The 57,671-nt window shown below is 46.4% G+C and carries 54 protein-coding genes (1 of these 54 running past the window's edge); 41 read left to right on the forward strand and 13 right to left on the reverse strand.

What is annotated here, in order from left to right:
- Positions 1-512: 512 nt before the first annotated feature.
- The 7 genes from KNP99_RS13605 to dnaA all read right to left on the reverse strand — a co-directional run bounded on the left by KNP99_RS13605 (position 513) and on the right by dnaA (position 10,498).
- Positions 513-1,559: an HD-GYP domain-containing protein gene (locus KNP99_RS13605; protein WP_214846158.1), complete on the reverse strand. Its 1,047-nt coding sequence runs from the start codon at positions 1,557-1,559 to the stop codon at positions 513-515.
- A gap of 102 nt (positions 1,560-1,661) precedes the next feature.
- Positions 1,662-4,310, reverse strand: coding sequence for a DNA gyrase subunit A (gene gyrA / locus KNP99_RS13610; protein WP_214770327.1), 2,649 nt, complete (start codon positions 4,308-4,310; stop codon positions 1,662-1,664).
- Positions 4,311-4,337: 27 nt separating this feature from the next.
- A complete protein-coding gene (gene gyrB / locus KNP99_RS13615) occupies positions 4,338-6,251 on the reverse strand; it encodes a DNA topoisomerase (ATP-hydrolyzing) subunit B (RefSeq protein ID WP_204251446.1) in 1,914 nt (637 codons plus the stop codon).
- Positions 6,252-6,261: 10 nt separating this feature from the next.
- Positions 6,262-7,416, reverse strand: a complete 1,155-nt coding sequence (gene recF, locus KNP99_RS13620) for a DNA replication/repair protein RecF (protein ID WP_029332175.1) — start codon at positions 7,414-7,416, stop codon at positions 6,262-6,264.
- 1 nt (position 7,417) lies between these two features.
- Positions 7,418-7,639, reverse strand: a complete 222-nt coding sequence (gene yaaA, locus KNP99_RS13625; protein ID WP_029332174.1) for a S4 domain-containing protein YaaA — start codon at positions 7,637-7,639, stop codon at positions 7,418-7,420.
- A gap of 141 nt (positions 7,640-7,780) precedes the next feature.
- A complete protein-coding gene (gene dnaN / locus KNP99_RS13630) occupies positions 7,781-8,914 on the reverse strand; it encodes a DNA polymerase III subunit beta (RefSeq protein WP_029332173.1) in 1,134 nt (377 codons plus the stop codon).
- Positions 8,915-9,100: 186 nt separating this feature from the next.
- A complete protein-coding gene (gene dnaA / locus KNP99_RS13635; protein ID WP_029332172.1) occupies positions 9,101-10,498 on the reverse strand; it encodes a chromosomal replication initiator protein DnaA in 1,398 nt (465 codons plus the stop codon).
- Between the two features lie 730 nt (positions 10,499-11,228).
- On the opposite strand from dnaA, the gene rpmH reads away from it, so the two are divergent.
- The 8 genes from rpmH to KNP99_RS13675 all read left to right on the forward strand — a co-directional run bounded on the left by rpmH (position 11,229) and on the right by KNP99_RS13675 (position 18,708).
- On the forward strand, positions 11,229-11,363 hold the full coding sequence (rpmH, locus tag KNP99_RS13640; protein WP_012371910.1) for a 50S ribosomal protein L34: 135 nt from the start codon (positions 11,229-11,231) through the stop codon (positions 11,361-11,363).
- A 168-nt stretch (positions 11,364-11,531) separates the two neighbouring features.
- On the forward strand, positions 11,532-11,882 hold the full coding sequence (gene rnpA, locus KNP99_RS13645) for a ribonuclease P protein component (protein WP_029332171.1): 351 nt from the start codon (positions 11,532-11,534) through the stop codon (positions 11,880-11,882).
- Between the two features lie 97 nt (positions 11,883-11,979).
- Positions 11,980-12,834: a membrane protein insertase YidC gene (gene yidC, locus KNP99_RS13650; protein WP_214766213.1), complete on the forward strand. Its 855-nt coding sequence runs from the start codon at positions 11,980-11,982 to the stop codon at positions 12,832-12,834.
- A 149-nt stretch (positions 12,835-12,983) separates the two neighbouring features.
- Positions 12,984-14,366, forward strand: coding sequence for a tRNA uridine-5-carboxymethylaminomethyl(34) synthesis GTPase MnmE (gene mnmE / locus KNP99_RS13655; protein WP_088838305.1), 1,383 nt, complete (start codon positions 12,984-12,986; stop codon positions 14,364-14,366).
- Positions 14,367-14,410: 44 nt separating this feature from the next.
- Positions 14,411-16,297: a tRNA uridine-5-carboxymethylaminomethyl(34) synthesis enzyme MnmG gene (gene mnmG, locus KNP99_RS13660; RefSeq protein WP_088838304.1), complete on the forward strand. Its 1,887-nt coding sequence runs from the start codon at positions 14,411-14,413 to the stop codon at positions 16,295-16,297.
- 4 nt (positions 16,298-16,301) lie between these two features.
- Positions 16,302-17,018 (forward strand): 16S rRNA (guanine(527)-N(7))-methyltransferase RsmG, encoded by a 717-nt coding sequence (gene rsmG, locus KNP99_RS13665; RefSeq protein ID WP_088838303.1) that lies wholly within the window; start codon positions 16,302-16,304, stop codon positions 17,016-17,018.
- Positions 17,019-17,066: 48 nt separating this feature from the next.
- The gene (gene noc, locus KNP99_RS13670) at positions 17,067-17,903 is read left to right on the forward strand and encodes a nucleoid occlusion protein (protein WP_088838302.1); all 837 of its coding nucleotides are present in this window, start codon (positions 17,067-17,069) and stop codon (positions 17,901-17,903) included.
- Between the two features lie 40 nt (positions 17,904-17,943).
- Positions 17,944-18,708: a ParB/RepB/Spo0J family partition protein gene (locus tag KNP99_RS13675; RefSeq protein ID WP_214808525.1), complete on the forward strand. Its 765-nt coding sequence runs from the start codon at positions 17,944-17,946 to the stop codon at positions 18,706-18,708.
- A gap of 69 nt (positions 18,709-18,777) precedes the next feature.
- On the opposite strand, the gene yyaC is transcribed toward KNP99_RS13675, so the two are convergent.
- The gene (gene yyaC, locus KNP99_RS13680) at positions 18,778-19,395 is read right to left on the reverse strand and encodes a spore protease YyaC (RefSeq protein WP_029332164.1); all 618 of its coding nucleotides are present in this window, start codon (positions 19,393-19,395) and stop codon (positions 18,778-18,780) included.
- A gap of 186 nt (positions 19,396-19,581) precedes the next feature.
- Between yyaC and KNP99_RS13685 the strand changes: the two genes are divergently transcribed.
- The 20 genes from KNP99_RS13685 (at position 19,582) to KNP99_RS13780 (ending at position 39,175) form a co-directional block, all read left to right on the forward strand.
- A complete protein-coding gene (locus tag KNP99_RS13685) occupies positions 19,582-20,514 on the forward strand; it encodes a mechanosensitive ion channel family protein (RefSeq protein WP_088838299.1) in 933 nt (310 codons plus the stop codon).
- Positions 20,486-20,674 carry a DUF951 domain-containing protein gene (locus KNP99_RS13690; RefSeq protein WP_012371900.1) on the forward strand — a complete coding sequence of 63 codons (189 nt, stop codon included), beginning with the start codon at positions 20,486-20,488 and terminating at the stop codon, positions 20,672-20,674. The genes KNP99_RS13685 and KNP99_RS13690 overlap by 29 nt, the downstream gene beginning before the upstream one ends.
- Positions 20,675-20,953: 279 nt before the next feature.
- On the forward strand, positions 20,954-22,054 hold the full coding sequence (ychF, locus tag KNP99_RS13695; protein ID WP_214766217.1) for a redox-regulated ATPase YchF: 1,101 nt from the start codon (positions 20,954-20,956) through the stop codon (positions 22,052-22,054).
- 123 nt (positions 22,055-22,177) lie between these two features.
- Positions 22,178-22,465 (forward strand): 30S ribosomal protein S6, encoded by a 288-nt coding sequence (gene rpsF, locus KNP99_RS13700; protein ID WP_012371898.1) that lies wholly within the window; start codon positions 22,178-22,180, stop codon positions 22,463-22,465.
- Between the two features lie 23 nt (positions 22,466-22,488).
- Positions 22,489-23,016: a single-stranded DNA-binding protein gene (locus KNP99_RS13705; RefSeq protein ID WP_029332161.1), complete on the forward strand. Its 528-nt coding sequence runs from the start codon at positions 22,489-22,491 to the stop codon at positions 23,014-23,016.
- Positions 23,017-23,064: 48 nt separating this feature from the next.
- Positions 23,065-23,295, forward strand: a complete 231-nt coding sequence (rpsR, locus tag KNP99_RS13710) for a 30S ribosomal protein S18 (RefSeq protein ID WP_012371896.1) — start codon at positions 23,065-23,067, stop codon at positions 23,293-23,295.
- 129 nt (positions 23,296-23,424) lie between these two features.
- The gene (locus KNP99_RS13715) at positions 23,425-25,410 is read left to right on the forward strand and encodes a DHH family phosphoesterase (RefSeq protein WP_088838298.1); all 1,986 of its coding nucleotides are present in this window, start codon (positions 23,425-23,427) and stop codon (positions 25,408-25,410) included.
- Positions 25,407-25,850, forward strand: coding sequence for a 50S ribosomal protein L9 (rplI, locus tag KNP99_RS13720; RefSeq protein WP_029332159.1), 444 nt, complete (start codon positions 25,407-25,409; stop codon positions 25,848-25,850). The genes KNP99_RS13715 and rplI overlap by 4 nt, the downstream gene beginning before the upstream one ends.
- Positions 25,851-25,869: 19 nt before the next feature.
- Positions 25,870-27,222: a replicative DNA helicase gene (gene dnaB, locus KNP99_RS13725; protein ID WP_029332158.1), complete on the forward strand. Its 1,353-nt coding sequence runs from the start codon at positions 25,870-25,872 to the stop codon at positions 27,220-27,222.
- Positions 27,223-28,056: 834 nt separating this feature from the next.
- On the forward strand, positions 28,057-29,349 hold the full coding sequence (locus KNP99_RS13730; RefSeq protein ID WP_029332157.1) for an adenylosuccinate synthase: 1,293 nt from the start codon (positions 28,057-28,059) through the stop codon (positions 29,347-29,349).
- Positions 29,350-29,597: 248 nt separating this feature from the next.
- On the forward strand, positions 29,598-30,305 hold the full coding sequence (gene yycF, locus KNP99_RS13735) for a response regulator YycF (RefSeq protein WP_088838297.1): 708 nt from the start codon (positions 29,598-29,600) through the stop codon (positions 30,303-30,305).
- 2 nt (positions 30,306-30,307) lie between these two features.
- Positions 30,308-32,155 carry a cell wall metabolism sensor histidine kinase WalK gene (gene walK / locus KNP99_RS13740; protein ID WP_029332155.1) on the forward strand — a complete coding sequence of 616 codons (1,848 nt, stop codon included), beginning with the start codon at positions 30,308-30,310 and terminating at the stop codon, positions 32,153-32,155.
- Positions 32,152-33,468: a YycH family regulatory protein gene (locus KNP99_RS13745; protein WP_088838296.1), complete on the forward strand. Its 1,317-nt coding sequence runs from the start codon at positions 32,152-32,154 to the stop codon at positions 33,466-33,468. The genes walK and KNP99_RS13745 overlap by 4 nt, the downstream gene beginning before the upstream one ends.
- Before the next feature lie 6 nt (positions 33,469-33,474).
- The gene (locus KNP99_RS13750; protein WP_088838295.1) at positions 33,475-34,311 is read left to right on the forward strand and encodes a two-component system regulatory protein YycI; all 837 of its coding nucleotides are present in this window, start codon (positions 33,475-33,477) and stop codon (positions 34,309-34,311) included.
- A gap of 10 nt (positions 34,312-34,321) precedes the next feature.
- A complete protein-coding gene (locus KNP99_RS13755) occupies positions 34,322-35,113 on the forward strand; it encodes an MBL fold metallo-hydrolase (RefSeq protein WP_029332152.1) in 792 nt (263 codons plus the stop codon).
- Positions 35,114-35,220: 107 nt separating this feature from the next.
- Positions 35,221-36,516, forward strand: coding sequence for a S1C family serine protease (locus KNP99_RS13760; RefSeq protein WP_088838294.1), 1,296 nt, complete (start codon positions 35,221-35,223; stop codon positions 36,514-36,516).
- 369 nt (positions 36,517-36,885) lie between these two features.
- On the forward strand, positions 36,886-37,047 hold the full coding sequence (locus KNP99_RS13765; RefSeq protein ID WP_084157652.1) for a CxxH/CxxC protein: 162 nt from the start codon (positions 36,886-36,888) through the stop codon (positions 37,045-37,047).
- Positions 37,048-37,119: 72 nt separating this feature from the next.
- Positions 37,120-37,599 (forward strand): 23S rRNA (pseudouridine(1915)-N(3))-methyltransferase RlmH, encoded by a 480-nt coding sequence (rlmH, locus tag KNP99_RS13770; protein WP_012371884.1) that lies wholly within the window; start codon positions 37,120-37,122, stop codon positions 37,597-37,599.
- 442 nt (positions 37,600-38,041) lie between these two features.
- Positions 38,042-38,470 carry a hypothetical protein gene (locus KNP99_RS13775; RefSeq protein ID WP_251133108.1) on the forward strand — a complete coding sequence of 143 codons (429 nt, stop codon included), beginning with the start codon at positions 38,042-38,044 and terminating at the stop codon, positions 38,468-38,470.
- Between the two features lie 111 nt (positions 38,471-38,581).
- A complete protein-coding gene (locus KNP99_RS13780; RefSeq protein WP_214770317.1) occupies positions 38,582-39,175 on the forward strand; it encodes a DUF4230 domain-containing protein in 594 nt (197 codons plus the stop codon).
- A 116-nt stretch (positions 39,176-39,291) separates the two neighbouring features.
- Here KNP99_RS13780 and KNP99_RS13785 read toward each other — a convergent pair whose 3' ends face one another.
- Positions 39,292-40,305 (reverse strand): serine hydrolase domain-containing protein, encoded by a 1,014-nt coding sequence (locus KNP99_RS13785; protein ID WP_251133109.1) that lies wholly within the window; start codon positions 40,303-40,305, stop codon positions 39,292-39,294.
- Between the two features lie 303 nt (positions 40,306-40,608).
- Between KNP99_RS13785 and KNP99_RS13790 the strand changes: the two genes are divergently transcribed.
- The 5 genes from KNP99_RS13790 to KNP99_RS13810 all read left to right on the forward strand — a co-directional run bounded on the left by KNP99_RS13790 (position 40,609) and on the right by KNP99_RS13810 (position 46,172).
- On the forward strand, positions 40,609-41,292 hold the full coding sequence (locus KNP99_RS13790) for a response regulator transcription factor (protein ID WP_088838293.1): 684 nt from the start codon (positions 40,609-40,611) through the stop codon (positions 41,290-41,292).
- Positions 41,289-42,587, forward strand: coding sequence for a sensor histidine kinase (locus KNP99_RS13795; protein ID WP_214846166.1), 1,299 nt, complete (start codon positions 41,289-41,291; stop codon positions 42,585-42,587). The genes KNP99_RS13790 and KNP99_RS13795 overlap by 4 nt, the downstream gene beginning before the upstream one ends.
- A 101-nt stretch (positions 42,588-42,688) precedes the next feature.
- Positions 42,689-43,387, forward strand: coding sequence for a polyphosphate polymerase domain-containing protein (locus tag KNP99_RS13800; protein WP_088838291.1), 699 nt, complete (start codon positions 42,689-42,691; stop codon positions 43,385-43,387).
- A gap of 46 nt (positions 43,388-43,433) precedes the next feature.
- Positions 43,434-44,117 carry a DUF4956 domain-containing protein gene (locus KNP99_RS13805; protein ID WP_214770308.1) on the forward strand — a complete coding sequence of 228 codons (684 nt, stop codon included), beginning with the start codon at positions 43,434-43,436 and terminating at the stop codon, positions 44,115-44,117.
- 99 nt (positions 44,118-44,216) lie between these two features.
- Positions 44,217-46,172, forward strand: a complete 1,956-nt coding sequence (locus tag KNP99_RS13810) for a CotH kinase family protein (protein ID WP_214846168.1) — start codon at positions 44,217-44,219, stop codon at positions 46,170-46,172.
- Positions 46,173-46,226: 54 nt separating this feature from the next.
- Here KNP99_RS13810 and KNP99_RS13815 read toward each other — a convergent pair whose 3' ends face one another.
- Both KNP99_RS13815 and KNP99_RS13820 read right to left on the reverse strand, forming a co-directional pair.
- Complete coding sequence (locus tag KNP99_RS13815) at positions 46,227-46,469, reverse strand: hypothetical protein (RefSeq protein WP_088838288.1); 243 nt, start codon at positions 46,467-46,469, stop codon at positions 46,227-46,229.
- A gap of 49 nt (positions 46,470-46,518) precedes the next feature.
- Positions 46,519-47,151 carry an HNH endonuclease family protein gene (locus tag KNP99_RS13820; protein ID WP_214846170.1) on the reverse strand — a complete coding sequence of 211 codons (633 nt, stop codon included), beginning with the start codon at positions 47,149-47,151 and terminating at the stop codon, positions 46,519-46,521.
- 247 nt (positions 47,152-47,398) lie between these two features.
- Here KNP99_RS13820 and KNP99_RS13825 point away from each other — a divergent pair, with 247 nt between their 5' ends.
- The 6 genes from KNP99_RS13825 (at position 47,399) to KNP99_RS13850 (ending at position 53,868) form a co-directional block, all read left to right on the forward strand.
- Complete coding sequence (locus KNP99_RS13825) at positions 47,399-47,617, forward strand: hypothetical protein (protein ID WP_088838286.1); 219 nt, start codon at positions 47,399-47,401, stop codon at positions 47,615-47,617.
- Positions 47,618-47,645: 28 nt separating this feature from the next.
- Positions 47,646-47,825, forward strand: coding sequence for a hypothetical protein (locus tag KNP99_RS13830; RefSeq protein ID WP_012371875.1), 180 nt, complete (start codon positions 47,646-47,648; stop codon positions 47,823-47,825).
- Between the two features lie 125 nt (positions 47,826-47,950).
- Positions 47,951-49,147, forward strand: coding sequence for a DUF4317 domain-containing protein (locus KNP99_RS13835; RefSeq protein ID WP_214846171.1), 1,197 nt, complete (start codon positions 47,951-47,953; stop codon positions 49,145-49,147).
- Between the two features lie 257 nt (positions 49,148-49,404).
- Positions 49,405-50,505, forward strand: a complete 1,101-nt coding sequence (locus KNP99_RS13840; protein ID WP_214846172.1) for an alpha/beta hydrolase — start codon at positions 49,405-49,407, stop codon at positions 50,503-50,505.
- Between the two features lie 4 nt (positions 50,506-50,509).
- Entirely contained in the window at positions 50,510-53,284 is a 2,775-nt protein-coding gene (locus KNP99_RS13845) for a glycoside hydrolase family 3 protein (RefSeq protein WP_214846173.1), read from the forward strand.
- 59 nt (positions 53,285-53,343) lie between these two features.
- A complete protein-coding gene (locus KNP99_RS13850) occupies positions 53,344-53,868 on the forward strand; it encodes an SF0329 family protein (RefSeq protein ID WP_214846174.1) in 525 nt (174 codons plus the stop codon).
- 47 nt (positions 53,869-53,915) lie between these two features.
- Here the strand turns inward: KNP99_RS13850 and KNP99_RS13855 are convergent, their stop codons facing one another.
- Together KNP99_RS13855 and KNP99_RS13860 are read right to left on the reverse strand one after the other, a co-directional pair.
- Positions 53,916-54,911 carry a tRNA dihydrouridine synthase gene (locus KNP99_RS13855; RefSeq protein WP_214846175.1) on the reverse strand — a complete coding sequence of 332 codons (996 nt, stop codon included), beginning with the start codon at positions 54,909-54,911 and terminating at the stop codon, positions 53,916-53,918.
- 139 nt (positions 54,912-55,050) lie between these two features.
- Positions 55,051-56,637 (reverse strand): FMN-binding glutamate synthase family protein, encoded by a 1,587-nt coding sequence (locus KNP99_RS13860; RefSeq protein ID WP_214846176.1) that lies wholly within the window; start codon positions 56,635-56,637, stop codon positions 55,051-55,053.
- A 160-nt stretch (positions 56,638-56,797) separates the two neighbouring features.
- On the opposite strand from KNP99_RS13860, the gene KNP99_RS13865 reads away from it, so the two are divergent.
- Both KNP99_RS13865 and KNP99_RS13870 read left to right on the forward strand, forming a co-directional pair.
- Positions 56,798-57,277: an LURP-one-related/scramblase family protein gene (locus KNP99_RS13865; RefSeq protein WP_214770286.1), complete on the forward strand. Its 480-nt coding sequence runs from the start codon at positions 56,798-56,800 to the stop codon at positions 57,275-57,277.
- Between the two features lie 21 nt (positions 57,278-57,298).
- Positions 57,299-57,671 carry the 5' portion of an LURP-one-related/scramblase family protein gene (locus KNP99_RS13870; RefSeq protein WP_214846177.1) on the forward strand. It continues 137 nt past the right edge of the window, so 373 of the gene's 510 nt are visible here — the first part of the coding sequence; its start codon is at positions 57,299-57,301; its stop codon lies off the right edge, out of view.

Below are 57,671 nucleotides of genomic sequence, written 5' to 3' on the forward strand. Positions count from 1 at the left end.
AAAGTCACGTTGACGAAGCTTGCGCTTCATTCATTGTTTGTATCCGAAGATACGTTTTTTGCCTCATCGTTCAGTTTTCAAAGTTCGTCCGCGCCTGTTTTGGCGACTCAATTAGAATACCAAGTCTGGAACGATAAGTCAACAACTTTTTAAAAGAAGTTTTTTCGTTCGTTTCAAGCGTGCGTCCTCTTTAGGACATGAAATAATATACCATGCGATTTATTATTGTGCAAGCATTTTTGATAATTAATTTTAATTTCATAAAAAATTGTTTTATAACTTTTGACTAGACTTTCATTTTTTGTTGGTATAAGTGGCTTTTGCCACGTCTTCCTGTTTTTGAGCCGTACCTTTCGACTTTTAGCATTCACCTTTTTCAGGACACCTGTCACATACGGCTCAAACAGAGAACTAACCTATTCCTAGCAGATCCACCTAAATGTTTCCCTCTTCATAAAAGTTGATCTACAGAATGATTAAACTACGCGTTTCTTCTATATAGTAAGTCTGCTTTAATCCATCAGCTGCATAATGTTCAACTGCCGGTCTTCCATTAAGTCTTTCACGACTTGCTGGTTCTGCTCATCATAGACGATGACAGGACGATCAAAGATGACATTCTTCCGCACGACAGTTGCAATTTTTCCGTTACTCATCAAAACACGATCTCCGATTCCAATCGGCAATAGAAGTTGTCCGAGTAATGTAACGTACTTCGAATCGTACTGCATCGGCCGCGCTTTTAGGTGAACGTATGCATCGTATGCCGTATAAGCCTCCCGGTATGGACGCCAGCTTGTCATTGCCGCAAAAACATCTGCTACGATGAAAAGACGTGTATGATCCATGATTTTATCACCCGTGGCTTTTAATGGGTAACCGGATCCGTCTAGACGTTCATGGTGTTGGACGATTAAACGTTTGACCGTATCTGAAATGACCGTATCGTTTTGTAAGGCTTGATAAGCCATCGCCGGATGTCGATGGAAAATCTCTTGTTGCATCGCTTCATATCGTTTTGTATGTCGCCACTCCATGATGCGTGCGAGTCCATAGTCTGCAAAGTAAGAGGCTGTCCATAAGTCTTGAATCATCTTTCGTTCTTTTCTGACTGCTTCCGCTAACAACTGAGCGAGTGCCCCTCGATAAATCGCATGGCGAACTGTGTATGCTTCCGTTCCCCGTTCAAGGAAGAACGGTAAAATATCTTCCCGACGAACTGTATCGGGCATCGAGTTTTTAACCCATTTCAAAGCTTCATATGTATTCGGGGTGAAACCTTGTTCCCATGAGGTGAAGACTTGATTATAGGAACCAACAAGTTCTTCGAATGGATTTTCGCTCACTTCTTGAAGACGAACCATCTCTTGTTGACTTTCTTCGACTAGACCTTCTGGTCGTTCCTCAATATCGATTTCCTTAATCAAAAACCGTTTCAGGCGTCTTAGTTCGTCTGTCCCTAGTTTTTTTCCAGCTTCGACAATCGGTATATCGGTATGTAAAAAGACTGACTCCTTTACCCGATCGCCGATGATGAGTCGCTCGCTTGCGATACGCATCTTACCTCGTCCCTTTCTCTCATCAGTTTTATTTGTAGAAAAACAGCAGAGTAGGGACATCTACCGTCCGACTCTGCTGTACCTCTTTATTCCATACTGATGTTATTCTTCTGTTTCTTCGATTACTGTTTCTGCTTCAACAACCGGAGAAATGTTTTCTTCATCCACGACAGTCGACAGCTCATCAACGATCGTTTCTTCGTTTTCTTCTTTTTTCAGTTTCGCGACGGTAGCGACACGGTCACCTTCTTCAATCCGGATGACTTTGACACCTTGTGTGTTACGTCCGACACGTGAAATATTTTGTGAATCGGTCCGGATGACGATTCCGCCTTCTGTCATGATCATGATGTCATCATCGACGTCAACGATTCGCAGGGCAGCAATTTGACCAATCCGGTCGTTCACTTTACTTGCAATCAATCCTTTACCACCACGCGTCTGGCTTCGGAACTCAGTCATTGGTGTCCGCTTCCCGAATCCTTTTTCCGTAATGACGAGGACATCTTGTTCTTCACGCGCAAGCTCCATGCCGATGACGATATCTTCTTCTGCTAGTTTCATCGCTTTGACACCACGCGCACCACGTCCCATTGAACGAACGTTTGTGATCGGGAAACGAATCGCCTTACCACGGTTTGAAACGGTAAAGACTTCATCGTCTGTCGATGCGAGACGGACAGATGTCAATTCGTCGTCTTCGAACAGACGAATCGCAATCAGACCGTTTTTATTAATCCGGGCATAAGCAGAGAGTGGCGAACGTTTAACGCGTCCTTTACGTGTCATGAAGATTAATGATTTTTGCTCATCCTGCATGACTTCTTCTGCATCAAGTACCTCTTCCGCTTCTTCTTCCGGTGTTACGTCGTCATCCGATTCGATTGTCGCTTCGATGATGGATTCTTCGACGACATTTTGCTCTTCCAGGTATCGTTTAAAGTTAACTGGAATCATCGTCTCGACCTTTTCACCGCGTTCAATCTGAATCAGGTTGATGATCGGCACACCTTTTGAAGTCCGGCTCATCTCAGGTACTTCATACCCACGGATGCGGTAGACTTTCCCGCGGTTTGTAAAGAACAGGATCGTATCATGCGTCGAACACGATAAGAGACGTGTTACATAATCCGCATCATTCGTACCGATTCCTTGGACACCACGACCACCACGACGTTGTGCACGATACGAATCCGTCGTGAGACGTTTAATGTATCCACTGCTCGTCAATGTGATGATGATATCTTTTTCAGGAATCAAATCTTCATCTTCGAATTCGATGTGGTCCATCCGAATTTCAGTCCGGCGTTTGTCGTTGAAGCGTTCTTTCACTTCTTCGAGTTCCGTCCGAATCAATTCAAGCAATTCTTCATCGCTTTCGAGAATTTTTTTGAGTTCCGTGATCAGCTGCATGATTTCATCATATTCAGCATCGATTTTCTCACGTTCGAGTCCTGTTAGACGTTGAAGACGCATATCAAGAATCGCTTGCGATTGTTTCTCAGACAAAGCAAACCGATCCATCAACTGTTCGCGTGCCGCATCAGCCGTTCGGTTCGCTCGGATGATTTTGATGACTTCATCCAAGTGATCGAGTGCGATGCGAAGACCCGCAAGAAGATGTTCCCGTGCTTCCGCCTTCTCAAGGTCGAACTGTGTCCGGCGACGGACGATTTCTTTTTGGTGCTCGAGGTAATGATAGAGCATCTCTTTGAGTGTCAGCGTTTTCGGACGACCACCCACGATCGCAAGCATGTTGACACCAAACGTCGTTTGCATCGATGTCTGTTTATATAAGTTATTTAAGATGACACTTGCGTTCGCGTCACGACGAATTTCCATGACGATCCGCATACCACGACGATCGGATTCGTCACGTAAGTCCGTAATGCCTTCAATTTTCTTCTCACGGACGAGATCGGCGATTTTTTCTACGAGACGCGCCTTGTTGACTTGATATGGCAGTTCCGTCACGATGATCCGCTCGCGGTCTTTTTTAGCTTGTTCGATTTCTGCTTTCGCACGAACGATGATTGACCCACGTCCCGTTTCATAGGCACGGCGAATCCCGCTTCGACCTAAGATTTCACCGGCTGTCGGGAAATCAGGACCTGGAATGTGTTGCATCAACTCGGAAATCGTAATCTCCGGGTTATGCGTTAGCGCAAGTACGCCATCGATGACTTCACCTAATTGGTGCGGCGGAATGTTTGTTGCCATCCCGACTGCGATCCCGCTTGATCCATTGACGAGCAAGTTTGGAAAACGCGACGGTAAGACTTCTGGTTCGCGCTCTGATCCATCATAGTTATCTTTGAAATCAACGGTATTTTTATTGATATCGCGAACGATTTCCATCGCGATTTTTGACATACGGGCTTCCGTATATCGCATCGCAGCGGCAGAGTCGCCGTCGACAGAACCGAAGTTTCCGTGTCCATCCACGAGCTCATACCGGTAGCTGAAGTCCTGTGCCATCCGAACCATCGTGTCGTAAACAGCAGAATCACCGTGTGGGTGGTACTTACCGATAACTTCACCGACGATACGGGCAGATTTTTTATGTGGCTTATCTGCGCGGATACCGAGATCGTTCATCGCATAAAGAATACGACGATGTCCTGGCTTCAGACCGTCACGTACGTCAGGAAGTGCACGTGCGACGATGACGCTCATCGCGTAATCCATGAAGGATGTACGCATTTCTTGACTAATATTTATATCTTTAATGATTCCTTGTTGATCGGACATTCGTCTGGCCACCCTCTCTATTCAACGTTAAATATCCAAGTTCTTCACGTAATGCGCGTGCGACTGGATAAAGTCACGACGTGGTTCTACCTGATCTCCCATCAAGATATCGAATACTTCATCCGCTTCGATGGCATCTTGAAGTTCAACCCGAAGCATTTGACGACCACTCGGATCCATCGTCGTTTCCCAAAGTTGCTCTGGATCCATCTCACCGAGACCTTTGTAACGCTGAATGTCGTAACGCGCGTTTTCTGGAAGTGCGGCTAAGGCCTCGTTCAGCTCACGTTCGTTATGCACATACGTGATGTTTTTCCCTTGCTTGATTCCGTATAGCGGCGGTTGTGCGATATAGACATAACCATGCTCGACGAGCGGACGCATATACCGGTAGAAGAACGTCAACAGGAGTGTCCGGATGTGGGCACCATCGACGTCGGCATCGGTCATGATGATGACTTTATGATACCGTGCTTTTTCGATGTTGAATTCTGAACCGATACTCGTTCCGAGTGCGGTAATGATCGTCCGGATCTCGTTACTGCCGAGAATTTTATCGAGACGGGCTTTTTCAACGTTCAAAATTTTACCACGGATCGGTAAAATCGCTTGGAAGTGACGGTCACGACCTGATTTCGCAGAACCACCCGCTGAGTCACCCTCAACGATATAAATTTCTGAAATCGTTGCATCCCGCGATGAACAGTCGGCCAATTTACCAGGAAGTGAACTTACTTCAAGGACACCTTTACGACGTGTCAATTCACGCGCGCGTTTCGCTGCCATCCGGGCACGCGAGGCCATCATTCCTTTTTCGACGATTGCACGAGCATTCGACGGGTTTTCCATCATGAACTGTTCAAAGATGGAAGAGAATAACGTATCGGTCGCTGTTCGAGCATCCGAGTTACCGAGCTTCGTTTTCGTTTGTCCTTCGAATTGGGGGTTCGGGTGTTTGATCGAGACGATTGCCGTCATTCCTTCACGGACGTCTTCCCCAGACAACGTACCGTCTGCTTCTTTCATCAAACCGAACTTCTTCGCATAGTCATTGATGACACGCGTCAACGCCGTCTTAAAGCCCGTTTCATGCGTACCACCTTCATGCGTCGGAATGTTGTTCGTAAACGAATAGATGTTGGCTGCAAAGCCATCGTTGTATTGAAGCGCAACTTCGACTTCGATGCCATCCTTCGTTCCGTGGACGTAGACCGGTTCCGGGTGAACAACTTCTTTCGAGCGGTTCAAGTGTTCAACGTACGACTTGATTCCACCTTCGTAATGGAAGTGCCGCGTAATCGGTTCTTCTGCACGATCGTCCGTAATGACGATGTTCAGACCTTTATTCAAGAAAGCGAGTTCACGTAAACGTGTCGCAAGTAAATCGTAATCGTATTCGAGTGTTTCCTGGAAGATTTCACTGTCCGGGAAGAAACGAATCATTGTCCCTGTCTCTTCTGAAGTCCCGATGATTTCGAGATCTTGTGTTGGAACACCACGATGATACGATTGATAATAGAGCTTCTCGTTCCGCTTAACGAATACTTCAAGCTTCGTCGACAACGCATTGACGACCGAAGCCCCGACACCGTGAAGACCACCTGATACTTTGTAGCCTCCGCCACCAAACTTACCGCCGGCATGGAGGACCGTTAAAATGACTTCGACTGCAGGACGTCCCATTTTTTCTTGAATATCAATCGGAATCCCCCGACCGTTATCCTCAACTAGAATCGAGTTCCCTGGTTCAATCGTGACTTTAATCGTGTCACAGTATCCAGCCAGTGCTTCATCAATCGAGTTATCGACGATTTCCCAAACTAAATGGTGGAGCCCTTTCGACGCGGTTGATCCAATATACATACCTGGACGTTTTCGAACGGCTTCAAGACCTTCAAGTACCTGAATCTGATCGGCACCGTACCCTTGTTCCAATTCCATATCTTCATGATTACTCATCGGTTTTCTCACCTACTGTTTCTTTATAGGATGTCTCTTCCAAAATAACTGCTCCTTGTTTCACGTGGAACAACTTCGCTTGTCTAATCGTTTCATGTGCGATTCCCTCGACACTCGTCGTCGTCAGGATCGTCTGAACCTTTTGTTGCATCGTATCGAGTAAATGGGTTTGACGATGATCATCGAGTTCCGATAACACATCGTCTAGAAGAAGTAGCGGGTATTCCCCAACCTCCTCATGAATCAACTCAATCTCTGCTAGCTTCAACGAGAGCGCAGCCGTCCGTTGCTGTCCTTGTGAACCGTACGTCTGGACATTTCGTCCATTGACCTCCATTTCGAAGTCATCACGGTGTGGACCAAATAACGTCACGCCTCGTCTAATTTCATTTTCTTTTATTTTACCAAACTTCTGCGTATAAGAAGCAGTCATTCCTTCGACATCCAGCGAATCATCACTAAATGTATCGGATCGATAGCGTAGAACGAGTTCTTCCTGTCCACGACTGATTCCATCATGAATCGGTCGCGCCCACTTTTCGAGCTGGGCAATGAAATGATGACGGCGTTGAACGATTTTAACGGCAAGCGTAATCATCTGTTCCGTCAAAATGTCGAGGAACGTCTCGTCCCCCCCTTTAATTGACAACTGCTTCAACAACGCATTTCGTTGTTTCAACACTTTCAGGTATTGACTTAATTCATGCAGGTAGACCGGACTGACTTGACCAATCTCCATATCTAAAAAGCGACGCCGTACTTGTGGACTGCCTTTGACGATGTGCAAATCCTCTGGTGCGAACAACACGATATTGAGCGCCCCGATATAATCACTGAGGCGCCGCTGTTCGAGATGATTGAGCTTCGCCTTCTTCCCACGACTCGAAATCTGGATTTCCTGCGAATGGGGACCCATCCGCTTCATGACACGTCCTTCGACGCGCGCTGCTTCCGCATCCCACTGGATCAGTTCCTTATCGTGTGTCGTCCGGTGCGATTTCGCGAGCGCCAATACGTGGATCGCTTCAAGCAAGTTCGTCTTGCCTTGAGCATTTTCCCCGATTAAGACGTTCGTCTTTTCAGAAAAGAACAATTCCAGCGACTCATAGTTGCGATAATGACTGAGTCGTACCGAATCTAGTCGCACGTTAGTTCGCCTCGTTCTTGATGACGAATTGACCGTAGTCTTCTACGTCAATAACATCTCCATCCCGCAACTTACGACCACGTCGCTGATCGACCTCACCGTTGACGAGAATAGGTACCTCCGCTAGAAATGGTTTTGCTTGTCCTCCGCTCGAGATAATATCAGACAGCTTCAAGAACTGACCTAATGTGACATATTCCGACGTGATTTTGATTTGATTCATGGATTGACTCCTCCTACCTACATATTATAAATGACATACTCTTTATTGTACTAAAAAACTCATGATTTAGCAAAATGAACGAACATATATACGGATTACAAAAAAAACCCAAGAAACCAAGTCGGTTTCTCGGGGAGGGAATCAAGCCGTACGGACAGGTAAAATCAATTGCAAGACGTTATCTTGGTCGACCGGATGGAGAATGAATGGTCGAATCGATCCCGTGAATTGAATTTCAATATCCGTCGCATCAAGTGCTTTTAAGGCATCCATCATGTATTTCGAGTTGAAAGAAATCTTCAGCTCTTCGCCTTCAAGCGACAAGATGCTCACTTGTTCCGAAACTTTCCCAACTTCTGGTGAGTGCGATGAAATTTCGACAGCTGTCGTACCTTCTGCTGCGAACTTGATGACGTTGTTGCGGTCTTCACGTGCAAGAAGTGATGCCCGGTCGATTGCCTGAAGCAATTCCTTTGCATTCATACGGACAGCCGTCCGGTACTCTTCCGGAATTAAACGCGACGTATCCGGATAGTTCCCGTCGAGTAAGCGAGAGAAGAATAGGACATGTTTCATTTTGAAGAGGATTTGCTGGTTCGTGATCGTGACATCGACATGACCATCACCTAACAGTTTCGATAATTCGTTTAAGCTCTTACCCGGCACGATGACATTTTGGAACGAAATCTCGTTCTCTGTCTCAAACTGTGCCCGGCGTAGTGCAAGGCGATGACTATCCGTCGATACGCATGTCAAAATGCCTTTATCTGCTGAGAAGTTAACCCCTGTCAAAACAGGACGTGTTTCTTGAACCGCGACGGCAAAACTCGTCTGACGGATCATTGAACGTAATAGATCTGCGGGTAAACGGAACTGTTGTCCCCCATCGACTTGTGGAAGACGCGGAAACTCGTCTGAATCAAGACCGTTCAGATGAAATTCAGCTGTCCCGGATTGAATCCGTGTCATGAAGTTTGGAGAGACTTCGATGATGACTTCGTCTGTTGGTAACTTTTTAACGATATCACCAAAGAAACGGGCATTGAGGACGACACTACCGGCGCGGTGGACGGTTACATAAGAAGTACCATTCTCTTCCGCATAGATTGTCCGTTCAATTGAAATCTCGGTATCGCTTCCTGTTAACGTCATTCCGTCACCATGCGCTTCAAGTTTGATTCCCGTTAAGATTGGAATCGTCGTTCTTGATGAGACAGCTTTCGCTACGTCCTGGATGGCTTGGATTAAAGTATCGCGTTGAATTGTAATATGCATATTGTCGTTAAGCTCCTCTCAAAATGGGCGTTACATCATCATAACATAATAATATATTTTTTTAATAATAGTATTAGGGGCTGTGGATAGTGTGGATAAGTCGGTGGATAACTTGGTATAGAGCCAAACTGCGTGTGGATAACTTGTGGATAACTAGCCTCTTTTATCCACAGCTTATCCACAGGTTCAGGAATGTTTCAATTCATGCTTAATTTGTTCGATGACTTTTCCTGTTTCTCCATCCGATTTAACGAGCATACTGATTTTCTCATGTGCATGGATGACTGTCGTGTGATCCCGTCCACCAAATTCCTCACCAATCTTCGGTAAAGAGCTTTCCGTCATCTCTCGCGAGAGGTACATCGCAATCTGGCGTGGAAAGGCAATCGATTTTGTTCGTTTTTTAGCCTTTAAGTCGTCAAACGGTAAGTTGAAGTGTTTACTGACGGACTCCTGGATGTCGCGGATCGTGACTTTTCGCGGCTCCGTGACCGGCATGATGTTATGCAACGCTTCTGCTGCAACATTCGGATCAATCGTCCGTCCGACCAGGTTCGCATAAGCGATGACACGCGTCAGTGCCCCTTCGAGCTCGCGGATGTTCGTGTCGATTTGACTCGCGATATAGAGCATGACTTCATTAGAAACATCAAGTTGCTCGGCATTGGCTTTTTTTCGCAAAATCGCAATCCGTGTCTCAAGGTCAGGAGGTGTGATGTCTGTTATCAATCCCCACTCGAACCTAGAGCGAAGCCGATCTTCAAGTGTCGGAATTTCTTTTGGTGGTCGATCACTCGAGATGATGATTTGTTTTTGATCATTGTGCAGGGCATTGAATGTGTGGAAAAACTCCTCTTGCGTCTGCTCTTTTCCTGCGAGAAATTGAATGTCATCTATTAATAGAACATCGATATTCCGGTATTTGTTCCGAAACTCAACGGTTTTATTGTCCCGAATCGAGTTAATGAAGTCATTTGTAAAACGTTCCGAGGAGACATAGGCGATCCGCGTCCCAAGGTTTTGATCTTGGACGTACTGGCCAATCGCGTGCATCAAATGGGTTTTACCAAGTCCGACTCCTCCATAGATGAATAAAGGATTATAGGCTTTCGCAGGTGCTTCTGCTACAGCCAAGGAAGCGGCATGGGCAAAACGGTTACCTGATCCAATGACAAACGTATCGAACGTGTATTTTGTATTCAATTGACCGAGTTCACTCATGACCAGCTCATCGGTCGGTTTTCGTGACGATTGTGCACGATTTGATGTTTTAGACGGTGGTACCGTCTCAGACGCTTCCTCATTTTGACGATCGAGCATCTTCTTTGCTTGGCCTTCCTCGATAAATTGAATATCAAGTCGACTCCCTGTCACTTCTTCAACCGTATCTTCGAGTAACGATAAGTATTGACGTTCCAGCCAAGTAACGGTAAATGCAGCTGGTGCTGAGATGATCAGTGTCGTTCCATTCAGCGTGACGCCTTCAGTGGATTTTAACCACATGTCATAACTTGCCTTAGGTGTCCGTTCTTCTTCCTCGATCACAGACAATACATTATGCCAAAGTTCGGCAGCGTTTTTCATAAATACCCCCCTTTTTCTATCATGATATAAAAAACTATACACAGGTTTATGCACAGGACAAAGTTAATGAAGAAACTCGACTTATCCCCACAACATAAAAACTGTGGATAACGTTATCCACAGGCAAGTAAAACTGTGTATAAAGTTATCCACAGGGTGTGTATAACTTGAAAATTCAATTTGGTTCGTGTCGTTGTTATGCACAATTAGTGTATCAAATGAAATGAGCCCTGGCAATGCCTAGAGTGATTTATCCACAAGTAAATAAAGATATACACAGGTAGTTACCCACAGGCTGTGGATAGTGTGGATAAGGTGTGGATAACGTGTGTATAACTTTTTGAAAGAGGAAGCGTAAAAAAATAGTTATACACAAAATCAAAAATAGTTGGAGAATCGAGTCGAAAATCAAACCTTGACGTTGATTTTAAAAAATACTATTGTAGACAAAGTGAAGAGTTATCCACGGAAAGTGTGGATAGTGTGGATAAGTCTGTGGATAGTTTTAATTTGGGGAATTTCCTATTGTTCATGCAGATCGGATTCCTATCTTGTAATACGAACCCTCATCCAGATTTCTATCGTAACGAATCGTATAGAATCGAACGAGATAATTCTTACGAACTTTCATTGACAAGGTCCCTTTTGATTTATATAATGTACAAGACTGCCTTAAAGTAGAAAACGATGTTTTTTAATAGAGTAATTTTTAAAGGAGGTGCAGACTAAAATGAAACCAACTTTCAACCCAAACAACCGTAAGCGCAAAAAAGTTCACGGATTCCGTGCGCGCATGGCAACGAAGAGTGGCCGCCGGATCTTGGCTGCTCGCCGTCTTAAAGGCCGCAAAGCCTTGACTGTATAATCGAGCGATGATGAGATCACTTCTGGCGATGCCTGAGGTGATCTTTTTTTTGCTTTTTTTTAAGGGTGTTCGTGCTTTTGTCACAACCCCCTCTCGCGAAGCAGGATTATTCTATGATATGATGAAAGACGACGAATTTTCGTGATGTCAGGATGGAGTGTGATCAAGGTGAAGAAGGAATACCGCGTCAAGAAAGACAAGGAGTTCCAAGCGGTGTTTACTCGAGGAGCCTCTGTCGCCAATCGGCAATTTGTCGTATACGCACTAAAAAAAGACCAGCAAGCTCATTTTCGGATTGGTTTATCAGTGAGTAAGAAAATCGGAAATGCTGTCGTACGTAATCAGGTAAAACGGTACCTTCGTGAAGCATTTTTGTTACATGAAGCTTCGATTGCACCAGATTATGATCTTGTAATCATCGCCCGCAATCCAGCTGCGAAGATGACTGCGCAAGAAGTCGCAGATAGTTTGCGGCATGTATTAAAGCGTTCCGGCGTCTGGAAGCGGCAAGTTAAATAAATACGTAATATATTCTGTTTGATTTGTAACGGTCTTTCCTGATTCTATCTATAGAAGGAGTCTGACCGACAAAGGGTAAACATCATTAGGAGGAATTATGAACAAGAGAACTAAGATTTGGTTGACACTTGGACTGATGTCAGTACTCGCGGTTGTTCTATCGGGTTGTACACCTGGAACATACGGAACAGGTGAACCGATTACTGCTGACACAGAAGGTTTCTGGAAACATTATTTTGTTTGGCCGATGGCTTGGTTGATTGGAAAAATTGCAGAATACTTTAACGGGGATTACGGGATTGCAATCGTGATTACGACATTGATTGTTCGTCTCGTCATTTTACCGTTGATGATTAAACAGACGAAGAGTATGGGTGGTATGCAAGTCATCCAGCCAGAAATGATGAAACTGCGTGAGAAATACAGTTCAAAAGATCAGGAAACACAACAGAAATTGCAACAGGAAATGATGAAGCTTTATCAGGAGCATAACGTCAATCCACTTGCAGGTTGTTTACCAATCTTAATTCAAATGCCAATCCTGATTGCCTTCTATAACGCAATCATTTACACGCCGGATATTTTCAAGCATACGTTCCTTTGGTTCGATCTTGGAAAGCCAGATCCATATTTTATCTTACCGATTCTTTCAGCGGTCTTTACGTACCTGCAACAGAAACTCTCGATGGCAGGGCAAGAAGATAATCCGCAGATGAAAATCATGTTGTACGTCTTCCCGGTCATGATCTTCGTCATGGGTGTGACGTTACCCTCTGCCTTGTCACTTTACTGGGTCGTTGGTTATATCTTCTCGATCATCGTGACGATCGTGATCATGAAGCCGATGCGTGAGAAGATCAAATTACAGACTGAAGCAACGATTGCTTCAAAACGTGAAAAAGAAGCGGCCGAAGCAGCTCCTGCTCCGAAAAAGCCGAAAAAGAAACGTTAATCACAAATGAGGGCGATACTCCGTTTTTACAGAGTGTCGCTCTTTTTCTTTGAGTCATTTTCGTGTATAGTTGTCACGTTATACCCATTTATAACTAACTCATCAATTAATCATAGAAACGATAGAAGAAAACGAGGTGTGAATGACGAATGATGGAATTTGATACGATAGCCGCGATTTCGACACCGATGGGCGAAGGGGCGATTGCAATCGTCCGCTTATCAGGTCCGCAAGCAGTAGCAACGGCAAACCGAGTGTACCGAGGTGCGAATCAGTTAACGGAAGTACCAACCCACACGATTCATTACGGGAAATTAGTTGACCACGAGACGGAGCAGGTCGTCGATGAAGTAATGGTCAGTGTCATGCGGGCGCCGAAGACGTTTACGCGCGAAGATGTCGTCGAATTGAATTGCCATGGTGGAGTCGTCGCGGTCAATCGTGTACTCGAACTCATTCTGGCACAACCTGATGTTCGTCTAGCAGAACCAGGTGAATTCACGAAACGCGCCTTTTTGAACGGGCGCATCGACTTATCACAAGCTGAAGCCGTGATGGACTTAATCCGTGCGAAAACGGACCGGGCGATGACGGTTGCAATCGGTCAAATCGAAGGGCGGCTCTCGAAGCTTGTCCAAGAATTGCGCGAACAGCTGTTACAGACGATCGCTTCGATTGAAGTCAACATCGACTACCCGGAATACGATGCGGAAGAAATGACGCAACAAATCGTCCAAAAAGATGCTGGGGAAGTCCGCCGCATCCTGACGGAACTGCTCCGGACGGCGCGCCAAGGAAAAATTCTACGTGAAGGCCTGTCGACAGCAATCATCGGGCGACCGAACGTCGGGAAATCATCTTTGCTCAACACATTGGTGCAAGAAGCAAAAGCAATCGTCACGGATATCGCAGGGACGACCCGTGATACGATTGAGGAATATGTGAATGTCCGCGGTGTACCGCTCAAGTTGATTGATACGGCAGGGATTCGGGAAACGGAAGATATCGTCGAACGAATGGGTGTCGAAAAATCACGCCAGGCACTCAATTCGGCGGATTTGATTTTACTCGTCTTAAACGGGAATGACGAATTGACGCAAGAAGATATTTTGTTGTTTGAAGCGATTCGCGATATGAACGCGATCATCATCGTCAACAAGAGTGACCTTGCGCAACAAATCGACTTAACACGTGTTGAAGAACTGGCTGCAGGACGCCCGGTCGTCACGACATCCTTGCTTGAAGAAGCAGGCGTCAACGACCTCGAAGCAGCAATCGCAGCCCTCTTCTTCGAACAAGGTGTTGAAAGCCAAGACATGACGTACGTCTCGAATGCACGTCATATTCAATTGATTAAACAAGCGAGTCAGATGATTGAAGATGCGCTCGGGGCGGCAGAAGCAGCGATGCCGATCGACATGGTCCAAATCGATTTACGCCGGGCATGGGATACGCTTGGCGAAATCAATGGGGATACGGCGCAAGATAGTCTACTCGATAAACTTTTCTCCCAGTTTTGTTTAGGGAAATAATTGCACTGTCAGGTTGTTGATTCATAAAAGGAGGAACCGAAATTATGGCTTATCAAGCAGGTGAATTCGACGTCATCGTCGTCGGAGCCGGACATGCTGGAATCGAAGCGTCACTCGCATCAGCGCGAATGGGTTCGAAAACGGTGATGTTAACGATGAATCCCGACATGGTCGGATTCATGTACTGTAACCCGTCGATTGGTGGTCCCGCAAAAGGGATTGTCGTCCGGGAAATTGATGCATTAGGTGGCGAGATGGCACGGGCGATCGACGCGACTTATATCCAAATGAAAATGCTCAATACATCAAAAGGTCCGGCCGTCCGTGCACTCCGGGCGCAGGCAGATAAATTTGAGTATCAAAATCGAATGAAAAAAGCCCTTGAGGATGAACCGAACCTCTTGTTACGTCAAGCACTCGTCGAACGTCTATTGATTGAAGATGGACGCTGTGTCGGTGTCGTGACGAATACGGGAGCAGAGTACCGGGCGAATGCTGTCGTCATTACGACAGGAACGTTCATGCGTGGGAAAATCATCATCGGCGAACTCTCATACGAGAGTGGTCCGAACAATCAGATGCCGTCCGTCAACCTATCGAAGCATCTCGAGGAACTCGGGTTCGAGCTCGCGCGCTTCAAAACAGGGACACCACCCCGAATCGATGGAAAAACAATTGATTATTCAAAAACCGAAATCCAACCAGGGGATGCGGTCGCTTTACCGTTCAGCCATGAAACGACTCAGATGATCACGGAGCAGATTCCATGTTGGTTAACGTATACGACAGAGTACACACACCAATTGATTGACGCGAACTTACACCGTTCACCGATGTTCTCAGGCATGATTAAAGGAACAGGCCCACGCTACTGTCCTTCAATCGAGGACAAAGTCGTCCGGTTCAATGATAAACCGCGTCACCAAATCTTCCTCGAGCCGGAAGGTCGCGATACGGAAGAAGTCTATGTCCAAGGGTTATCAACAAGCTTACCGGAAGATGTCCAACATGATATCTTACGTTCGATTCCCGGTCTTGAAAAATCAGAAATGATGCGTCCCGGCTATGCAATCGAATACGATGCGGTCATTCCGACGCAACTGTGGCCGACACTTGAAACGAAACGGGTCGAAGGGTTATTCACAGCAGGACAAATTAACGGTACGAGCGGCTACGAAGAAGCTGCCGGACAAGGCATCATGGCTGGAATCAATGCGTCGCTTAAAGTTCAAGGCAAAGAGCCATTGATTTTGTCGCGTTCGCAAGGGTATATCGGTGTCATGATTGATGATCTCGTCACAAAAGGGACGAACGAACCGTATCGCCTCTTGACGTCACGTGCTGAATACCGTCTCTTACTCCGTCATGACAATGCCGATCTTCGCTTATCTGAAATCGGGCATGAACTCGGTCTGATCAATGACACGCGTCATGCGAAACTCGAACTGAAAAAAGACGAAATCAGTCGCGAAATGAAACGTCTTGAAAAAGTCGTCATCAAAGCGACACCAGACGTCAACGAAAAACTGACAGCAATCGGTGTCTCACCGTTGAAAGAAGCGTTGCACGCAATTACGTTATTGAAACGTCCGGAAATCACGTACGCAATGATTGCAGACATGACAGAGCCACCTGTCGCATTGTCAGCGGAAGCGGCCGAGCAAGTCGAAATCCAAGTCAAGTACGCAGGTTATATCGACAAACAACTCGACCAAGTCGAACGTATGATGCGGATGGAACAAAAACGAATTCCGGATCGACTCGATTACGATGTCATCAATGGTCTCGCGATTGAAGCAAAACAGAAACTAAACCAAGTGCGTCCGCTCTCGATTGGACAAGCATCACGGATTTCTGGGGTTAACCCGTCAGATATCTCGATTTTGCTAATTTATATCGAGCAAGGCCAATACGCATTGACTGCGGAGTGATAACATGAACGAACAGCAATTCGTAACGGCTTTAGCCGAGCAAGGTCTCGACGTCTCAGAACAACAATTACACCAGTTCAAACGCTACTATGAACTGCTCGTCGAATGGAATGAAAAAATGAACCTGACGGCGATCACGGATAAAGAAGATGTTTACTTGAAACACTTTTATGATTCGATCACAGCGGCTTTCTACTTTGATTTCACAGAAGTCGAAACCGTTTGTGATGTCGGAGCCGGAGCCGGTTTCCCGAGCCTCCCGATTAAAATCATGTTCCCGCACTTAAAAGTCACGATCATCGATTCACTGAATAAACGAATCGGCTTCTTGAACATGCTCGCGACAGAACTTGAACTTGAAGGTGTCGCGTTCCATCATGGTCGGGCCGAAGAGTTCGGTAAAAACAAACAGTTCCGGGAACATTTTGATGTCGTGACGGCACGCGCCGTCGCCCGCATGTCAGTCCTTGCAGAATACTGTTTGCCACTCGCGAAAGTCGGCGGACAGTTTGTTGCCTTGAAGGCAGCGAAGTTAGGGCAAGAGTTAGAAGAAGGCGCAACGGCACTCAAAGTACTTGGTGGTAATTTACGGGAAAGTTTCCAGTTCCAATTGCCAGGTGAGGAAAGTGAGCGTAATATCGTTATTGTAGATAAAAAACGATTAACACCCGGGAAATATCCGCGTAAGGCGGGAACACCGGCTAAAGATCCACTGAGTTAAACACCGTTTCACGTGAAACGATGACTGATAAAGGTGAGGTGCGCGAACGTGAAAAATGCAATTGCTAAACTGCTTGGTAAAGGGGGACAGCCTGTCCCGCTTGAGCTTGATCCCCGAGACACGCTTCAGGAGCTAAAGCTGACAGAGCTTGTTGCCAATCAATTCCAACCCCGAACGATTTTTGATGGGGAGCGGATTGAAGAATTGGCGATGACGATTGAAGAACATGGGTTACTACAGCCAATCGTAGTACGAAAACAGGGGCTAGGTTATGAAATCATCGCAGGTGAGCGTCGTTTTCGAGCGGTTCAATCACTTGGGTGGGAAACGATTCCCGCAATTATCAAGGAAATGACCGATGAAACGACAGCTGCACTCGCATTGATTGAGAATCTACAACGGGAAGAACTGACTCCAATCGAAGAAGCAGAAGCATATGAACGATTGCTTGCGATGCAACACATTACGCAAGAAGTCTTAGCACGTAAACTAGGACGCAGTCAGTCGACGATTGCGAACAAGTTACGTCTGTTGCGTTTGCCAGCTGAAATTCGCGAGGCATTGAAGCAACGGACAATCACGGAACGTCACGCGCGCGCCTTGTTGCCTTTAAAGGATGCAGATCTTCAAATCTCAGTCTTAGCGGAAATCATGGAACGCGAATGGAATGTCAAAGAAACGGAACAGCGTGTCGAGCGTCTACTGACACCGAAAAAGCCGAAGAAGCGACATAAAAGTTTTGCACGGGATACACGGATCGCGTTGAATACACTACGTGATTCAGTCGACATGATTGAGCGGACAGGATTGACCGTCGAAAAAGAAGAAGTAGATTGTGAAGAATATGTCGAGGTGCGAATTCGCATCGTGAAGGCACGTCCGTAAACTGCGGTCGTGCCTTCCGCTACGTTTAGGAGAGATTTATGTGAATGAGATACCCCTGCGGGCGATTCGACCGAATCCAGGTCAGCCGCGCAAACAGTTTAATGAAAAAGCATTACAAGAATTAGCACATTCTTTACGGCAGCACGGGATGATTCAACCGATCGTCGTTCGACCACGTGATGGATTTTACGAAATCGTCGCCGGGGAACGCCGGTATCAGGCAGCGAAACAAGTCGGATTCGTTCATGTACCCGTCTTAATCATCGAGGCCAATGATACGCGGATGATGGAGCTTGCCTTGATTGAAAACATTCAGCGCGCTGATTTAAGTGCGATTGAAGAAGCGATGGCGTATGCCGAAATGTTGGAAGAGTTTGAGGTGACGCAAGCAGAACTTGCGAGCCGTGTCGGAAAAAGCCGTTCGCACATCACGAACAGTCTACGCTTGTTGCAGTTACCGCCACTCGTCCAACAAGCAGTCATGGAAGAACGTTTATCGATGGGGCATGCACGTGCCTTGCTCGCTTTAAAAAACCCGCAAAAAATCGAGCGGATGGCGGAACGCGTCATCACGGAGAATTGGAATGTCCGTCGTCTTGAGCAAGAGCTCCGCGAACGTAAGCAAAAGCGGCATGTTTCTGAACAGACGACTGAACTTCATTTTATTGAAGACGCGTTACGGGAGCGGATCGGGGCCAGTGTTCGAATCAAGACGACGAAGCAGGCAGGGAAACTAGAAATCGATTTTATGGACGAAGAGGATTTAAATCGGATACTTGAGATTTTGTTGCCGGAAGAAGAATGACAAAAAAAATAAGGACAAGCGAGTCGTAAGGATTCGCTTGTCCTTATTTTTTTTTGTAGTGTGTGCTGTTTAAATCGAACGGGGCGTAAAGGAAATCGTCGTTCGTTTTGTTTCCGCTGCCAGTTTCGCATCGAGTAAGGCGAAGCTGTCGGCAACAAGTTCAGCTAATTCATAGACGAGATGGAGTCGGGTATTTTGCAAAATCATCATTTCCATGAATCCACTGACGTTGACGACGGCTTTGATGTTGAAGTCGCCAACAGCAGGCAATTCTTTTTGGACACCGGCTCCGGGTGCGAGAGGACCTTCCGAGAAAAAGACATGACCGACGCTCGATAAGCGTCCGAGACAAGCATCGATGGCGATGACGAGTGGTTTGTAATGGGTCGTTTGAATCGAGTGAAGTGTTTCAGCTAAATTTAAGGCATGAACCGGTTTGGCTAATGTGCCATACACATGCATATGAGCGGGACGGGATTTTTCGAGGAATGTACCGACGAGTGGACCGAGGGAATCCCCCGTCGAACGATCGGAACCGATACAAACGAGAACGACAGGACGTGTTTCTTTCGTCGCAGCGACTTGCTCGTGTAATTGTTCAGCTAATCGTTCTTTCGCAAACGGCTCTGTATGCTCTAAAAAGAAAGAATAGGGCTTTGGCTCATGTGAATGAAAGCGGAAGTTCATCTCTAGATCATCCTTTCTTCTCTAGGTGTCTACGTCATGGTGTATTGGCGAGAGTGAAGGTGTTCTGTAATGATTTTCCTTTCCCGGTTTTTCAAGAAAACTAACGTCGAAATCGGTTCTTTAAGTTGAAACTGATTTAAAATCACGTATACTGTCGTAATAGAGAGAAATGAAAGGATGAAGAGAATGGCTACCAATCAAGATGTGAAAGAATCAGTCGCCCAGGTCGATAAGTTGATTGCGCAAGTGACGGACACAGAAATGTGGATTCGGTTTGGACTCAAGGTGACAATTGCGTTAATCATCATTGCCGGATTTTATATCCTGACACGGATCATGACGGGAGCAGTCGCCCGTTTGTTTACGATTCGAAAAATCAACGAGCATGATTATTTAGCGCAACGACAAAACGAGACGTTACTCAAATTGTTACAAAATGCGATTCGCTACGTCCTCGGAATTGTCATGTTACTGACCGTGCTCAGTCAATTCGGAATCAACATCACAGGGCTCGTCGCCAGTGCAGGGATTGCCGGTCTCGCCATTTCGTTTGGTGCGAAAAACCTGGTTCAAGATATCATCACAGGTGCCTTCATCATCTTCGAACGACAGTTCAAAGTCGGTGATTATGTCCGCGTCGGCGTGATTGAAGGGATTGTCATCGAGCTTGGTATTCGGACGACGAAGCTGAAAGGTCTGACGGGCGAGATTCATATCGTTCCGAACGGGCAAATCCTGCAAGTGACGAACTTCTCGGTCGATAACAGTTTTGCCTTAGTCGATGTCCAAGTTCCGTATGAAGAGGATCTCGACCGGGTCGAGACGATTCTGAACGACATCTCGGAAGCGACGACGAAGAAATATGCCGATATGTTCGTTGAACCGATTCAAATACTCGGTGTCCAAATGCTTGATTCTTCTGGCGTTGCGTACCGCATGATGGCAGAAGTACCACCGATGCAACATTTTCAAGCGGGCCGTTTGATGCGTAAAGAATTCAAACAAGGTCTCGAAGCGGAAGGAATCCAGATTCCGTACCCGCATATGGTCATGATGAACACTACAGATCAAGGGAATGGTGAACAAATCAATGATGCCAAAAACGTACAATCTCCATGATTATGTCGAAATGAAGAAACAACATCCATGCGGAACGAACCGGTGGCAAATCATTCGTGTCGGCATGGACATCCGCATCAAATGTCAAGGTTGTGGGGCAAGCATCTTAATGCCACGGCGCGATTTTGATAAGCGGTTAAAAAAAGTCTTACCAGAATGAGTTTTATCAAATACGACCGAAGCGCTTAATAGGTGCTTCGGTCTTTTTTAATTACAAAGCAGAACGCTAATGGGGGAAAAAAGGTTAAGGAGAAGTCTAAGTTTTGATTAAGCGGCTAGGTGAATTAGCAAACTCTTTAAAAAAGAATTCCCATCTCCTTGCTTAAAAAAATTGAACTATCTATAATTGTGAAAGATGTGCTGACGTGGTGTAATCAATCTACCCACTGCGGCCGCTAGCACGGATTTCCTAGGAAATACCGAAAAGGAGGAATTCCAAGTGGGATTAACAGCAGGAATCGTTGGCTTACCAAACGTAGGAAAATCAACACTTTTTAACGCAATTACTCAAGCAGGTGTCGAGGCGGCGAACTATCCGTTCGCAACAATCGATCCGAACGTAGGTGTCGTCGAAGTACCCGATGCACGTCTTCGTAAATTGACAGAACTCGTCAACCCGAAGAAGACCATCCCGACAGCATTCGAATTCACGGATATCGCCGGAATCGTTAAAGGCGCGTCAAAGGGTGAAGGATTAGGAAATAAATTCTTAGCAAACATTCGTGAAGTCGATGCGATTTGTCAGGTCGTCCGTTGCTTCATCGACGAAAACATCACACACGTCTCAGGTAAAGTATCACCGATCGATGATATCGAAACGATCAACCTCGAGTTGATTTTGGCCGATCTCGAATTGGTTGAAAAACGGATCCAACGTGTCCAAAAACAAGTTAAGTCACGTGATAAAAACGCAGCAGGCGAACTCGAAGCACTTGAAATCGTCCTCGCATTGCTCGAAGACGAAAAACCAGCACGTCTTGCAGAATTAAACGAAGATCAAGCGGCAATCGTGAAACACTTCCAATTGTTGACGATGAAACCGATGCTTTATGTCGCAAACGTCGGTGAAGATGAAGTCGCGGATGCAGATAGTAACGAAAACGTTCGTCTCGTCCGTGAGTTTGCAGCAAAAGAAGGGGCGGAAGTCATCATCATCTGTGCCCGGATCGAAGAAGAAATCGCTGAACTCGAACCGGAAGAACGTCAAGAGTTCCTCGTTGACCTCGGAATCGAAGAGTCAGGTCTCGATCAATTGATCCATGCAGCCTATAACACGCTCGGTCTCGCGACATACTTCACAGCGGGCGAAAAAGAAGTTCGTGCCTGGACGTTCAAAAAAGGGATGAAAGCACCACAATGTGCCGGTGTCATCCACTCTGACTTCGAACGTGGATTCATCCGTGCTGAAGTTGTCGCATACGATGACTTAGCAGCAGCTGGAAACATGGCGACAGTCAAAGAACAAGGACGTTACCGTTCTGAAGGTAAAGAATATGTCTTCCAAGATGGCGATGTTGTCACATTCCGCTTCAACGTTTAAGCAGAGCGAACGAATCGTTATTGCATAAACCAAAATACTTTGATAGTATTAACAAATGTGAGTAATGAATTATTGCTCCTTGCTCGATGAATCGAGCCGCCAGTCCAAGAGGAGGTGACAGATATGCGTAAATACGAAGTACTTTACATCATCCGTCCGGAAGTTGATGAGGAAGCACGAAAAGCTCTAGTTGAGCGTTTCAACAAAGTCCTCACTGACAACGGTGGTACAGTTGAAAAAACAACTGAAATGGGTAAACGTCGTTTCGCTTACGAAATCAATGATATGCGTGAAGGATTCTATGTTCTTCTTAACGTGACTGCTGAACCAGCAGCTACTAAAGAACTTGACCGTCTCATGAAGATCAGTGACGATATCGTTCGCTTAATGATCACAAAAGACGAGAAATAAGCTGAAACAGGAGAGTGATTCTGATGATTAACCGCGTCGTTTTAGTCGGTCGGTTAACTCGTGACCCTGAAATGCGTTATACGCAGAGCGGGATTGCGGTAACGCGATTCACACTCGCATGTGACCGTCCATTTACGGGACAAGATGGGAAGCGAGAAGCTGATTTCATCGATTGCGTCGTATGGCGCAAGCAAGCAGAGAACGTTGCTCAGTATTTGAAAAAAGGTAGTCTCGCAGGTGTCGAGGGTCGCCTACAGATTAGCAGTTATGACGATAAAGAGGGTCAACGTCGATATCGTGCTGAAGTCGTCGCGGATAGTGTTCGATTCCTAGAATCACGCAATGCAAGCCGTTCTTCAGATAGTGACAGCTATTCTTCGAATTCAAATACAGGTGGAAACGGGAATGCTGCAGGATGGGGTTCACAGCAACAGCAGAACAACTCTTCCTCGCCAGCACCCGCTTCATCTTCATCGAACTCGGGCTTCGGCGCTGATCCGTTCAGCGGTGGAAGTTCGATCGATCTTTCAGACGACGATCTCCCATTCTAATCGGGAACGTTGGACTGAAAAATTTACTCTAAAAAGGAGGTTAATCACATGGCACGTCGTCCAGGTGGAAAACGTCGTCGTAAAGTATGTTACTTCACGTCGAACCACATCACTCATATCGATTATAAAGACGTAGAACTTCTCAAACGTTTCATTTCGGAACGCGGTAAGATTCTTCCACGTCGTGTGACTGGTACTTCAGCGAAATACCAACGTCCACTTACAATCGCAATCAAACGTTCACGTCAAATGGCTTTAATCCCATACGTAGCTGACTGATTACGGTGAAGCGCTTTTCCTTTTCGAAGGAAGGGCGCTTTTTTTCGCTTCGCTTTCAACCGGTCCTATTTTTCGGTTATAATAAACAAGTTAACGAATTTTTAATTAGAAGTATTTAAGGAGGACGCGATGGAGTCAGGTCAACAAGTATCATCAGAACGGGAACGGCGGGTTGTTCGCTTCGTTCCGTATCTATTAATCGTCGGTCTACTTCTCGTCGTCGCAATTAGTAATCCAATCATCGCAGCAATTGGTGCGTTCGTGACGACTGTTCTTTTTGTCCTTCATCTATTAGAAGAGCAGCGGGCACGAAAGTCCTGGGAAGCATATGTCGAAAGAATATCGATTCAAGTCGAGGATACAGGGCAAGATGCTTTGACGAATATGCCGATTGGAATCTTACTATATGATGAGGAAACGCACGTCACATGGTTCAATGATCCGATGCGTGAAATCTTCGACGACTTGGCAATGGGACATCTGTTACTCGATCTCGATCCCTTGTTCGTTGAAATGATGGCGACGGATGAAGATCAAGCGACACTTGAGATTGGTGAGTCCGTCTATCGTGTCTTCTCGAATCGTGAAAATCGGACGTTCTATCTATTTGATATGACAGAAGAGGCGCAAGTTGAACAACAACTCGTCGACAATCAAACCGTCATTGGCGTCATTTATCTCGATAACTATGATGAGATGACGCAAGGGATTGAAGATCAATTAAGAAGTGAATTAAATAGTCGGGTCACCCAGTTATTGAATCATTGGGCGGCGGATCACGGCACCTATATAAAACGTACCGCCTCAGACCGGTACTTTGTCGTGACGACAGAAGAGAATCTACGGATTCTTGAGCGGACGAAGTTTTCCATCTTAGACATTGTCCGAGACGAGACGAGTCAACGTGGGGTGCAATTAACGCTGTCAATCGGAATTGGCTGTGGCAGTGACGCGATACCTGTTCTCGGTCAGATGGCGCAGTCGAGTCTTGACTTAGCACTCGGACGCGGGGGCGACCAGGTCGTCATCAAACGTGACGGGAAAGTCCGCTTTTATGGTGGGAAAACGAATCCGACAGAAAAACGGACGCGTGTCCGGGCACGGGTCATCGCCAATTCGTTGCGTGACTTGATGCAGGAATCGAGTCGAATCCTCGTCATGGGTCATCGAAATCCTGACATGGATTCACTTGGAGCATCGATTGGTATTCTCAAGCTTGCCGAGATGAACGATAAGGAAGCGCATATCGTATTACCGGATGCAGAAATCGGTCAAGGGATTCGACGGATGATGTCGGAAATCAGTGAAGACGAAAAACTGGAGTCGCGCTTCATCAATTCGTTCCAAGCTGAGCAACTCGTTGACGATCAAGCGTTATTGATTATCGTCGACACGCATAAACCGTCGCTTGTCGTCGTTCCGGCATTACTGGATCAGTTCGAACGAATGGTCGTCATCGATCATCACCGTCGCGGAGAAGATTTCATCGAGGAGCCAGTGCTCGTCTATCTTGAACCATATGCATCTTCGACGTCAGAACTCGTCACAGAGTTGATTGAATACCAACCGACGAACGAAAAGCTGTCAATGCTTGAAGCGACGGCGTTACTTGCAGGAATCATCGTCGACACGAAAGGCTTTACGATCCGGACAGGCTCGCGGACGTTTGATGCGGCCTCCTACTTGCGTTCGCAAGGCGCAGATACGGTCCTCGTCCAAGAGTTCCTTAGTCAAAACCTCGAGACGTATGTCGAACAGTCGCATATTCTCGAGCGGACGGAAATCTATAAGGCCGGTATGGCGATCGCGACAGCGGAGCCGGGAGTCATCCATGATCAAGTCTTGATCGCCCAAACGGCGGATCAACTGTTATCCTTACAAGGAATCCGTGCCGCCTTCGTCATCGCTGAGCTCCAAGATGGCCGGACGGCAATCAGTGCCCGGTCGCTCGGTGAGGTCAATGTCCAGTTAATCATGGAGACGTTAGGTGGCGGTGGTCACTTAACGAATGCGGCGACACAGATGGCGGAATCGATCATCACGGTCGCGGATGAATTAAGACAAGCAATCGATCGTTATCTAGAAGATGAAACAAAAGGAGAGGAAATCGAATGAAAGTTATTTTATTGCAAGACGTTAAAGGACAAGGTAAAGCAGGAGACGTGAAAGAAGTCGCAGATGCATACGCGAACAATGTGTTATTCAAAAAGAAATTAGCGCGTCCCGCGACAACAGGGAACTTAAAACAACATGAAGCACATGAACGTAAAGCAGCAGAGCAAGCGAAACAAGCATTGCTCGACGCGGAAGCGTTAAAAGAGAAGATTGAAAAAGAAACGATTGTCGTTTCGACGAAAGCGGGCGAAGGCGGTCGTGTCTTCGGTTCAGTCACGAGTAAACAAATTGCAGAAGCATTGAAGAGCATGGGTTACAAAATCGACAAACGTAAAATCGAGCTTGAACACCCGATCAAAGCCCTCGGATTCACGAAAGTGCCGTTAAAACTGCACAATGAAGTCACAGCGACGCTAAACGTTCAGGTCAAAGAAGCGTGATTAGAAAAGGGGATCGGTGATGAGTGATGTAATGCAAAATACGCCACCCCAAAGTATCGAGGCGGAACAAGCCGTCCTTGGGGCGATCATGATTGATGCTGATCGATTGATCAGTGCGTCCGAACGATTATTGCCACACGATTTTTATCGGGCGGCACACCAACGGATTTTTGAAGCGATGCTCGTGTTGTCGGACCGTGGCGAAGCAATCGATCTTGTCACAGTCACGGCGGAACTGAGTACGCTCGGTGTCTTAGAAGAAATCGGCGGGCTTGCCTATCTCGGTGAGCTTGCGGAAGGTGTCCCGACAGCAGCGAATATCAATTATTACGTCAATGTCGTCGACCAAAAATCAACGCTCCGCCGTTTAATCCGGACAGCGAATGAAATCGTCACAGACGGGTACGAACGACAAAATGAAGTCGATGTGCTGCTGAATGAGGCAGAACGGAAGATTCTTGAAGTATCGCAAGGCAAGGGGAGCGCAAGCTTTATCCCGATTTCTGACGTCTTGACGAGCGCGTATGCGACGATTGATAAATTGCATAAGCAAAGCGGTGAAACGACCGGGATTCCGACCGGCTTCCGCGACCTCGATCAAGTGACGGCCGGGTTCCAGCGTAACGATTTAATCATCGTCGCCGCCCGTCCGTCTGTCGGGAAGACGGCATTCGCCTTGAACATCTCGCAAAACGTTGCCACCCGTGCCGACGAGAATGTTGCCATCTTTAGTCTTGAGATGGGTGCGGAACAACTCGTCATGCGGATGCTCTGTGCAGAAGGAAACGTCGATGCGCAACGTCTCCGGACGGGGCAACTCGAAGATGAAGATTGGGGTAAACTGTCGCTCGCGATGAGTAGTTTGTCACAAGCAGGGATTTACATCGATGATACGCCAGGGATTCGTGTCAATGATATCCGGGCGAAGTGTCGTCGCTTAAAGCAAGAGCACGGACTCGGCATGATCATGATTGATTACTTGCAGTTGATTCAAGGGAACGGTCGCTCAAGCGACAACCGTCAGCAGGAAGTCTCGGAGATTTCCCGTTCCTTGAAGTCGCTCGCACGTGAACTCGAAGTGCCCGTCATCGCCTTATCGCAGCTCTCGCGTGGTGTGGAGAGTCGTCAGGATAAACGACCGATGATGTCGGATATCCGGGAATCAGGGGCGATTGAGCAAGATGCTGATATCGTCGCCTTCTTATACCGGGACGATTACTACAACAAAGAAACGGAAGATGCGAATACGATCGAGATCATCATCGCGAAACAGCGGAATGGTCCGACCGGTACGGTTAAACTCGCTTTCCGGAAAGAATTTAATAAATTCGTCGATCTTGAGCCGAGTAATTCGTATGCTCCACCGGCGTAACAAGCAACACCTCGATCTAACCAGGTCGGGGTGTTTTTGTTTGTAGAAAATCATGACTGAGGTGTTAGTTTAGTTCACGTGTGGACAAGATAAATTCAATGTTGTGAACGGGGCTTTTTGCTTTCTGCTTTCTGACAACCGTGTCTTTCTTCTCGTGCTTTCCTCGGGCGAGGCGCAAGCCGTTGCCCCTTTGTTCTGACGAACACGGAGCAGGGTCTTGCCTGCCTCTGACAGCACAAGACGTCTTGTGCTTTTTCCCGTAGGAGTCACGAAAAGCGAAGCATGTGGGTAGCGTGTTTTATGAACGAGGTGAGCTGACAACCGTTTCTTTCTTCTCGTGCTTTCCTCGGGCGAGGCGCAAGCCGTTGCTCCTTCGTTCTGACGAACACGGAGCAGGGTCTTGCCTGCCTCTGACAGTGCAAGAAATCTTGCACTTTTTCCCGTAGGAGTCACGAGAAGTAAAACGGTTGTCTTGTGTAGCGGGTCGTATGGATCATTGGGGATCGATTTGTTGATTCGCAGAGGAAAAGCGCGGCAGGCGTATGTAAAAGGTTTCGATATGAACTTGTCTGTAGCCTAGCTCCCCGATTTTGATAAACAAGACGAGAGTAAAGCACATAAAGGAAGCATAACGATTTGGACAAACGAAGTCATCGGGAAGAATCATTATGTTTCGATATCTTGAAAGTAAAGGGAAAAAGGAACCAGAAAGGAGTAATTAAACGAACGAAACAGAAATACATTAATTAATTGTTCGGTATTTGATTGACTTCTGTTTTTTTCCGCGTTACACTTAGTCGTGGTTTTGAATCGTACGTGGAGGTGGATGAGAATATGTCATCAGTAGTAGTAGTCGGAACACAGTGGGGCGACGAAGGGAAAGGTAAAATTACCGATTTCCTTTCGAAAAAAGCCGATGTCGTCGCTCGTTATCAAGGTGGGGACAATGCAGGACATACAATCGTATTCAATAATGAGACGTATAAGTTACACTTGATTCCTTCAGGGATCTTTTACTCAGACAAGAAATGTGTCATCGGAAATGGCCTAGTCGTCAATCCGAAATCGCTCGTCAAGGAATTAAAGTATCTGCACGATCGTGGTGTTTCTACGGATAACTTATTAATTTCAAATCGTGCTCATGTTATCTTGCCATACCATCAATTGCAAGATCAGCTCGAAGAAGAAGCAAAAGGCGACGCGAAAGTCGGAACGACGCTGAAAGGAATCGGACCGTGCTACATGGATAAAGCAGCACGGATCGGGATCCGGATGGCAGACTTACTCGATAAAGAAACGTTCGCTGAAAAACTTCAAATCGTGCTTGAACAGAAGAACCGGATGTTTACGAAAATGTACGACGCAGAGCCGATTGCCTTTGATGATATCTTTGAAGAATACTACGCGTATGGTCAAGAATTCGCGAAGTATGTCTGCGATACATCAGTCGTCGTCAACGATAGCCTCGATAAAGGGGAAAAAGTGTTGTTCGAAGGAGCGCAAGGTGTCTTGCTCGATCTCGACCACGGAACGTATCCGTTCGTCACATCATCAAATGCTTCAGCGGGTGGCGTCGCGTCAGGTGTCGGTGTCGGTCCTGCTCGTATCGACCACGTCGTCGGTGTCTGTAAGGCCTATACGTCACGTGTTGGTGATGGTCCGTTCCCAACGGAATTGTTCGATGAAATCGGTCATCACATCCGTGAAGTCGGTCGCGAATATGGTACGACGACAGGTCGTCCGCGTCGCGTCGGTTGGTTCGACTCGGTTGTCGTTCGTCACTCACGTCGGACGAGTGGTTTGACAGACCTGTCCTTGAACTCGATCGATGTCTTGACCGGGATTGAAACGTTGAAGATTTGTACATCATACGAATTCAACGGAAAACAAATCGATGAGTACCCAGCAAGCTTCCGTGATCTTGAAGCGTGTGTCCCGGTCTACGAAGAGTTACCGGGTTGGAAAGAAGATATTACAGGGATTCGTAAGTTTGAAGACCTTCCAATCAATGCTCAAAACTACGTAAAACGGATCGCAGATTTGACGAACATTTCACTCGTCACGTTCTCGGTCGGACCAGGTCGCGAGCAGACAGTCGTCCTTCGTGATCTTTACGAAGAAGCATAAGTCGAATACAAACAGGCGTGGCATCAATCGGTGCCGCACCTGTTTTTTTATATCTTTTGATAAGCGAAATAATTCACAAACAAAAGGATAAGAGCGTATACTAAAAGTAATGTTTCACGTGGAACGTTCCACATGAAATCGGTTGAATGGTAGGGGTGTGGCGTCGGTAGTTTCCGTCGCCACCTTTCTATATGCCGAAAAAACAGGTAAAATAGATTGAATAGAAATTTTTTAAGGGGGAACACCCATTGACGGAACGTAGAATACTCGTCGTCGACGACGAACAACCGATTGCGGATATATTAAAATTTAAACTTGAAAAAGAAGGTTACAGCGTCGCTGTTGCCAATGATGGCGTTGAAGCACTTGAGAAGGTCGAGGAATTCAAACCAGACTTGATCTTGCTCGACATCATGCTGCCTTTAATGGATGGGATGGAAGTCTGTCGTGAAGTCCGAAAAACACTTGAGACACCAATCATCATGTTGACGGCAAAAGACTCAGAAATCGATAAAGTACTCGGACTGGAACTCGGTGCGGATGATTACGTAACGAAACCGTTTAGTTCACGCGAGCTACTCGCACGTGTCAAAGCGAACATGCGAAAACGAGGACGTGATGAAAAACCAGTCAGTGATGACCCTGATGATATTACGATTGGTGAGTTGACGATTCATTTGAATTCGCATACGGTCACGAAGCGTGAAGAAAAAATCGAACTCACACAACGTGAATTCGAACTGTTGCATTATTTAGCGAAGAACATCGGACAAGTCATGACGCGCGAACATCTTCTTCAGACAGTCTGGGGCTATGATTACTTCGGCGACGTTCGGACGGTCGATGTGACGGTACGCCGTCTACGTGAGAAAGTCGAAGACAACCCGAGTACACCGATCTATATCATGACCCGCCGTGGTGTCGGTTATTATCTCCAAGATGGGGAGAATGAATAACTATGTTAAAAGGAACGAACTTCTTTAAATCCATCCAGTGGAAGCTTGTCGTCATTTACGCGTTACTGATTTTAGTCGCGATGCAAGTCATTGGAGTCTATTTCGTTCGTTCCCTTGAAAAGCAGTACATTACAAACTTCTCAAAATCTGTCGAGGACCGAGCCGGACTTGTAGCTTACAATGTCGGGAAGGAATTTGATAAGGCAGGCGATGATGAAGCCTCTAAACGGCAGTTGTCTGAGTCTCTTGGGCAGCTGCTGTCTGAGTTTAGTAGTGGCTCCACTTCAAGGAACGACATTCTCGAAGTCCAAATCATCGATCAGGATTCTGTCATTCAAGCGACGTCGGATGAGGACAACCAGTCGGCGGTGGGGCAACGGGCGACAAACTCGTTAATCAAAAAAGCACAGGCGACGAGTTCGACCCGAATCGATACCGTCCTTGATCCGAATGAAGATAAAATCCGAATCTTCGCCGTACCTGTCACGTCAGAAGGTGATGGTTCGACGATCGGGATGATTTATGTCCGGGCATCGATGGAGTCGATCTATTCACAGATGCAACAGGTCACCCGCATTCTAGCGACGGGAACAGTGATTGCACTTGTCATCACGTCGATTCTCGGGGTGCTGTTATCTCGAACGATCACGCGACCGATTTCCGACATGCGTCGGCAAGCGATTGAGATGCGCCGGGGGAACTTCTCCCGGAAAGTAAAAGTCTATTCCGATGACGAAATCGGACAGCTGGCCCGGTCGTTCAACGAATTGACCGACGAGTTGCTCGAAGCAAACGCGACGACGGAAGCGGAACGACGGAAGTTGACGAGCGTCCTCGAAAACATGACGGACGGTGTGATCGCAACGGACCGGACGCTCCGTGTCATCTTGATGAACGATCAGGCAAAAGACATCGTCGGCGTCGAAGAGGCAGGCATGGTCGGAACGAATCTGAAGGATTTACTCGCACTCGGGGATGACTTCATGATTCCGGAAGACGGAACAATGCCACCACGCTTGCTTGATTTCAGTAGTGAGGATGAACTGTTCCTCGTCCGGGCGTTCTTCTCGCCCGTCAAGAAACACAGTGGACCGATTACCGGAATGATCATCGTCTTGCATGACGTCACGGAACAAGAGCAAGTCGAACAGGACCGCCGCGAGTTCGTCGCGAACGTCAGTCACGAACTCCGGACTCCATTGACGACGATGCGGAGTTATCTCGAAGCACTCGCAGAAGGGGCCTATCAAGACGAAGAACTTGCACCACGCTTCCTTGAGACGACACAAAATGAGACGGAGCGGATGATTCGTCTCGTCACAGACCTCCTGCAACTGTCGAAAATGGATAGTAAGGAATACAAGATGAATAAAGTGCGCTTCGACTATATCCAGTTCATTAATGAAATTCTCGATCGTCATGACATGACAAAACCGGAGCGGATTCGCTTCCGCCGGAAAATCATGAAACGGAAAGTTTATATTCGTGGGGACCAGGATAAGTTGATTCAAGTTGCCGATAACATTTTGACGAATGCGATCAAGTATTCACCGGAAGGCGGAACGATTACCGTCCGGACGATGTTACGGGCGAAACGGATTGTCATCAGCATCAAGGATGAGGGAGTCGGGATTCCGAAAGCGAACCTGCAAAAAATCTTCGAACGTTTCTATCGTGTCGATAAGGCACGGGCACGGAAGATTGGTGGGACAGGTCTCGGTCTCTCGATCGCGAAAGATGTCGTTTCGGCACATGGCGGCGACATTTGGGCAGAAAGTGAATGGGGACGTGGTACGACGATTTACTTTACCCTTCCTTATGAAGTGATTGAAGAGGTGGATGCCGGATGATGAAGCAACGACTGAAAACGACCCTGCTGATTCTACTTGTATGTGGTTCTATTTTTCAGACGGCAATGCTTTGGACATATCATCCAAGTAGTGAATCGATTGAGCAGGAACAAGTATCGTTTAATGAGATTGATGCTTCAAAGACGGTTGAGAGTAATCAGCTCGTCAATCCCGAACTCGTCGTCTATTCGAATGGTGTGGAAGCCTATCAGACACAAATCATCGGGCGGACGATTTTGAACCGGATTGGTGCTTCGTTTGATATCGGTGTCCTCGTCTTGACGGATAAAGCCTCAAACATCCCGCTCAGCAAACGGAGTGTCGAGATGATTTTCCCGACACCGGTCACGGCAGCGATGCTTGAAGAACTACTCGGTGAAAAAGAGATTGCGATGGCTGAACCGATTAAACGGCTCTATCTGCTCGATTATGACGGACCGATTCTTCGGCTCGAGTCAGCGACTGGTCGCTTTAAAGACTTTCAATTGGTCGGCGACGAGACAGTCTTAAAACGCCTCTTTGCCTACGATAAGAAAAAACCGATGACGAAGGTCGAGCTTAAAGGTGGTGACTACACGTACGTCGCAACAGCGACCCCTCGTCTTGAAGAAGTGTTTGTCTATGACGAAGTCGGACAGGACCCGAAACCACTCGACCGGATCCGCAGTGCGTTCTTCACAGCGAATACGAACGTGCAGCAAATCAAGGGACGAGACGGACTCGACGTGTTGACGGATGGGGTCAGCGTCTCGACGTATGACCGGGATTACAACGCCTATCGTTTCAACACGCTGTCACCGAATACACAAAGTACGGCAGTCGATTACAGTACGCTCGTCAGCTACATCAATATTCATGGGGGCTGGCTCGACCAAGTCACACAACGCAGTGGCTTCCGTTATTACTTCGATCAAATGAGTAGTCAAGAAGAGCAACAAACGGCAATCTTCCGTCTCTATTTGAATCGTTATCCGGTCTTCGGCGAAATTGGCCCGTTGCTCGAACAACCAGAATTTGATTTAGCGACGATCAAGATGACGTTCGAAGAAAATCAAATCCGGTCGATCAGCCGGAGCATGTTACGGGCAGACCGGAAACTTTTGTTAAAGGAAACGACGTTACCGACGATTGAACAGACGGTGAAAGAGCTGGAGCAAGCAGACCTTATGCAGGACATCACCGGAATTCGAGTCGGCTACAGCATGACGTACAAAATCGCGACGAGTCGCTACGCCCTGTTTGAACCGGCATGGTTCGTCAAACGGGACGGAGAATGGAGCACAGTCGATCAAGCAATTGGAAATGAGGGGTAATGTTGAATGGATTGGAGTAAAGCAAAGACGTTGTTGATTCTGACTTTCCTCATCCTGAACGTCTACCTGGTCGTTCAATTGATGGATCGGATGATTGAACCACGGATCGTCGCGACGACGGCGTCCGGAAAGACGATTTTGAAAGATCGGAAGATTGACGAAAAACAACTGCAGACCGCGTCTCGCGACATCGGTTATTTGACGGCAGAAGTCGATTCGAGCTCACTGGCACCAAAAGAGAGCTCACCGATTAAAGATGCGATCACATCAGTCAAAAATCAGGTCGAATGGTCTGTTCGGTTGTCGAAGCCGTCACCGCTCGACGCAAAAGCGATGCGCGACTCGGCGACTTCATTCGTCCAGTCGTCCGTTAATCACGGTTCAGACTACACGTTTTGGAAGTTTGATAATAAACAAAATGAAATGACGTTCGTGCAGACGTATAAAGGACAACCGCTGTATTCGACACCGGAGCAATCACGGGATGATGAGGCGATGATTGGTCCGTCCCTGCTCGTCCTGCAACTGAACGATGACAAGGAAATCGTCAGCTATAAGCAACGTCACTTGAACGAAGTCGTCCGCCAAGCACAGGACGTGACGTTGTTGTCAGCGAGCGAAGCCGTCATCCAATTGTCGGAGCAAGGTCTTTTCCCGGCCTCGAAAAAAATGACAGGCCATAAGCTTGGCTATTTCTGTCTCGTGACGGAAGGGACAAAATCGGTCCAGATTTTACCGCCGACGTGGCAGATCGAACTCGACGGGGAAGAACTTTATTTCGTCAACGCGATTGACGGGGGTGTTCAGACGATCGAACGCCTCGATACAGTTTCAGAGAAATGAGGAATACACGATGAGCCTACACTATAGCGTTCTTGCGAGCGGCTCGACGGGAAATGCCCTCTACATCGAAAGTGAACAAAGCCGGCTGCTCGTCGATGCCGGATTGACAGGAAAGGCAATGCTTGCATTGTTCGACCAGATTCACCGGTCACCGGAAGGCATCGATGGGCTGTTCGTCACCCATGAACACTCGGATCATATTAAAGGGGTCGGCATCTTAGCCCGCAAGTACAACATCCCGCTCTATGCGAACCAAAAGACATGGGACGCGATGGAAGCGAAGATCGGGAAGATTGATCCCGCCTTGAAGTTCCTCTGGGAAGTCGGCGAAGTGAAACAGTTCGGCGATATCGAAGTCGAATCGTTTAACGTCAGCCATGACGCAGCCGATCCGATGTTCTTCCAGTTCGCCCATGAAGGGAAACGACTCGCCCATATCACGGATACAGGCTACGTCTCGGACCGGATGAAAGGGACGATTCGTGGTGCCGATGCCTACATCTTCGAAGCGAATCATGACATCGGGATGCTCCAGATGGGGCATTATCCGTGGAGCGTCAAACGACGGATCCTAGGCGACTACGGTCACGTCTCGAACGAAGACGCGGCAGTCGCGATGAGCGAGGTGCTCGACGAGCGGACGAAACGGATCCATATGGCCCATTTGAGCAAGGACAACAACATGAAGGAACTGGCCCGAATGAGTGTCTCCCAGACACTGGCGAGTCGGGATGTCGACCTCAGCAAGATTCATCTGCTTGATACCGATCCCGTCATTCCGACACCACTCCTGAAGCTCTGATTATGGGAAATTACTGAATATGCTCAAAAGACCCCCACATTTGGCTAACTTGCCAGGTGATGGGGGTATACTTGTGTAAAGAGAGTTTAAGAAGGAGGCATGTGCCGATGGATCGACCTGAAGAACCACGGAATGAATCGGAACAGATCAATCAATCGACCGATGAGGAGAGCGGATTTCCACCGCGCCGACCGACTGAAGAAGAACCGGTCAGTCCTTATCGTGAACCATATGAAGAAACAGACGAACCTCCACGTAAGCGTGGTGGCGGTGGTAAAGCATTTTTTGTCGGCTTAATCGGCGGCGTCATCGGCGCCTTACTGATTGCCTTGATCGCCTGGCCATTTGCCCGTGATCAAATGACGAGTCCGACACCAGCCGCGACGGTGACGACGGAACAGGCAGCGACGACAGCGACGGAAGCCGAGAATGATATCGTCGGTGCCGTCAGTAAAACGAAAGAAGCCGTCGTCAGTGTGACGAATTTACAAAGTTCATTCCGCGGTGCGGATCAAGAGACAGGAGCAGGATCCGGCGTCATCTATAAAAAAGATGGCAATAAAGCCTATGTCGTGACGAACTATCACGTCGTTGAAGGGGCAAGCAGCTTGTCGGTCACGTTATCAGACGGAACGGCGCTCGAAGCGAAAGTCCTCGGCGAAGATCCGACGTATGATTTAGCCGTCTTATCCATCGATGCAGCAAAAGTGACACAGGTCGCGAAAATCGGTGACTCCGATACGTTACGTGCCGGTGAAACGGTCCTTGCGATCGGCAACCCGCTCGGGATCTTCGCAAACTCGGTCACACGTGGTGTCATCAGTGCCCAGGAACGGACGGTGCCGGTCGATACGAACAAGGACGGCCAGCAGGACTTCAACACGGAAGTCATCCAGACGGATGCGGCGATTAACCCCGGGAACTCGGGCGGCGCACTGATCAATACGTCCGGTCAATTGATCGGGATCAACTCGATGAAGATTGCGGAAGCAAGCGTCGAAGGTGTCGGTTTTGCGATTCCGATCAACGAAGCGTTACCAATCATGCGTGACCTCGAACAGAACGGTGAAGTCATTCGCCCGCAACTCGGGATTCAGATTCGGGACGTCCAGGAGTTCCCGAGCGGCTACCGTGAGGACCGCCTGAAACTGCCGAGTGACGTGACGAAAGGAATCGTCGTCGTCGGTCTGACAAACAACAGTGGAGCAGAAAAAGCAGGGATGAAAGCAAATGACGTCATCGTCGAAATCGACGGGACAAAGATTAATTCATTCGCAGATCTCAAGAGTGTCCTGTACCGTGATGCGAAAGTTGGACAGACCGTCAAAGTGACGTTCTACCGGAATGGGGATAAACAGTCCCTTGATGTGAAGTTGTCGGCACAAGCGGCGACGGTGCAATAACAGATTCAGATTAACTACTCGTACATGTACGGGTAGTTTTTTTGTTTGGGGATATGAATGGGCGTATGAAAGAAAGAGAAAGAGTCATCGTGATGTGCTGTCACGCGCTTTCCTCAGGCGAGGAACGAGCCGGTGGCTTCTTGCCTGACGGCAGATGCCAGGGTCTCGTTTTCCTCTGACAGCACGGACGAGCCGTGCTTTTTCCTGTAGGAGTCGCGTGCAGCCGACACGATGAGCAGCAGGTTAATCATGGAACGAAAAGAAGCGAGAATACCACGCATGTGGATAACTTTTAAGCGGTTGAAGAAGCCGATTTTTGTTATACTGGTAGCGGATAACTGTGGATAACTGAAAAGGAGGAGAAGACCTGTGGATAAATATGTCTGTTTGGAACATGTCGAGTTAGCACTTGACGAAGTCGTCGATGAAACGGAAGAATACCCGATTTTGGAAGAAGTGAATTCAGAAAAAACGGTCACTTGTGAGTACTGTGATCAGCCCGCAACATATCTTGTGTCAAGCAAAAAATAATTATCAACATGTGGACATGTGGATAACTCTGTGGATAACTCCTGAATTTTCTGTCAGAAAGCGAGAAAAATGATGCAAATTACCATTATCACGGTCGGAAAGCTGAAAGAGAAGTACTTGAAGCAAGGGATTGCCGAATATACAAAACGGCTTGGCGCCTATTGTTCGATTCAAGAAATCGAGGTCCCGGACGAAAAAGCACCGGAACAATTGAGTGACGCCGAGATGCAGCAAGTGAAGAAAAAAGAGGGCGAACGGATTTTAGCGAAGATTGGACCGGACGTTCATGTCTACGCACTTGCTATCGAAGGAAAGCAACGGACGAGTGAACAGTTTGCGACAGAACTCGATCGGTTGGCGACGTACGGCAAGAGTAAAATCGCGTTTGTCATCGGTGGATCGCTTGGATTAGCACCAGAAGTCATGCAGCGGGCAAACGATACGATTTCATTTTCGAAGATGACGTTTCCGCATCAATTGATGAAGATGATTCTCTGTGAACAGATTTACCGGGCATATCGGATTAATCGGAATGAGCCGTATCATAAGTGAATAGAGTTGATAAGAAAGACCATTTCAAACGTTAAGAAGCGTTTCAGATGGTCTTTCTTATGTATGTAGTATGTAGTATGTAGTCATTATTGAAACAAAGAAGGAAAATTTAAAAGAGTACGTTTTAGAAACGGCAGTGAATGAGTGGAAAGATACATCAGTATGATACCTCTGAATAAAAAAATGAGCAGCGACTGTTACATAGTAGTTAGCAAGTAATCTTTTTTTATAAGCATTATGTTCGCAAGGTTTGAGGTATTACGAATAAATCACTATTGACAGTAAATAATAAAAAACCATTGTAAAATTAAGGAATGAAACCGATACTTATTATGAAATTCTATCTTTTATTAGTATAGAAATTAATTTAAGGACCGGAGGAAATAACATGTTACCTATTTCTATTTCAGAGTTAGATCGTATTAAAGCAGAGTGTAACGCAATGGTGAATAAACGAGCATCGGCTTCAGCCGCAGCAGCGGTCGTGCCGATTCCCGGGGCAGATGTCGGAGCGGATGTTGTCATCATGATGGAACTTCTTCCTGCAATTAACCGTAAGTTTGGATTATCCCCGGAACAGATTGATCAGCTCGATTCTGAGATAAAAGGAAGACTTGCGATTATCATTTCTTCCGTCGGCAGTGAACTAGTCGGTAAGTACATTACAAAAACAGTAGTGGCACAGTTACTGAAAAAAATGGGAGCTAAAATGGCAATTAAACAGGTCACAAAGTACGTTCCTTTTGTGGGCCAGGCCGTCTCGGCCGGAATCAGCTTTGGTGCGATGAAATACTTGGGCAATGCACATATCGAAGAATGTTATGCGGTATGTAAACGAGCAATGGAGTCTAATCAGTATCAAGAAGCGTAAAACTCAAGGGGGGGTATGATGTCTGGCAATCACATCAACTCTTTTTAACGAAATTTTGACATATTCTCTATGCCAGGAGTGTAATGATACAGACTTAAGGAGATTTTAAAGATGAAAAAACTAATTATAAATATGTCTGTGCTTTTAGTGATTCTCGGAGTAATCGGTGCGGGAGCCGTTTTCTATTTCAAACCTTCTCTCTTTTCTACGACTAAAAGCTCTGACACTGCTCTTGTAAAAGAACGGTTAGTAGAATTATCGGAATGGACTACTTTGAAATATGAATACAGCAAAGTCATAGTCAGTCGAAGCAGTAAAAAGGTACCGTTCACCGACATGAAGCTAGCAGAGGCAATCAAACTAATTGAATATGATGGTTATTTAAAAGCGGGAACGGACCTTTCGAAATTACAGTTATCTTATGACGAAACAGCAAAGCAATTATACGTTAAGGTTCCGAATGCGACGATTCTTGATAATGTAGCGGATACAGATACAGCCAAGGTAACGGATGTCAAAGGGAATATTTTTTCTGACTATCAATCCCAGCAGATTTTCGATGACATTAATAAAGAAAAAAGAAAAATTGAAGAGGAAAAAATCGAGCAGGGTTTTTTGAAAGAAGCAGATGAACGAATCAAAAAACTATTAACCTCTTTCCTTAAAACAAACGGGTATAACGATGTGACGGTTGAATTTTACTGAATGAATGATACAAGACGGTCATGTGGATGGCCGTCTTTTTTATGCGCTGCATGGAAGTAACAGAACAGGGGAACTTACTAGTCATAATCCGTAGTAAATGTGTGCAGTTTAAGCATTCATCGTGTATTTAATGAAAACGTGTCCGAGGCTAGATTACTAAACTCACGAAGATAATGAAGATAGTTGTCTCCACCAAAGTTGTACCGTTTATTATACATCCGTACGACAACAAGACGACTTTCTGGTATCACGAGTAAGAGGGGACCTGTGTTTCCGAGGATTTGATAGGCTTCTTGCGGGACGCGCTCTCCTATCTCGCTGTTATCTCGTGGTTTATCTTGCACGTACCAAAACAGTCCATTGGCAGGAAGATGTGTATCGTTGTATTCAAGACTTTGAATAGAGGTGCAGAGTTGAATGACTTCTTTCGGGACGATTTGAATGCCTTCATGACGACCATCGTTCAGATGAAGATTTCCCCAAAGTGCTAATTCTCTTGCTGTGGTGTGTAGGTTAGAACCCATGCCATCATCGGAAGGGTAAAGTGCAAAATCTGCTTTCGAATCAGGATTATCGATGACTTGAACTAGTTTTTTTGCTGCTTCCGTTGACCAGTCTGTATACTCAAATCCCAATGGACTGAAGACACGCTCTTTTAACAATCGAGTGAAATCATACCCGTATATATCCTTGAAAAGTTCAGTCATGATTCGGACGTTGATGCCACGATAGGCCCATCCTTTGCCAGCATCGAACTCTCTGTAAATCGATCCATCTGGTCGTTCATTCAGCCCATGTGAGTGAGTGACAAGATGTCGAATTGTTGTACCCTGCAAGACGTTATTATCGTAGTTGCTCAAGTATTTGGATATCAAATCATCAAGGCTATGAAGTTTCTTTTCATACAAGGCAAATCCAATTGCTAACGCCAGGTAACTTTTGCGAGCGGAAGCGATGTTGAACATGGAATTTATACCAATTTCGTTTGATTCCGCATTGGAATGAAATCCTTCATAATGCTCCAAAATGATCTTGTCATTCTGCATGACAACTAAGGCAGCAGCACTACTATGATTTCGTTCCTTGATATCATTTATATAGGAAATCAACTGACGATGTGATGGGTGCAAATAAACAACTCCTTTTTCTGTGTCTACAAAATTAAAATAAGCAATTGATTTGTATGGCATTTCATTGTGTTACGCTAGATGAAAAAATTGCAAACCTTTAAGAAGGTGTTAGACACATCAAATAAAGGATGTAAGGTTTAGTTAAAATCAGCATACTTAGCGACTCTAATCGGACCATGATACCGTTTAATCTTTAGTCTGATACAATCTTTTTTACGGTAAACTTTACACGTGCGAAATAGATTGTTTCTTCTCTAATCTCAGTGGTGCAGAATAAAGTTTAAATTGAAAAGTGAGGATTTTATGAAAATACTAATTATTGAAGATGATGTGATGCTGTCCAATACAATTGTCGAGTCTACGAATACATTATATGAAACTTCTCAAGCCTTTGACGGAGAAGAAGGGCTTTATTTAGCTGAGCAAAACATCCATGACATTATTATTTTAGACTTGATGTTGCCGCTTATGAACGGATACGAAGTATTACAGGCATTACGGTCAAAGGACATCACGACACCCGTAATTATTTTAACAGCTAAAGATGCGATTGATGATAAAATACAGGGTCTTCGTCTAGGTGCAGATGATTATTTAGTGAAACCCTTTCACCGGGAAGAATTATTGTTACGGTTAGAGGCAATCGTTCGAAGGACAATTGGGCATTTCAAAGAAAATAATATTTCGTTTAAAGAGCTTATTCTGAATGTAAAAACTAAAACTGCCACTTTAAACGGAGAGTCGATTAAGTTAAATCGAAAGCAATTTGAACTACTTGAGTATCTCATTAACAACAAAGAAACGATTGTGACGAAAGAACAAATATTTGACCGGATTTGGGGCTTTCAATCAGATACGACGAATACAGTCGTCGAAGTCTATACAAGTCATCTTCGTAAAATATTAAAGGCATATGATTACGATCGTTACATTAAGACATTTCGTGGATTAGGTTATATGTTATCCGAGGAAGGTCAGGACGCATGAATAAAAACAAGATAATAAGCAAGCAGCAATTTACGTTTATGTCGTTGAACTTTATTGCATTTACGCTGATTTTTGCGATATTCAGCGTGATTATTTTTACACTCGTTCAAAGTACGCTTTATAAAAAAGCGGATGAGGAGTTATATAATTTCAAACAAAAAATACAACGTGAAGACTTAGATCAGCAAGAAAATCTGCCGGCTGACCGTGGACAACCGGACCAGCTGGCGCCCCCGTTAAATCCACGAATCATTGTCTTACGGTGGAATAGTGAGGGCGAAAATGTAAATGAAGATCAGATTGGTACGCAGTTCTATCAAAATTATTTTGAAGACCAAAACTTTAACGAAGAGTCCTTGAATGAAGTCACGAAGGTTCGCTTAAAGGATGAATATACTTTTCGGTCTTTGTCTTACGAGAATGATGAGAGTGATGATTTTTCCTACACCCAACTGTTAATTAATACAGATGCTGAAGAAAGTCTAACCGAAAACTTCAGATGGATTTTACTGATTTGTTCAATTGTAAGCATTGTTCTTTCTCTTACGATTAGTTATTTACTATCCAAAAAAACAATGCAACCAATCATTAAGTCCTGGGATCGCCAGGCTGAATTTGTGGAAAATGCTTCGCATGAGTTAAGAACCCCGTTGACGATCATTCAAAATAAGCTTGAATTGTTATTGGTCCAGCCTAATGAAAAAATTGTAGACTCTTTTGAGAGCATTGCACTCAGTTTATCTGAAACAAGACGCATGTCGAAGCTGACGACCGACTTGCTAACGCTTGCCCGTGCAGATTCATTGGAAACCCTGTTAAGTACAGAAACGTTCCACTTAGATGATTTTGTACGACGTGTCTGTCAGCCCTATCTTGAAATTGCTGAAATGCAAGATAAAACGATGTGGCTTCATTTAAATACTCCGATAGAAATTGAAGCAGATAAGAGCAGGATGCATCAACTGTTCGTCATCCTGTTGGATAATGCATTAAAGTTTACCGCGGAAAATGGAAGTATCGGGGTGAAAACATATCTGGAAGGACATAAGATAATCATAGAAATAAGTGATACAGGCATTGGAATAAGTCCAGAAAATAGAAAACGAATTTTTGAAAGATTCTTTAGAGAAGATAAAGCGAGAACACGAGATACCGGTGGGACCGGTCTAGGTTTAGCAATCGCCCACTGGATTGTCGTCAGTCATGGCGGCACAATTAAAGTAGTCGACACTGGTGAATCAAAAGGGAGTATTTTTCAAATTAAATTGCCTAAAAAGGAAATCACGCATTTGTGATTTCTTTTTTTTGTTCAAATCGCGTAAAACTTTAAGCAATTTTTAAGGTTCATCTTTAATAATCAAGGCATGAGGAAGTTATTAAAAGGGAGTTGAACACTATGCAGGCAAAGACGTTGAATGGTGTACAAGGGCGGACGGAGCTTAAGCACGAGCTATCAAAAATGGATTGTTACCTGCTTCGCCATCGATTGAAGCACGTCATGGAGGTCGATCCTCATGCAAACGAGGAAGGCAAATATCATATTCGAAGCGTGTATTTCGATAACATCGATAATAAAGTGCTAACGCAAAAAAAAGAAGGATACTACGACCGAGATAAATTTCGTGTGCGGTTGTATGACCATCGTATCAGTCTTCTCCATTTGGAGAAGAAAAGTAAGCGTAATAATCTCACGTACAAACAAAAATGTCGCATTCGTATTGAAGAGTATGAAGACATGCGAAATGGCGAGATTTCTTGGATGGAACATGATGAACGAATGTTGATTCGTGAACTCTATATTGAAATGAAGATGTATCACATCAAACCAATGACCGTAGTGGATTATGAACGTGAAGTGTTCATTTATCATTACGGGAATGTCCGGGTCACGTTTGACAGTGATATCAAAACCAGTTTTCGAAATAATGACGTTCTCAATTTTGATTTGCCGATGATTGAAACGAATCCGGATGTCGTCATTTTAGAAATTAAGTATGACGAATTTCTACCGGATGTCATAAAAAAACTTCTTCAGATTGGTAACAGACGAAAAGGAACGTATTCAAAATATCAAATGAGTCGAATGTACGGATAATAAAAAAGACTAACGTATAAAAGATTAGTCATTTGGAGGAATAGAAATGGAAAATATAACTTTTGATGATATTTTCAAGTCCAATATTTTAGAGAAAACAACGAGCTTTTCAATTGTTGATTCTTTGATCGGTTTAGTGGCAGCGTTTATTTTAGGTTTATTGATTTACACGGTATATAAAAAGACATTTGCCGGCGTGATTTATTCTCATACGTTCAACATCTCGCTGATTATCATGACGATGGCGACTTCACTCATTATCATGGGGATTTCGTCAAATGTCTTGTTGTCTCTTGGTATGGTTGGTGCGCTATCGATCGTCCGTTTCCGGACACCGATTAAAGATCCGATGGACATTGTTTATCTTTTCTGGGCAATCGTAGTCGGGATTTTATGTGGAGCAGGATTCGTTCCTCTGGCAGTATTAGGTTCTATCGCCATTGGTCTAGTTTTAATTTTGTTCGTGAATAAAATCAAAATCGAAAATCCTTATTTACTTGTTATCAAATATAACGAAAATTCAGTCATTGAATTAGTGGATCATGTCGTCAAGAATTATGCGAAGAAACATACAGTCAAATCAAAGTCTGTGTTACCCGGTAATCAGTTTGAGGTGACTTACGAAATTCGTGTTAAAGAAGACGATATGGAATTTTTAAACACACTTTCAGATATGAAAGGTGTCCAATCAGCGGTCATGATCAGTTACGACGGGAACTTTACTGCCTAATTAAAAGAGAGAACCTCAAGTGGCAGCAAGAAAACTCTTGCTGCCACCGCTGTTTCAATTAAACGGATTACTTAAGATTTACGTAATGGAGGGGTGGAAATGTTAATAAAAAAAAGATGGATTATCACGTTAATGCTCGTTGCGATTTTCTTTACAGTGGGGAGCCTTTATACGGTTCAAGAGTTTCAACTACAAAAAGTAAATTCTGCGTATTCGTATGACGAAACCATGTTTAATAAAGATGAAGTTTCTACTATTGAGATTTCAATGGATGACGATGAATGGGAGGATTTGATTGAAAATCCGCTTGAGGAGGAGTATAAAGAAGCTTCTATCACGATTAATGGAGAAGAAGTTTCGAATGTAGCCATCCGTACAAAAGGAAACTCCTCATTAACATCAGTTGCTCGTGATGAAGATTCAGACCGGTATAGCTTAAAAGTAGATTTTAACTATTATGATTCCAATCAAAGTTATTATGGTCTATCCAAACTCAATTTAAATAACAACTTTAGTGACACGACACAAATGAAAGAGTTTGTTTCTTATGAATTGATGGAGCAAATGGGAATAGAGACACCGGAGCATGCCTACATGAAGGTCATGGTGAATGGAGAATACTATGGACTGATGCTCGGTGTAGAAGCAATTGACGAGACGTTTATCGCCCAAAATTATAATACGACGGAAGGGTACTTGTATAAGCCGGACGGTACAGGTAGTGATTTGGTTTATATAAGTGATTCACTTGAAGATTATGACGGTATCGAAGTTGAAATGAATGAAGAAAGTGTAGACGAATCTGAACTGATCTCGATGCTGAAAGCCATCAATGAAGGGGAGGGGTATGAGGATTACCTGAATACGGATGAGATGCTCCGCTATTTTGCCCTGAACACGTCTTTAGTCAGCTTAGATAGTTATCAAGGCCAACTGAAGCATAATTATTATCTCTACGAAGATGCAGACGGTGAATTTTCGATTTTACCTTGGGATTATAATATGTCGTTTGGTGGATTTAACATGGGTGGTGGCGGTCAGGGTGGACCCGGTGGTCAAGGCGGACCGGGCGAAGAAGCTACACAAAATGGTGCAGACACACAAGGTGAAGAAGTAACAGCTCCTGAAACTAGACCGGAACAAGTTCCGCCCACGCAGGAGTCTGATACAGATGCAGAACCGGTAACTCCTCAAGCAGGTGGAGGGAATCAAGGTGGCGGAACGCAGGCTGGAGAATTATTAAGTGAAGACACGATCAACTTCAGCATAGATCAGCCCGTTTCTGGTACAACTTTATCTGAACGTCCTTTGTTGAACGTACTATTAAGTGACGAAACCTTATCGAAGCAATACGAGGAGTATCTGGAAGAAATTGCGACTGAAATTTTAACTGAAGAAAACGTGGAGTCTATTACGTCGAAGCTCGGTATCTTATTAGAACCCTACGTCGACAGCGATCCTTCTAAATTCTTTACAACGGAAGAATTTTTAGAAGGTGTCAGTGGTGAAAACAGTCTCCCAGAGTTTGCTAAACAACGCAGTGAATCAATATTAGCTCAATTATCGGGTGAACTCGTGGTTGACGCTGACGAGGTAGCTGAAAACAATTCAGCTGCAAATCAAACCCCAGACAATAATAAACAAACTACGAATGAAGAAGGTGCACCAGCACAACCAGGAGGGAATATGGGGCCAAGACCCGACATTAACTCGATGACAGATGAAGAATTTAATCAATTTGTCGAACAGATTCAATCTGGAAATCTGCCAATCGCCTTACCAGATGATTTTGAGACGATGACGATTGAAGAGAAAAAGACGTACCTCAATGAAAATATGGGGGGCGGACAAGGACAAGGACAAGGACAAGGACCGCCTCAAAATGCTGATGGAGAAAATCCAAATAACAATCAACCCTTAAATAATGAAGCGAGTAACAATGCAGACAGTGACGAAACGAGTGGAGACTATACGAAAAGCGATGCGTATATTCTGTTTGCATTCTTAATGAGTTCAGTCGGTGTGATTGTTGCCTTTCGTCGCATCGGACGATAAAACATTTAAAAGCAGCCAAGACGAGAACCTTCGCCATGGCTGCTTTTTCTCTTCTTAAGTACGTTCAAGCACAGTTGCTAACATCCGGTGTACCACGTCATGATCGCGGGCATCATATAACTGATAATCTTTCCCTGGTAAGGTATAGACGTCTGTTGCCCCGGCATATAAAATCGCAAGCTCCAGCATGCCGTCCTCCTGGCATGTCGTCCGTAATTCCAGCTCGCCGCTGATGACGCCGACTTCATTTGTCATCACACCATGCGTGGCGGTGAAAGTAGAGGTTTTCGTTTCCATCGAATCAGTCCTTCCGGATAACTTGATTTATGGGGAATGTGTGCTTCTTTTAGTAATAACATGTGTTTAACATCGTTTGTAATGCTGTTTTTTCGGCTGCTTGGAGACTTAAGCCCCAGCGACTTTTTGTATGGATCCACATCTTCGAGTAACCACAGCTTGCACCCGAGCGTGTCGGTTGCCATGTTGATGGATCCTGGTCTCCTTTTGAACGGTTCGAGCTTGCAGAAACCGCAATCAGTTGCGGACCTGTCAGATCGTTTGCGAATGCTTGACGGGTCGTCGTCGTCCAGCTGCTTGCCCCAGAACGCCATGCTTCAGCGAGCGGCACGACGTGGTCGACGTCGAGATCGGACGGGTTCGTGAACGTCAGCCCGTCATAATAACTGTACCATGAGCCGGATGTGACCGGACAGTTGCCGACGTAGGAATCCGCATCACGTTTTAAGACGACTTGGCGTGTGTCACATCCACCACCTTGGCTGCTCCAATGCGGGAAGAGATCACGGGAGTAACCGGTCATCGTGCCCTCGGTCTTGACCGTTAATGCATTTAATTCAGACTGAGCGGTTGCTTTTGAAGGAAGTCCGGACGGGAGTGCCGAGACGGGTGAAAGGTCGAACTGAAATGCAGTGAGGAACAAGACAACGGATACGGCGAGTAACTTGAGTTTCTGGAACATGAACTGCCTCCTCTTATGTAGGTTATGATGAGAGAATCCTCTTACATTTTTCAGTATGCCATTGAATTTTTTTTAAAGGGTTGAAATCATGTAAAAATTACAAAAATTAAATGGTATTGACATGGACAATATGAAGACACAAAGAAAGTAGATTTATAAAACTGCCATAATAATAAAACTGCCATAATAATAAAACTAGGAACTTTCGATGAAATAAAACGTATTAATTGAAAAAGGGGCTGAGACCATGAAAAAAAGGTTACATTCATCTATTACATCTATCGTTCTTTTAACTGGTTTAGCGTTCGCGGTAGCCATTTCACTCGTCTTCGTCCAACGCCACCTTAATACGGTTCAGATTGAGTCGATTGTCGAGCAAGCGGATGAACGAGGTCTCGGCTACGAATTGGTGATCCATGAACCAATTACGAACTCTTACAGTTTTAGAGCCTTCGAACAGGATTGATACGAATTCCGTCGAAAGGAGAAATCCATTGAAAGCCATCAGCCAGTTTTTACTGTTTTATGCCGTTACGGTGATGATCATTTATGTCGTCTCGATTTTTCTGCCGGTCGCGCTGAATTTCATCGTCTACTTTTCCATCGCGTTGCTGATTGTTCTGGTCGGTTATCTAATTAGACATTATTTATTCAGTTCCCGGGCAAAGAATTGAACTCTGTCAGCGAATCTGATTCAAATCTTGTATAGTAAAGGGGTACCTCTGTTCGATTCGGACAGGAGGCACTCCTTTTTTAGGAGCCACGAGGAATTCAAACGCCAAGGAGCTGAAATCGCATCATGAACAAACAAGACATCAGTGATATCCGTCGCCATTTTAAGGTCGACTCGGAACTACTTAAAATCAACGAAATTTATAATGTATATATCCGCAAGGAAACGAGTGAAATCTTTTATGAAGAAAGCCGGCCGTTCGCTTTTCTCGAACTCGAGCAACAGGAGCTGTTCCTCGCGAACTTTAAAAAAGTCTTGACCGGTAAACTCGACATCAAGCTGTTTGAAGTCAAGTTCCAGCAGCCGGAAGAAGGGGCGACGGGCCATACGCAGCAGTTGCTGTATGAAGGACTCTACACGGAAGAGACGGAAGACTGGACGGAGCAAATGCAACAGATTGCATTGAAGATGGTTCAGGACGTGCAGTACGACAACGATATCGTCGTCACGTTCATCCGGGGGCAGTATTACAAGACGACGAAACGGCAGGCAGACGAGACGGAGGTCGATAAAAACGATGAAGTCTATACGACGCCATTCATCCTCAGCAGTCTTAATCAGACGGAACTGCCGAAACAGTCGCTCGTCTTTGACTATGTCGATCTCGAATTTAAGTCGAACCTGCTGATCAATCCGGTCATCAAACTCGCGTCACCAATCGGCGGCTTTTTATTCCCGTGCTTTACCGATAATGCGGCGGACGTCAACCGTGTCCTTTACACAGCAAGCAAGCCGAATAAACCGGACCTTGCCTTCATCGAAAATGTCCTGAACGGGGACCATATCGTGACGGCGGAAGAAGATAAAGCGGTCTTTGAAGAAATCGTCAAACTCGTCATCGGCGAAGAAGTCGATTCCAAAACGCTTGCCGGCGTCTATGAAGAAGTCAATCACCTGCTTGTGCTTGAGGATGAAAAAGAAGACGAGCCGGAAGAGATTCCGATGCTTGACGTCAAAGAAGTCGAACGGGTCTTAAAAGCGAGCGGCATCGAAGACGTCGACACGGAACAGGTCGAGCGGGCGTTTAAGACAGTCATCGATGATACGGCATACGAGATGAAGGCGAGTAACATCGTCCCGAATTATGAAGCGAAGTCGATTAAAATCAATACGAAAGTCGCAAACATCACGGTCAGTCCGCAAGACTTGAAGTACATCAAACAGGTCAATTACAACGGTAAACAGTGTCTGTTGATTGAAGTCGAGGAAGATACAATCATTGACGGCTTTAAGCTTGTTTCCGAAGAAAATATTTTAAGTTAAGTCAAAAAGCCATTCATTTCACGTCATTCCGGTAAGGGAAGCACGCGAAAGATGAGTGGCTTTTTTGGAATCATCCAGAATGATTGATTAATCGGATAAAGATGCGTATGATTGGTTTTGTAAGCGGTATCTTTTTATTGATAAAGGGGATACCGAAAATTTTTTGGAAATTTACGAAAGCGGTTTCGATACTTATTTTTACAAATGATGTTTCTCTTATAAACATGATAAAAAATCCAGTTGCAGGAGGAAGATGTATGAGCGATTACAGCAACCTTGTTCAGAAACTAGCGACAGAAACGACGGGTGTACGACAGGCAGGTGTCGAAGTTGTCACCAAATCGGTGCCGGACCGTCAAGAAAAAGGTGTGCTCGATCCACGGGTCATGGACGTGATGCAGCAGCAAGTGCCTTCACCGGAACCCATCCCGTTTTCACTCGAAGCGGCACGGGCCGGGATGGGCTGGGTCAATACCGACCTGACGACGACAGACATCACGACGGAAAACATCATGATTCCAAGTAGGGAACAACCGATTCCGGCACGAATCTATCGTCCCCGGTCGACGGAACCGTTACCGGCTGTTCTCTACTTTCACGGCGGCGGCTTTTTCGGCGGGACGCTTGAACCGGTCGAGCACCCGTGTAAGTTGCTGGCAGAAAGGGCGCACGTCGTCGTCATTTCCGTCGATTACCGGCTGGCACCGGAACATCCTTTCCCGAGCGGTCTGAACGATTGTTTCGCGGCCGTCAGATGGGTCTACGAACAGGCGCATGAGCTCGGCATCAACAGCGAGCAGCTAGCCGTCGCCGGCGACAGTGCCGGCGGCAACCTGGCGACCGTCTGTGCCCTGCTTGACCGCGAACAACAGACAGAGATGATCCAGTACCAAGTCCTGCTCTATCCGGTCATCAATCTTGCCGCCTTGCCGACGGACGACTTCGAGTGGCGTCTTGACGCGTACGAGATGAACGAAAATCGTGAGTTACTTGAAGGGATCGTCACAGCACTTGAAGACACGGATGGCTTGTTAAACCGCTTGTACCTGCAAGGGACGACGGACGTACAGGATCCGCACGTCTCACCACTCTTCAGTGACAAGCTGGCAGAATTACCGGAAACGTTAATCATCACGGCAGAGTACGATTACCTCCGTCTTGAAGGCGAAGCGTACGGACGGAAACTCGCGCGGGCCGGCGTCAAAACAAAACGGATTCAGTACAACGGCATGGATCATGCCTTCATTGAAAAACTCGGTCAATACCCGCAAGCGGAAGACTGCATCACGGAAATCGCGAACGGTCTTCAGAAACGGTTTGCTGAGATAAAATCTGATACAAACACCATAGGGGGATGAGCAGATGACGACATACACGCTAGATTGGGACGCTTATACAGCACTTGCACGAAAGACGGCCGCAGAAGGCGCGGTCCTGTTAAAAAATGATAATCAGACGTTACCACTTGCTACCGGGATAACGATTTCTGTTTTTGGACGCAATCAGTTCAATTATTATAAAAGTGGAACAGGATCAGGTGGAATGGTCAACGTCTCATACGTAGTCAGTCCGCTCGAAGCCCTGCAACGTCATCCGGATTTGACACTGAACCAGTCGTTACTCGACGTCTATGAAGCATGGCTCGAAGATCACCCGTTTGATAAAGGGGAAGGTTGGGCGGCAGAAACATGGTCACAGGAAGAAATGCCGGTTAGCGATGAGTTGGTCGCAGCCGCAGCGGAACAGTCAGATGTCGCCATCGTCATGATCGGCCGGACAGCCGGTGAAGACCGGGATAACACGGCGGACCCGGGCAGTTATCTGCTGACGGACGTCGAGTTGACGTTGATCGAAAAAGTCTCGCAGACCTTCCCGAAGACGGTTGTTTTACTGAACGTCGGGAACGTCATCGATATGCAGTGGGCAGTCGATTTCAATCCGAGTGCGATTCTGTACGGATGGCAAGGCGGGATGGAAGGCGGCAATGCTTTGGTCGATCTCTTGACGGGCGCTGTCACACCATCCGGGAAACTGCCGGATACGATTGCCCGTTCACTTGATGCGTATCCGTCGACACCGTACTTCGGTCACGAAGACCGGGCGATTTACAAAGAAGACATCTATGTCGGGTACCGTTACTTCGAGACGTTTGCGAAAGACGACGTTCTCTATCCGTTCGGATTCGGCTTATCCTATACGACGTTTGATGTCGCGACGGAGACGGTCGATATGACGGATCAACAGGTGACGTTAACCGTCACCGTCACGAATAGAGGAGAGCACAGCGGAAAAGAAGTCGTCCAAGTCTATCTTGAGAAACCGCAAGGGAAGCTCGGCAATCCGGCCCGTGGACTTGTTGCGTTTGCGAAGACCCAACTCCTTGAGGCGGGTCAAAGTGAAACACTGACGTTAACGGCTCCGCTGATGGAATATGCGAGCTATGATGACTCCGGTCTGACCGGACACAAGTCTTCTTACGTGATTGAAGCAGGTGTATATCATCTGTACGTCGGAACAGACGTCCGGACGGCGGTGCATGCTGCGACGCAAACGTTCGAGCAGTTACGGGTAATCGAGACGTTAAGCGAAAACATGGCACCGGTCACGGCATTCGACCGCTTGAAGCCGCAACAGACGGAGACCGGTTACGACGTGTCGTACGAAGCGACACCATTGCGGACGGTTGATCCGGAAGCTCGCCGCTTAGCGGAACGTCCGGCAGAGCGGACCTATTCGGACGATCAAGGACTGACATTGCAGGACGTCTCTGAAGGCAAGACATCACTCGACATGTTCCTCGATCAGTTAACGGATGAGGATCTCGCCGCGATCGTCCGCGGTGAAGGGATGAATTCACCGCGTGTCACACCGGGAACAGCGGCGGCGTTTGGCGGCGTGACCGACCGGCTGACGGCGTTCGGGATCCCGGCAGCCTGCTGTGCCGACGGTCCGTCCGGCATCCGGATGGATATCGGAACAAAAGCCTTTTCACTTCCGAACGGGACGCTTGTCGCCTCGACCTTTAACGTCGAGCTCGTGGCGGACTTGTTTGAGATGACAGGTCTTGAACTTCGGAAAAACGGCGTCGATACCTTGCTCGGACCGGGCATGAACATTCACCGTCATCCGCTCAACGGGCGAAATTTCGAGTACTTCTCGGAAGATCCGCACCTGACGGGGATGATGGCGGTCGCTGAACTGGACGGGATGCACCGGGTCGGCGTGACGGGAACACTTAAACATTTAAGCGCCAACAACCAGGAATTCCATCGCCATGATCTCGATTCGATTGTCTCGGAACGGGCCTTACGGGAGATTTATCTCAAAGGATTTGAGCATGCTGTCAAACGCGGACAGGCCTATGCGATCATGACGACGTATGGTGCCGTCAATGGCCTTTGGACCGCAGGACTCTACGATCAGAATACACGGATTCTGCGTGACGAGTGGGGCTTTGAAGGTGTCGTCATGACCGACTGGTGGGCGAAGATCAATGCTGAAGGAACGGACGCGAACCGTCAACAAACGGCAGCGATGGTCCGTTCGCAAAACGATTTATACATGGTCGTCGGTGAATCGGGTGCCAATCCGTTTGAGGATGATACATTAACATCAATCACTGACGGCACATTGACACGGGCGGAGTTACTCCGGAGTGCAGCAAACATTTGCCGCTTCATTCTCCGCTCACCGGTCATGGAACGGGCGCTTGGTCAAGAAGCGACAGTTGAAGTGATAGGATTACCAGAAGAAACAATGGATACAAACGAACAAGCCATGACGCATCAACCACTCATCAGTGGTGTGCCACTGGTCTTCGATGAACTTGTTACGTCAACTGGGAACAGTCATGTTTTTGCTGTGACTGCAGAAGAGACAGGTATGTATCATGTTTCGCTAGAAGTACGTTCGTTTGCCGGTGAACTGGCGCAGATGCCGGTGACGCTGTTTGCGAACAATATGCCGGTCGCGACCTTTACATTCAACGGGACGAACGGCGAATGGGTGACGCAGACGAAAGACGTTTTCGTCTTTAATCCGCATAATTACTTCAAGCTCTACTTTACGCTCGGGGGTCTTGACGTGAAGCAAATTACTTTCACGTTGACGGAGTCGTTCGATATGAAAAACGGATAAACTAAAGACCAGGCAGTCAGTAGCTGCCTGGTCTTTGATGTGTGGAAAAGGAGGACCTTATGCAATTCTCAAAAATGAAAAAACAGATGTTGTCGTTTGTCGCACCATCGCTTCAGACACGTATAAATCTCTATGCAACAGTCGATCGTCATTTTCATGACGGCGAAGCTCGAGTCTGGATGACACTGGATGGAACCTCCTTTTTTAAGGCCGAAGATTTACGTTTTACATTAGAGTCAGATCGTCGTTATGCGTTGGTGAAGAACCGCTTGCCGGAAAAGCCGGAACAGATTACGTTGGAAATCTTTCAATCAGACTGGTATAAGGCATCAAGTGAATTAGACCAGCAAATCGAACGGGAGTTGGAACAAGAGGGATGGCATGCCAATTATGCCGTCCAACAGGATTTTCTGTTGTACCCGACACTATCAATTGAAGAAGCGTTGACGCATCCCCATGCCTTTATCCGCGGCTTTGCCTTGCTCGACCGGCGTGTCGGAAAGCGGCGGCTTGAACGGGTGACCTGCGACACACCATTTGAATTCATCTGTTTAAAGATTCGACTGGAAGCGGTAGCGAACTGACGACAAAAAGAGCAAGGCGCGTGGCCTTGCTCTTTTGCATGATTACATTAAATCGAAAACGAATTGACGGCGTGAATGCCTTCCTGCTCGACGAACTCGTCGAGCAGCGCCCGGACGTCGTCCGTTGAATTCGTCTCCATCAAACGGGCGCGCAATTCGCTCGCCCCGCGGAAACCGCGGACATAAATCTTAAAGAACCGACGGAGCGGTTTGAACAGACGGGGTTCGAATTCCGCTGAATACTGATCGTGCAGGTCGAGCTGCAGACGTAACAGTCCCAGTAACTCTTCGCTCGAGTGCTCTTTCTTTTCGACTTCGAACGCAAACGGATTATGGAAAATCCCGCGACCGATCATGACACCGTCGACACCGTACTGTTCGACGAGTTCCAGACCATGCTGCCGGTCGTTGATGTCCCCGTTGATCGTCAGGAGTGTTTGCGGCGCGATTTCATCCCGGAGTTTCTTGATTTTCGGAATCAGTTCGAAGTGCGCCGGGACGGCACTCATTTCTTTACGCGTCCGCAGGTGAATCGACAGATTGGCGATGTCCTGCTCGAGAATGTGGCGTAACCAGTCGTGCCACTCCTCGACTTTCGAATAGCCGAGACGCGTCTTGACGCTGACCGGCAGACCGCCGGCTTTCGCTGCTTGAATCAGTTCGGCAGCAACGTCGGGACGATTGATCAGTCCTGATCCTTTTCCGTTGACGGCGACGTTCTGGACCGGGCAACCCATGTTGATGTCGATGCCTTTAAAGCCCATTTCCGCCATCCCGATACTCATCTCACGGAAATATTCCGGTTTGTCGCCCCAAATGTGGGCGACCATCGGCTGTTCATCTTCCGTGAACTCGAGGCGTCCGCGGACACTCTGTTTGCCTTTCGGATGACAGTAACTTTCGGTGTTCGTAAATTCAGTGAAGAAGACATCCGGCCGCGCTGCTTTCGCGACGACGTGACGGAAGACGACGTCGGTGACATCTTCCATTGGTGCAAGTACAAAAAATGGTCGTGGCAGGTCCTGCCAAAAGTTGTTTTTCATCGTATATAAAACCCTTTCCTTAAGGTAATTCGTTTTGCTCAATTAAAATTTCATCAACTATATACTTTAAGCGTATTGCAGAAAAAGTGCAAGCAGCTGACTCCACAGATCGTAGGAGTCAGCTGCTTGCACACGTCAATCATTTCAATGGATTGTAGTTCAGCGCCGTTGCTTTCGTGACATGACCATTTTGGTCCTTGTAGATGATGTGTTCTGCCGTCAGCTGCGTCGGGCTTTCAAGTCCGGCCGCTGCCGTCAAATTATAGAGCCCTTCCCGAAGCGAGATGATGTAGTTCGTCACCCGGAAGCTCTTCTCGTCGACGATGAGGGCCTTTTGCAGTTTCGGATCCGTCGTCGCGACACCGACGGGACAATGGTTTGTGTGACAGACTTGCGCCTGAATGCAACCGACGTTGAACATCAGGCCGCGGGCGATGTTGACGAAATCAGCACCGAGCCCTAAGGCGACGGCAATCTTATCGGCACTGATCAACTTACCGGACGCAAACAGTTTGATCCGGTCACGAATCCCGTATGCCACGAGGAGCTGATGGACATAGGGGAGCGCCGATTTGATCGGAAGACCCGCCGCGTCGGCGAGCTCCTGGAACGACGCCCCGGTCCCGCCTTCGCCGCCGTCAATCGTAATGAAATCAGGGTGTTTGCCGGACTCCGCCATATAGGCGACAAGATCTTTGATGTCATCGACTTTCCCGACGACGATTTTGATACCGACCGGCTTCCCACCGATGTCGCGTAACTTCTCGACGAACGTTAGCATCTCGGCGTTCGTCTTGAACTCATTAAAGCGGTTCGGGCTATCGATGCCGACACCGGCTTTGACTTTCCGGACCTTGGCGATCTCCGGTGTGACTTTTTCGCCTTCGAGGTGCCCGCCACGCGTTTTTGCACCTTGGGCAAGTTTTAATTCGAATGCTTTGACTTGGGGAATTTGACTTTTCTGTTCAAATTCTTCGAATGAAAAGTCACCGTCTTCCGTCCGGACGCCAAACAGTCCGGGACCGATTTGGCAAATGATATCGACGTCGCCTTTTAAATGATGGTCGGACAGACCGCCTTCGCCTGTGTTCATCCAGGCGCCTTGAGCGCGTCCGAGGCCAATCGACAGCGCAGTGATCGCTCGGTCTCCAAGTGCACCGAAGCTCATCGCCGATTGTCCAATCAGTCCGCGGACTTGAAACGGCTGGCGGCACGTCGCTTCACCGATGATGGGGGCGTCGTCGTCCTGTAATAAAAAGGGCGCGACTTGTTTTTCGACGAGATGTTCTTTCCGGGTGAATAAATTATCTTGATCGAGTTCATATAAGTAGGTTGGAACTTTGTTATCGTTCGCGACCCGGAGTTCATCGCGGTTCGTCGGAAAGAGGGCATTCTGGATATAAAAACCGGCTTCATCGAAGTCACGTTCTGATCCAAAACCGAGAATCCGTGAATTGTATTTACCGGCGATGACGGCTGATTTGTAATCGTTTCGGGAAAATGGTTTTCCTTCATTGTTGTTCAAGAACAGGTATTGCCGAAGTTCCGGACCCATCTTTTCTAAGATATAACGCATTTTACCGAGGACGGGAAAATTTCGGAGGACGGCATGTTCTTTTTGACGTGAATCGGTCGCCCATAAGTAGAGAACGACAATAAGCGGGACGATGAAGACGAGCGCAACGAGCAGAAGTAAGGTAATCAAGATGACGGTATGGATGGGCATGAGTGGACCTCCTAAGCGAACTGTAGTCTTAATCCGATACCACTCACGAGACGCTAACAAACCTAACTAACTATGTGAAATATTCGTATTGTGTTGAAACTAAATGCTGGAACGATGCGTAAAGTAGTAAAACTTCTGAATTTCGAAAGGATGAAGAGCCATGCACACACTTTACATGAAACAGAAAGTATTCAGTTTACGGGGACGTTTTTCGATTCAAGATCAGCAGGAACAGGATGTCTATCTCGTCGAAGGAAGCTTCATGCAGATTCCGAAGACCTTTTCGATTTCGAGCGTAGACGGGGAAGAAGTCGCCGTCATCACGAAGAAAGTATTCAGCCTGTTGCCGAAATTTTTTGTTGAGGTCGATGGCGAAACACTGACGATCGAAAAATCATTTACATTCTTTAAAGACCGTTACACGATTGACGCGGCAGATTTAGAAATCGACGGCGATTGGTGGGACATGGATTTTCAAATCAAACGTCATGGTGAAGTCGTCGGAAGCGTCGAGAAAAAATGGTTCACGTTTGGTGACAGTTACGAGATTCAAGTCTTTGATCCTGATGTCGAGAAGGTGTTGATTGCGCTGGTCGTCGCAATTGACTGTGTCAAAGAGGACGAAGAGGCAAGTTCATAAACCGAACTCAGGGAGGAACCGATGAAAGCACTTTTGATGAACCAGACGATGGATTTGAACCGTCGTTTTACGATTGAAGATGAAGCCGGACACGTCACGCATGAAGTGACCGGGCAGTTGTTGCAAATGCAGAAAAACTGGCAACTCGTGCAAGAAACAGCCGAGGTCGGCCGCGTGACGAAACAGACATTCAGTATGCTGCCGCATATCCTTGTGGAAGTGGACGGACGTGTCGTTGCGACCATTCAAAAAACCGGGTTTTTGATGTTTGCGGATTACAGGATTGACAGCCGGGACCTGCAGATCGACATCAACTGGGCGACGATGACGTTTAGTGTCACGTATCAAGGAAACAAAATCGGGCAAGGCAAAAGACGGTGGGTTCGTCTCAGCA

Source organism: Exiguobacterium sp. s95, from assembly GCF_018618655.1.
In the GTDB taxonomy this organism is placed as follows: Bacteria; Bacillota; Bacilli; order Exiguobacteriales; family Exiguobacteriaceae; genus Exiguobacterium_A; species Exiguobacterium_A oxidotolerans.

Excerpts from the sequence above, each read along its gene's own strand:
- KNP99_RS13605 (WP_214846158.1), bottom strand. The coding sequence starts at position 1,559 with ATGCGTATCGCAAGCGAGCGACTCATCATCGGCGATCGGGTAAAGGAG.
- gyrA (WP_214770327.1), bottom strand. The coding sequence starts at position 4,310 with ATGTCCGATCAACAAGGAATCATTAAAGATATAAATATTAGTCAAGAA.
- gyrB (WP_204251446.1), bottom strand. The coding sequence starts at position 6,251 with ATGGAATTGGAACAAGGGTACGGTGCCGATCAGATTCAGGTACTTGAA.
- yaaA (WP_029332174.1), bottom strand. The coding sequence starts at position 7,639 with ATGAATCAAATCAAAATCACGTCGGAATATGTCACATTAGGTCAGTTC.
- dnaN (WP_029332173.1), bottom strand. The coding sequence starts at position 8,914 with ATGCATATTACAATTCAACGCGATACTTTAATCCAAGCCATCCAGGAC.
- dnaA (WP_029332172.1), bottom strand. The coding sequence starts at position 10,498 with ATGAAAAACGCTGCCGAACTTTGGCATAATGTATTGTCTGTGATCGAG.
- rpmH (WP_012371910.1), top strand. The coding sequence starts at position 11,229 with ATGAAACCAACTTTCAACCCAAACAACCGTAAGCGCAAAAAAGTTCAC.
- yidC (WP_214766213.1), top strand. The coding sequence starts at position 11,980 with ATGAACAAGAGAACTAAGATTTGGTTGACACTTGGACTGATGTCAGTA.
- mnmE (WP_088838305.1), top strand. The coding sequence starts at position 12,984 with ATGATGGAATTTGATACGATAGCCGCGATTTCGACACCGATGGGCGAA.
- mnmG (WP_088838304.1), top strand. The coding sequence starts at position 14,411 with ATGGCTTATCAAGCAGGTGAATTCGACGTCATCGTCGTCGGAGCCGGA.
- rsmG (WP_088838303.1), top strand. The coding sequence starts at position 16,302 with ATGAACGAACAGCAATTCGTAACGGCTTTAGCCGAGCAAGGTCTCGAC.
- yyaC (WP_029332164.1), bottom strand. The coding sequence starts at position 19,395 with ATGAACTTCCGCTTTCATTCACATGAGCCAAAGCCCTATTCTTTCTTT.
- KNP99_RS13685 (WP_088838299.1), top strand. The coding sequence starts at position 19,582 with ATGGCTACCAATCAAGATGTGAAAGAATCAGTCGCCCAGGTCGATAAG.
- KNP99_RS13690 (WP_012371900.1), top strand. The coding sequence starts at position 20,486 with ATGATGCCAAAAACGTACAATCTCCATGATTATGTCGAAATGAAGAAA.
- rpsF (WP_012371898.1), top strand. The coding sequence starts at position 22,178 with ATGCGTAAATACGAAGTACTTTACATCATCCGTCCGGAAGTTGATGAG.
- KNP99_RS13705 (WP_029332161.1), top strand. The coding sequence starts at position 22,489 with ATGATTAACCGCGTCGTTTTAGTCGGTCGGTTAACTCGTGACCCTGAA.
- rpsR (WP_012371896.1), top strand. The coding sequence starts at position 23,065 with ATGGCACGTCGTCCAGGTGGAAAACGTCGTCGTAAAGTATGTTACTTC.
- KNP99_RS13715 (WP_088838298.1), top strand. The coding sequence starts at position 23,425 with ATGGAGTCAGGTCAACAAGTATCATCAGAACGGGAACGGCGGGTTGTT.
- rplI (WP_029332159.1), top strand. The coding sequence starts at position 25,407 with ATGAAAGTTATTTTATTGCAAGACGTTAAAGGACAAGGTAAAGCAGGA.
- dnaB (WP_029332158.1), top strand. The coding sequence starts at position 25,870 with ATGAGTGATGTAATGCAAAATACGCCACCCCAAAGTATCGAGGCGGAA.
- KNP99_RS13730 (WP_029332157.1), top strand. The coding sequence starts at position 28,057 with ATGTCATCAGTAGTAGTAGTCGGAACACAGTGGGGCGACGAAGGGAAA.
- walK (WP_029332155.1), top strand. The coding sequence starts at position 30,308 with ATGTTAAAAGGAACGAACTTCTTTAAATCCATCCAGTGGAAGCTTGTC.
- KNP99_RS13745 (WP_088838296.1), top strand. The coding sequence starts at position 32,152 with ATGATGAAGCAACGACTGAAAACGACCCTGCTGATTCTACTTGTATGT.
- KNP99_RS13750 (WP_088838295.1), top strand. The coding sequence starts at position 33,475 with ATGGATTGGAGTAAAGCAAAGACGTTGTTGATTCTGACTTTCCTCATC.
- KNP99_RS13755 (WP_029332152.1), top strand. The coding sequence starts at position 34,322 with ATGAGCCTACACTATAGCGTTCTTGCGAGCGGCTCGACGGGAAATGCC.
- KNP99_RS13760 (WP_088838294.1), top strand. The coding sequence starts at position 35,221 with ATGGATCGACCTGAAGAACCACGGAATGAATCGGAACAGATCAATCAA.
- rlmH (WP_012371884.1), top strand. The coding sequence starts at position 37,120 with ATGCAAATTACCATTATCACGGTCGGAAAGCTGAAAGAGAAGTACTTG.
- KNP99_RS13775 (WP_251133108.1), top strand. The coding sequence starts at position 38,042 with ATGGTGAATAAACGAGCATCGGCTTCAGCCGCAGCAGCGGTCGTGCCG.
- KNP99_RS13780 (WP_214770317.1), top strand. The coding sequence starts at position 38,582 with ATGAAAAAACTAATTATAAATATGTCTGTGCTTTTAGTGATTCTCGGA.
- KNP99_RS13790 (WP_088838293.1), top strand. The coding sequence starts at position 40,609 with ATGAAAATACTAATTATTGAAGATGATGTGATGCTGTCCAATACAATT.
- KNP99_RS13795 (WP_214846166.1), top strand. The coding sequence starts at position 41,289 with ATGAATAAAAACAAGATAATAAGCAAGCAGCAATTTACGTTTATGTCG.
- KNP99_RS13800 (WP_088838291.1), top strand. The coding sequence starts at position 42,689 with ATGCAGGCAAAGACGTTGAATGGTGTACAAGGGCGGACGGAGCTTAAG.
- KNP99_RS13805 (WP_214770308.1), top strand. The coding sequence starts at position 43,434 with ATGGAAAATATAACTTTTGATGATATTTTCAAGTCCAATATTTTAGAG.
- KNP99_RS13810 (WP_214846168.1), top strand. The coding sequence starts at position 44,217 with ATGTTAATAAAAAAAAGATGGATTATCACGTTAATGCTCGTTGCGATT.
- KNP99_RS13815 (WP_088838288.1), bottom strand. The coding sequence starts at position 46,469 with ATGGAAACGAAAACCTCTACTTTCACCGCCACGCATGGTGTGATGACA.
- KNP99_RS13820 (WP_214846170.1), bottom strand. The coding sequence starts at position 47,151 with ATGTTCCAGAAACTCAAGTTACTCGCCGTATCCGTTGTCTTGTTCCTC.
- KNP99_RS13825 (WP_088838286.1), top strand. The coding sequence starts at position 47,399 with ATGAAAAAAAGGTTACATTCATCTATTACATCTATCGTTCTTTTAACT.
- KNP99_RS13835 (WP_214846171.1), top strand. The coding sequence starts at position 47,951 with ATGAACAAACAAGACATCAGTGATATCCGTCGCCATTTTAAGGTCGAC.
- KNP99_RS13840 (WP_214846172.1), top strand. The coding sequence starts at position 49,405 with ATGAGCGATTACAGCAACCTTGTTCAGAAACTAGCGACAGAAACGACG.
- KNP99_RS13845 (WP_214846173.1), top strand. The coding sequence starts at position 50,510 with ATGACGACATACACGCTAGATTGGGACGCTTATACAGCACTTGCACGA.
- KNP99_RS13850 (WP_214846174.1), top strand. The coding sequence starts at position 53,344 with ATGCAATTCTCAAAAATGAAAAAACAGATGTTGTCGTTTGTCGCACCA.
- KNP99_RS13855 (WP_214846175.1), bottom strand. The coding sequence starts at position 54,911 with ATGAAAAACAACTTTTGGCAGGACCTGCCACGACCATTTTTTGTACTT.
- KNP99_RS13860 (WP_214846176.1), bottom strand. The coding sequence starts at position 56,637 with ATGCCCATCCATACCGTCATCTTGATTACCTTACTTCTGCTCGTTGCG.
- KNP99_RS13865 (WP_214770286.1), top strand. The coding sequence starts at position 56,798 with ATGCACACACTTTACATGAAACAGAAAGTATTCAGTTTACGGGGACGT.